Genomic DNA, 57,671 nt, shown 5'->3' on the forward strand with positions numbered 1-57,671 from the left:
AGGATCGGCGCGCGTGCGGATCTCACGGCCTTCACGCTCGACCCGCTCCGCACGGCCCCGGACGAACTGGCCGACGCGCCGATCGCGATGACCGTCGTCGACGGCACGATCGTCCACCGCGGTGGCACGCGCTGAGTCGCCCGAGAAACCCAGGTGCTCCTCGGTACCTCCCCGGGTAGCGTGCGTCCGCATGGCATCGAAACTGGCGCGCCCTCCGCTCCAGGCGGACGAACGCACCGCGCTGATCGGCTGGCTGGACCTGCAGCGGCAGATTCTTCGCTGGAAATGCGAAGGGCTGAACGAAGAAGACGCGCACCGCCCGGTCATCCCGACCTCGCCGGCCATGACGATGGCCGGTCTCATCGCGCACATGCGCTGGACCGAGCACACTTGGCTGGAAGTGTTGTTCCTCGGCGGCGACGAGAAGCAGAACCCGTCGTTCGACGAGTCGGCCGAGGACGCCGACTGGCGCACCGAAGGCCGTTCGCTCGCCGAGCTCGTCGCGGAGTACGAAGCCCAGTGCGCCCGCAGCAACGAGATCGTCGCGTCGGCCTCCCTCGACGACGTCGGCCGGCACCCCGGCTACCGCGCCGGGAGCGCCAACCTCCGCTGGATGCTGATCCACCTCATCGAGGAGACCGGACGACACGCGGGGCACGCCGACATCGTCCGGGAACTCCTCGACGGCACCAAGGGCTACTACTGAGCGCAGGTCCGACGATCAGAGCAACGCCCACGCGCGAGTCAGGGTGTCGCGCAGGATCTGCTCCATCTCGTCGAACTGCGGCTGGTCGCAGATCAGCGGCGGCGACAGCTGCACGACCGGCTCGGCGCGGTCGTCGGCGCGGCAGTACAGCCCCGCCTCGAACAGCGCATCGGACAGGAAGCCGCGCAGGACGCGCTCGGACTCGTCCGCGCTGAACGTCTCCTTGGTCTTCTTGTCCTTCACCAGCTCGATGCCGTAGAAGAAGCCCGCGCCGCGGACGTCGCCGACGATCGGCAGGTCGGTCAGCTTGTCCAAAGTGGACCTGAACGCCGTTTCCCTTGACAGCACGTGGCCGTAGAGGTCCTCGCGCTCGATCAGGTCGAGGTTGGCCAGCGCCACCGCGCACGACACCGGGTGGCCGCCGTAGGTCGAGCCGTGCATGAACGTCGTGGCGCCGCGGGTGAACGGCTCCATCAGCCGCTCGCTCGCGAGCACCGCGCCCAACGGCGCGTACCCGGACGTCAGGCCCTTCGCCGTGGTGATGATGTCCGGCTGGTAGCCGTAGCGCTTGGCGGCGAAGTCGTACCCGACCCGGCCGAACGCGCAGATCACCTCGTCGGACACCAGCAGCACGTCGTGCTTGTCGCAGATTTCGCGGACCCGCGCGAAGTAGCCGGGCGGCGGGACGAAGCAGCCGCCCGTGTTCTGCACCGGCTCCAGGAACACCGCGGCGACGGTGTCCGCGCCCTCGAACTCGATGGCCTGCTCGATCTGGTCGGCGGCCCAGCGGCCGTAGGCCTCGTAATCGTCGGCGTGCTCGGGCGCGCGGTAGAAGTTCGTGTTCGGGACGCGCAGGGTGCTCGGCACCAGCGGCTCGAAGTCGGCCTTCGCGCCGGGGATGCCGGTGATCGACAGCGCACCCTGCGACGTGCCGTGGTAGGCCAGCGCGCGGCTGATCACCTTGTGCTTGCCCGGTTTCCCGACCAGCTTGAAGTACTGCTTCGCCAGCTTCCACGCCGTTTCGACGGACTCGCCGCCGCTCACGGTGAAGAACACACGGTTCAGGTCGCCCGGCGCCGCGTGGGCGAGCCGGGAGGCCAGCTCGATCGCCGTCGGGTGCGCGTGGCCCCACAGCGGGAAGTACGCGAGCTGCTTCGTCTGCCGCGCGGCGGCTTCGGCGAGTTCCTCGCGACCGTGGCCGACCTGGACCGCGAACAGGCCGGCGAGCCCGTCCAGGTACCGCTTCCCGCGGGCATCCCAGATGTACGGGCCTTCGCCGCGCACGATCACCGGGACGTCGGTCTCGTCGTAGGCGGAGTGCCGGGTGAAGTGCATCCAGAGGTTGCTGCGGGCGGCCTGGGCGAGACCGGCGGCGTCGGCGGAAACGGGCTCGGCGGTAGTGGTCATGACTCGGTTATCGCACGTCCGGAGCCCAGACGCAAGCGATTCAGTCGTACTGACGAGATCGCTCGACTAATTCATGGTCAAGAATCCCGCTTGACCTTCGGATTTCGTCGTCACCCTCAGCGAGTGCCCCACTGGTAGGTCTGTTTCCGCAGCTTGAGGTAGACCATCGCCTCCGCGTGCCGGACGCCGGGCAACGCGCGGATCCGCGTCGAGATCAGCTGGAGCAGCTCCTCGTCGTCGGCGCAGACCGCTTCGCAGAGCACGTCGTAGCGCCCGGCACACAAGATCACGTACGCGATTTCGTCCATTTCGGCCAGCGCGTCCCCGACCGGCTCCAGCGGGCCGTCGACGGTGATCGCGATCATCGCCTGCCGGAAGAGCCCGACCTGCAAGGGATCCGAGACGGCGACGATCTGGATGACGCCGGAGTCCGACAGCCGCTGCACCCGCTGCCGGACGGCCGCCTCCGACAGGCCGACGGCCTTGCCGATGGTCGCGTAGGCGCGACGCCCGTCCTCCTGCAGCTGCGCGATGATCTGCCGCGAGATGTCGTCGAGCACCGGCGGCGCGGGCCGGTTCGGGATGTCCTGGCTGCTCACGTCCCGGATCATCCCCGACGGGCGGCAGCGAGGAAACCCGGCACGCCGTCACAACCCGTGACTAAATCCGAAGGACGCCAGCCAGGCCGACAACGGATTCAGTCGTCTTCGACGCGTTGACAAGGCCGAAACGGTGCTGTTCCCTCCCTGCACCTTGCCCCGGCCGGAGGAACGTCCATGCCCCGTACTCCCGCCCCGCCCGACGTCACCGCGGTCACCACTCCGGGACGCGGCCGCCGCGCTCCGCGGCCGCCGGGCGGCGCACCGGAAACCGCACGTGTGGCGCATGCCGGCCCGGCCGGTCGTGCCGGTGCTCGCCGTCGCGGCGCTGGCCTACGTCCTGGTCGAGCAGAGCGCGCTCGACCTGGGCATCACCGCCGGGGTCCTGTGGTGTCGGCGCTGTACTGGTGGGGCCACCTGCGGCGCCGTCCCGAGCGGTGGGTCGTGACCGTCCCGGCGGAGTGACGTCCATTGTGGACTGACCGGCTCGCCGGATTGTCCGGTCCCTGTCCGGGTTCTTGCCGCTAAGATCACCAAACCGCCGGAACCCGCCCGGCGCGGGAAAGGCACGCCACCGGACTGCACCGTTCGGACCAGCGACGTATCCCCGCGCCGGGCCGGTGCTTCCTCATCACGGCGGAACGTGGCTGTGCGGAGGGCCGGATGACGGGTCGGCGGGAGCCGGACATCGATCTTCGGGTGCTGGGCCCGTTCGAAGCCGAAGCCGGAGGCGTCCTGCTCGATCCGGGCGGCCCCCGGCTGCGGGCCGTGCTGGCACTGCTCACGGCCTACGCCGGACGACCCGTCAGCGTGCCGGTCTTCGTGGCCGAGCTCTGGGGCCCCGAGGCGCCGCCGGACGCCGAACGGACGGTCCGCACGTACGTCTCGCGGCTGCGCCGGGCACTGGCGCCGATGGCCGGGCTGATCGGCACGCGGGCACCGGGATACGTGCTGCTCGCCCCGGAGAGCGTGGACGCGGTGCGGTTCCGGCGGCTGGCCCGTGACGGGCACACGGCGTTGGCGGACGGTGCCGCCGAGGTCGGCCGCGAACGGCTGACCTCGGCGCTCGGCCTGTGGCGGGGCACGGCCTACGCCGAGTTCGACGGGATCGCCGCCCTGGAAGCGGAACGGACCCGGCTGGCGCGCGTCCGCCTCGACGCCGTGCAGGACCGCGTCGACGCCGACCTGCTCGCCGGGCTCGGCGGAGAGCTCGTCGCCGAGCTGACGGACCTGACCGCGGCCCACTCCGCGCACGAGCGGCTGTGGGGGCAGCTGATGACGGCGCTGTACCGCGCGGGCCGCCAGGCGGACGCGCTGGAGACGTTCCGGCGAGCCCGGTACGAGCTCGTCGAGCACGCCGGAGTGGAGCCCTCCCCCGCGTTGACGGACATCCAGCGCCGCATCCTCGCGCACGATCCCCGGCTGCTTGCCGCACAGACTGCCGCACCCGGTCCCGGGCGGGCGGCCGTGCCGGCACGGCCGGCGCAGCTGCCGCCCGTCGTGCCGCAGTTCACCGGGCGCCAAGCCGAACTCGCCGCCCTCGACGCCGCCGCGGAGCAAGCGGGCACGGCCGCCGTCCTCGCGGTGTGCGGCACGGCGGGGGTCGGCAAGACGGCGCTGGTGGTGCACTGGGCGCACCGCGCCGCCGCCCGGTTCCCCGACGGGCAGCTCTACGTCAACCTGCAGGGCTTCGACCCCGGCGGCGTGCTGCCGGCCGAGGAGGCCCTGCGCGGGTTCCTGACCGCGTTCGGCGTGCCCGCCGAGCACCAGCCCGGCACCCTGCAGACCCAGGTGGCGCTGTACCGCAGCCTGACCGCGGATAAACGCGTGCTCGTGGTGCTCGACAACGCACGCGACGCCGCGCACGTCCGCCCGCTGCTGCCCGGCGGGCCGGGCAGCACGGTGGCGATCACCAGCCGGGACGACCTCGCCGGGCTGGTGGCCCGGGACGGCGCCCGCCGGATCGGCCTGGACGTGCTGGGCCCCGGCGAGGCGGTCGAGCTACTCCGGCAGCTCGTCGGCGACCGGGTCGCCGGACCGGCGGAGCTCGAGGACCTGGCCGCGCACTGCGCCCGGCTGCCGCTGGCGCTGCGGGTCGCGGCCGAACTCGTCGTCCGGCGCGGCCGGGTGGGTCTCGAGGACCTCGCCGACGAGCGGCGCCGGCTGGACCAGCTGGAGGCAGGCGCCGATTCCGCCACCGCCGTGCGGGCGGTGTTCTCCTGGTCCGAACGCCACCTGCCGCCCGCGGCGAACCGCCTGTTCTGGTTGCTGGGCCTGCATCCCGGCCAGGACGCCGGCACCGAGGCCGTCGCCGCGCTCGCCGGTACCGACGCCCACGGTGGCCGGCTGCTGCTCGACGTGCTGCGGGGCGCCCATCTCGTCGAAGCTTCGGGCACGGACCGCTGGACGATGCACGACCTGCTGCGGGCCTTCGCCCGGGAACGCGCCCACCAGCGGCTCACCGAGGCCGACCGGCGAAGCGCGCTGAAGAACCTCTACGAGTTCTACCTGTCGGCCGCGCTGGCCGCGATGGACGTCGTGTTCCCGGAGACCGTGCGGTGGCGCCGCGACGACGCCGAGCCGGGCAAGCCGTCGCCCGCGTCGGCGGTCGCCGCGAAGGCGTGGCTGGACACCGAACGGCTGACCCTGGTCGCGATCACGCGCACCGCGGACGGTGAGCTGGCCGGCTACGCCGTCAAGCTGGCGCGGGCGATCGAGGGGTACCTGAGCGTCGGTTACCACAACGCCGACGCGTTTTCCGTCCACCGGCGCGCCTTGTCCGCGGCCGAGCGGCTCGGCGACCCGGCCGGGCAGGCACGCGGGCTGCTGGAACTCGGGCGGTCGCACGCTCGCTCCGGCGCCTACGGGGACGCCGACGAGCACTACCGGCGGGCCCTGGAGCTGTTCCGGCAGCTCGGCGACCGCGGCGGGGAGGCGCGGACCCTGACCGCGCTGGGCCACAACGAGGGCCGGGTCCGCCGCTACCACGACGCGCTCGCGAGCTACGGCCGGGCGCTGGCCCTCAGCCGGGAGGTGGGCGATCGCGTCCAGGAAGCCGTCGCGCTGGCCAGTATCGGCCAGGTGCAGCACGGCATGGGCCGGCACGAGGAGGCCGTGTCGTGCTACCGGCAGGCCGCCGAGATCTACGCCGAGACCGGCCAACGGGTCGGGCAGGGCCGGATCCTCAACGACCTCGGCAACGCCCTGCAGAGCTACGGGCAGCTGCGGGAAGCGTACGACCACCACGAGCGCGCCCTGCGGATCCTGCACGACATCGGCGACCGCGCCGCCGAATCGATCGCGCGCACCGACCTCGGCCGGATTCTTTCGCGCTGGGGCCGCCACACCGAGGCCTTCGAGCACCACCGGCAGGCGATCGCCGTGTTCCGCGAGATCGGCGATCCGGTCGGCGAAACGGAGGTCCTCGTCAACCTCGGCATCGCCCACGAGCACACGGGACGGCACCGGGAAGCGGCCGACGCGCACCAGCAGGCCCAGACCCTGGCCGCGAAGCTCGGGGACCGCCGGTTCGAATGCGCCGCCCTCAACGGGCTGGGCCGGGCGGCCTGCGCGTCCGGCCGGAGCGCCGAAGCCCTCTCGCACCACGAACAGGCCCTGACCCACGCCCGGGCGATGGAGGACCGCGAACTGGAAGCCCGGTCATTGGACGGGCTGGCCGCCGTCCACGCCCGGACCGGCGCGGTCACCGAGGCCCACCGGCTCTGGGCGGCGGCCCTCGCGATCTACGACGACCTGCGCATGCCGGAGGCCGCCGAGGTCCGGGAGCGGCTCATCGCGGACGGGCCCTGACGCCCTTCCGAAACCCGTCGCGGTACAGCGCGATCGCGACCAGGACCACCACCGCCACCTCGGCCAGGACGCTCAGCAACGCCTGCGGCGCGGGCTGGAAACCCCGCTCGGAAAAGCCGGACAACCCGGTGGTCCGCGACAACACGAACCCCGCGAGGGCCCCCGCCGCCAGTCCCGCCGCTGCGAGCCGCGAGGGCCAGCGCCGCCGCCGTCACGAGCAGGAAGTGTTTCACCCCAAGGGAATTCCTCATGCCAGGGAATACGCCCGCGGGTTACGCTCCCTTCGGCGGAACGAACACCTCCACCACTCCCCCGGCTTCCCGTACCACCAGGTGCGGCAACGGCGGCGGCGTCACCGGGAGCTGGTGGGTCAGGACCACCCCGTCCACGGCGAACGACGTCCGGTGACACGGGCAGTCCAGCCGCCGCGCCGGCGCGTCCAGGTTCAGCCGGCAGCCGAGGTGCGTGCAGGTCGCCGAGACCGCGCGCACCTGCCCGCCGGAGCGGTGCACGAACCCCGCCACCGCCCCGAAGTCGAACGGCAGCACCCCGCCCTCGGGCAGGTCGTGCGCCGCGACGACGGCCCGCCACCGGCCGTTCTCCGGCCGCAGCGTTTCCTCGGGGGATGGTGGCGTCGCGGCCGGCTGGCCCGCCGACGTAACGAGGTACTCGACCCCCGCACCGGCCGCGGCCGCCACCGCGGCGGCCGACGACACCTGGATGAACCGGCGGCGGCTGCCACCGGGCGCGGGCGCCGGCTCGCCGAGCTCCTCGGCGAGCCGGCGGTGCAGCCCGGCGACGAACTCTTCGCTCGCCGCCGCGCCGCCCGGCCGGGCGGCGCGCAGCAGCACCGCGGTCCGCAGCTCGGCTTCGTCGCCGGGGCCCGCCGCGAACGGGCGCGGCCGTCGCCGCCGCAGGAGGTCCTTGACGAACCGGCGGACGCCTCGAGTGCTCACGTCTCCATCCCTTCCGCCAGCTGAGCCGCCTGACGCAGGGCGCGGTGCTGCAACACTTTCGCGTTGCCGACGGTGGTGCCCAGCTCCGCCGCCGCTTCCTTGAGCGAACAGGCCTGCAGGAACCGCAGGCGCAGGATCCGGCCGTAGCGCTCGGGCAGCTGCCCGAGGATGGCCTCGGCGCGGGCCGGCGTGCCCGGGTCCACGGTGCCGGCTTCGACTGTGCCTGCTTCAAAACCGGCGATGTCGCGTTCCTCGTCCAGGGTGGTGATCTCCCGGCCGAGCGTGCGCCGCCAGTGCCCGGCCAGCACGGTCCGCGCGGTGGCCAGCAGGTACGCCCGGACCTCGCCCACGCTCGCCGAAACGCGCAACGGCCGCAGCGCGGTCAGGAAGACCTCCGTGGTGAGGTCCTCCGCGTCGGGCCGGTTGCCCACCTTCGAGAACATCAGCCGGTACACGCGGTCGACGTTGTCGCGGTAGACCGCCTCCCAGTCCGGGTAGACGTCCGCGCCGACCGCGTGCAGCCGCGCGCGCGGCGCCGCTTCGTTCTGTTCGCCGTGTTCGGCGCGTTTGCGCCGGAACCGCTGTGCCACCGGCACCGCCCGCCTTCTCCCCGCCGACTCTTCCCGCCACCTGAGAGATACGCATGAGGGTTACGAATCCGGCCGAAAGCAGGCGGACACGGTCCGGAGCCAACCCTCTCACCAGCACCCTTTCCGCCGTGGCTGCCGGTCGGATTCGTAACGATCGGCACAGTCGCCGTAACCGATGACCGTATCGGTGGGCAGACCCTCCGACGACCTGGGAGCGAAATGACCACATCGATGTCGCGGCGGCACCTGCTCGTCACCTCCGGCGCGGCTGCCGCCGTGCTCGCCACCACCGGCCTGCCCGCACCCGCCGCGGCGGCCGTGGCGCCGGCCCGGCCGGGCGGCGCGGACGTCGTCCTCGCCTGGAACCGGGAGCTGCTGGCCATCGTGCGCACGGCCGGCCTGCAGCCCGCGACCGTGCACCCGACGCGGAGCTTCGCGCTGCTGCACGCGGCGATCCACGACGCCGTCGTCGCGACGACCGGCACCGGGCGGCCCTACCTGTTCACCGTCGACGTCCCCGGTCACGCGGCACCGGAAGCGGCGGCGGCGCAGGCGGCCCACGACGCGCTGGCCGCGCTCTACCCAGCCCGGGCGGCCGAGCTCGCGGGCCTGCTGGCCGGGCAGCTGGCCGCGGTGACGCCACCGGCCGCGCGGGCCGCGGGTGTGCGCGCCGGGCAGCTCGTCGCCCGGCTGCTGCTCGGCCTGCGCACCGGCGACGGTTCGGCCGCGACCCCGCCCGTGCTGCCGCCGGGCACCGCGCCCGGGCAGTACCGGCCGACGCCGCCGGCGTTCGCGCCCGCCGCGTTCACCCACTGGGCCGCCGTGACGCCGTTCGTGCTCGACCGCGCCGACCGGTTCCGGCCCGGGCCGTACCCCGCGCTGAACGGCGCGCGGTACGCGAAAGCCCTGCAGGAGGTGGCCGCGACCGGACGCGACACCAGCACCACCCGCACCGCCGATGAAACCGTGCAGGCGCGGTTCTGGGCGGCGCCGATCTGGAACTACTGGAACGAGATCGCGCAGTCGGTCGTCGCCGGTTCACGCGCCAACCTGCTCGTCGCGGCCCGGGTGTTCGCCCGGCTGAACCTGGCTTTCGCCGACGCCGTGATCGCCTTCTACGAAGCGAAGTACCACTACCGGATCTGGCGGCCGGTCACCGCGATCCGGCTCGCCGGCGAGGACGGGAACCCGGCCACCGCCGGCGTCCCGGACTGGTCGAGCCTCGCCACCACCCCGGCCGATCCGGCGTACCCCGGCGCGCACAGCGTCGTCTCGCAGGCGGGCGCGCTGGTCCTGCGCCGGGAGTACGGGCCGCGGTGGCCCGTGGAAGTCCGCTCCGAAGCGCTGCCGGGGGTGGTCCGGCGGTTCCCGTCGTTCCAGCACGCCGCCGACGAAGCGGGTCTCAGCCGCATCGCCGCCGGCGTGCACACCCGGCTCGACCACGAAGCCGGGCGGCAGCTCGGCCTCGACGTGGCCGCGTTCGTCCTCCGGTCTTGACGAGCGCCGGACGAGCCGGCGGCGATCAGCCGTTGCGCACGATCCGCCACCGGTTGGCAGCCGCGCCGCTGTCGGGGCCCTGGACGGCATACGCGCCGGCGGCGGTCGAGCCGTTCTCGATGGTCAGCAGCTTGCCGCTGTTGACGTTGCGGATCTTGACGGTGCCGTCCCCCTGGTCGACGACGGTCCACCGGTGGTCCGCGGTGCCGTTGTCCGACCACTGCAGGACGCGGGCGTTGTCCGCGGTCGACATGTCCAGGACCCCGAGCACCTTGCCGCTGTTGGCGTTGCGGAACCGGACGGCGGTCCCGTCGGTGATCATTTCCCAGTTGTGGTCGGCGGTGCCGTTGTCCGTCCACTGCAGCGCGCGGCCGCCGTCGGCGGTGGACATGTTCTCCACCCCGAGCAGCAGCCCGCTGCCCACGTTGACCAGGTGGCTGGTCGTCGCGCTCGAGCCACTGGTGTTCCAGTAGACCGCGTAGTTGAAGCCCTGCGCGTCGTAGAAGGGCACCAGGTTGACCGCAGCGCCGTTCGCCTTGGCGCTGAAGGTGAGCGCGCTGCTGCTGGTCCGCGTGATCGAGCTCTGGTCGAGGGCCGGCGGCGCGCTGAGGGAGGTGGTGCCGTAGTTGCCCGCCAGGACCACCGGCCCGTAGGCGACCGCGGCGACGTTCGCGTTGTCGTTGGCCGGCCGCAGGGCCACCTTCATCGGCAGCCGGACGGTCACCGTGTCGCCGGAGGCCCAGGACCGGGACAGCGTGGCGTAGCTGCCGGGGGTGGTGGTCACGTTCTGCGCGACGCCGTTGACGCTGACGGTCGCCCCGCTCGTCCAGCCGGGAATGCGCAGGCGCATGGCCCAGGTCCCGCTCGCGTTCCCGGTGACCGTCAACGTGGTGGTGTCACTGGCCGGGTACGACGTGGTCTGGGTGACCGTGATGCCGCGCTGGGTCCAGGTGAGCACCGAAGGCAGGTACAGGTTCACGATCAGCGTCGTGCCGGCGTAGAAGTAGATCGAGTCCGCCAGCTTCGTCTGGGTTTCCAGGCCGGTCCCCTGGCAGCACCAGAACGAGTTGTAGTCGGTGCTCCACGTGCCGCCGCCCCACGCCGGGCCGAGACCACGGCGGCCGCCCGGGTTGAGCGAGCTGAAGTAGGTGACGTGCCCGTGGCTGTCGGCCGGGTTCTGCTGGCCGATCATCTGGTTGAGCAGGGCGCGTTCGTAGTAGTCGGCCAGGTCGGCGCGGTCCGGGTACAGCGTGAACAGTTCCCGGGTCAGCTTGAGCATGTTGTAGGTGTTGCAGCTTTCGCACGTGTCCTGGTTCAGGTACGACGCGATGGCGTTGGGCGCGCGGAAGTGCTCGGCCTGGCTGTTGCCGCCGATGGCGTAGGTGTGCGCGCCGACGGTGATGTTCCACGCGTTGGTCGCGATGTCGCGGTAGCGGGTGGTGCCCGTGGCCTTGTACTCCCGTGCCGCGCCGATCCACTTCGGGACCTGGGTGTTGGCGTGCAACCCGTTGAGCTGGTCCTGGTTCGCCGCCAGCGGGTTGAAGACGGCGGCGTGGTCGAACCGCTGCGCGGCGGTCAGCCACCGCGCGTCGCCGGTGTACTGGTAGAGGTCGGCCAGCACGTCGTTCATGCCGCCGAACTCGGTGTTCAGCACCGACTGCATCTGGCTCGCGCTGAGCCGGGCGGTCCGCCGGTCGACCCACCCCGCGAGGTTCAGCAGCACGTCGCGAGCCTGGGTGCTGTCGAGGTACCGCCAGACGTCGAGCAAACCGGCCATCGTCTTGTGGACGCAGTAGTACGGCACGTTGCCGTTCGACAGGCTCCCGGCTTCGAGGTTGTCGAAGTCCACCTCGGGGAAGCCGGAGAGGTACCCGGCGCCGAATCCGGCGGGGCCGTTGTTGGCCTGGCACTTGGCCAGCTCGGCCACCATGTACGTGGCCTTGTCCCGGGAGGTCGTGTCCCCGGTGGCCGCCCACAGCTGCGCCCATGCCGTCAGGAAATGACCCTGGACGTGGCTGCGGAACGGGAAGTCCGGCGCGTCCCAGCCGCCGTTGGTGGCGGCGCCGTTGGTGGACAGGCGGTGGTTGGCCCGGAAGTTGTACAGCAGCCGGTCGACGTCGACGAACCGCAGGTAGTTCTGCGTCCGGTTCTGGTTGTCCAGCCACCGGCTCGCGGTCAGCCGCACCTGGCCGAGATCGAACGGGAAGGCGGACACCCCGGTGTCCGGGCGCACCGGGCCGGTGGCCGCCCCGGCCTGCTCCCACCCGATGGCGGGCCCCGCGGCGGAGGCGATGGCGGTGACTCCGACGGCTTGCAGCAGCCGTCGCCGGTTGAAACTCATGGACACCGGATCTTCCTTCCCTCGGGCAACACTGCAGGAGGCGAGGTGGAACGTTAGCGCTAACATGCAGACTTGTCGATACGTAAAAACGGGGCCCGGGGACGCGTCGTCCCCGGGCCCGGTGCCGGTCAGGCGAGCGTGCAGGCCGCGCCGTTGAGGCTGAACGCGGAGGGCGCGGCCGGGTCGCCGGTGTGGGTGGCCTGGAAGCCGATGCCGATCGAGCCGCCGGCGGGGATCGCCGCGTTGTAGGCGACATTCTTGGCCGTGACCTGGCCGGAGGACGGCGAGTAGCTCGCGCTCCACCCGGACGTGATCGTCTGGCCGCCGGGCAGGGTGAAGACCAGCGACCACCCGTCGATCGCCGCGGTGCTCGTGTTGGTGATGGTGATTTCCGACGTCAGCCCGGTGTTCCAGGCGCTGACCTTGTCGTGCACCTGGCAGGCTCCCCCCGGGGGCGGCGGCGGGGGCGGCGGCGTGGTGGAACCGAACTGCGAGAAGAACTGCCACACCAGGGCCGGCACCCACGTGCGGGAACCGCTGTCCCCGGTCGCCCCGTCCTGCGGCGCGGCGATGTGCCCCTCGTCGAACGCGGCCCACTCGACCGGATACCCGTCCCGGCAGCCCGAGTAGCTCGTGACGCGGTGCGTCAGGCTGCCCTGCGCCGGCTCCGGCGGGTTCTGGGCCGCGCAGCCGTTGTTCTGCACGAACCTGTCGCGCATCGAGCGCCCGCCGGAGATGTTGAGGACGTTGTCACGGATGCCGTGCACGCCGAGGTACGCGATGGGCTGGGTGCCGCCACTGCACCCGCTGAGCACCCCGCCGGACTGGACCGCGACCGCGCGGAACACGTTCGCCCGCGAGCAGGCGAGCGAGTAGCTCATCGCGGCGCCGTAGCTGAAGCCCAGCGCGAACCGCTGTGTCGTGTCGACGCAGAGCCCGCTTTCGATCTGGTTGAGGATGTTGTCGACCAGGGCGACGTCCTCGCCGCCGGAGTTCGCCCAGCCGTTGTTGAGCCCTTGGGGCGCAACGAAGATCGCCGTGTTGTTCGCCAGGCGCTGGAGACCGTAGTAGGCCCAGGCACCCGTCTGCACGGTCCGCCCGGTGTCGACGTCCACGTCGTTGCCGCCGAGCCAGTGGAACCCGAAGATCAGCCGGTACGGGTGGCTGCCGTCGTAGCCGTCGGGAATCCGCAGGATGTATTCGCGGTTCTTGCCGTTGGCCTGGATGGTGTGCGTGCCGCTCGTCAACGCCGGGGCCTTGCCGCAGCCCGTGCTCGCCGCGGCGGTGCCGGCGTCCGCGGCGCCGGCCGGGACGGCGGCGCCCAGTGCGAGTAGCGCGGCGGCCGCGATCACCGCCAGGATTTTCCTTGCCATCATGCGACTCCTCACGGGGTGGAGAGTTCGAACCGCTGGAGGGTGACCGCGCCACCGAGGGCCTGACTGGCGTAGTTGAAGACGGCGAACCGGTAACCCATGAAGAACTGCCAGGCGTTGTTCAAGGTGAACGCCGGGCCGAACCGGGTGAAGGTGACGCCGTCGGTGCTGTAGGAGAACGTGGCCTGCCGTCCGGCGCCGGGGCGGATGTCCGCGTTGGCGCGCAGCCAGACCTTCGTGCCGCCGAAGGCGGCCGAGGCGGCCTCACCGCCGGTGTTGCTCGTGTTCCAGTTGCCGTCCATGGTGATGTTGTTCTGCAGGACGACCCGGTTGCGGCCGCCGTCGCGCTTGATGCCGATCCAGGCCGAGGAGTCCCGCAGCATGGCGAGGCCGGTGCGGTCGCCGTCGCGCATGGCGGACAGGTCGAGCGTGACCGTCGCTGTCGAGCTGGGTCCCTGGATGCGGTGAGTCAAGGTGTTTCGGGCGGAGTAGAGGTCGTTCGTGACGGTGGCGGTCTGCAGGCGCAGCCCGTTGCCGACGCTGTACTTGCTGGTGTCGGGGTTGTGGTTCCACTCCCACTGCGGCCCGAGCGCCGGGCCGGTGAAGGTGTCCACGCCGATCATCGGCTGCACCGGGTGGGCGGGCAGGTTCGGGAACGGGTAGCTCGCGCCCCAGCCGCCGTTGACCGTCGTGACGCGGGGCCAGCCGTCCGCGGTCCACGTGATCGGCGCGAGCACCGGGACCCGCCCGCCGGGGTAGGCGTCGACGAACGCCATGTAGTACCAGTCACCGTTCTGGGTCTGCACCATCCCGCCCTGGTGCGGCACTCCCCCGCCCGGGATCGGGCTGGGCATGTTCAGCAGCACCTGCTGCATCGTGTACGGGCCGAACGGGTTGCTCGCCTTGAGGATGTACTGCCCGTTCGCGGGGCGGGTCAGGAAGATGTAGTAGAAGCCGTTGCGCTTGTAGAACCGGGAGCCTTCGAGCGTGCCGACGTTCGACGGGGTGCTGAACACCTGCTGCGACCGGACCTCGGTCTTCCCGTCCGGCGACAGCTGCGCGACGCTGATGTTGGTGTTGCCGTAGGAAACGTACATGGTGTCGTTGTCGTCGACCAGCATGCCGGCGTCGTAGTAGCACTTGTTGATCGTCGTCAGCTTCTGCCACGTGCCCGCGACGTCGGTGGCGGTGTAGATGTGCGTGTTGGCGAAGTCGACGCAGCCGCCCCAGTAGAACGTGCTGTTGCTCTTCCGGAAGTTGAGGAACGACGCCCAGATCCCGCGCACGTACCCGCGGCCGCCGTTGAGGTCGTACTTCGCCCCGAAGTCCAGGCGGGGTACCGAATGCCCGGCGTACTCCCAGTTCACCAGGTCGTAGGAGCGCAGGACCGGCGCCCCCGGCGAATAGTGCATGGTGGAGGCCGAGTAGTAGTAGGTGTCGCCGACGCGGATGATGTCGCCGTCCGCGAAGTCCTGCCACACCACCGGATTGCTGTAGGCGGCCGCGGCCCGCGCGGGCACGCCCCGGGCGGGTCCGCCCCCGGCGAGCCCGACGGCGACGGCCGCGACGAGCCCCAAGATCCACGTTCGACGGCGTGCCATGACAGTCCTTTCCCGCGAACCCTCGACTCATGTGAGCGCTAACAATGCGTAGCGCAGCCATGCCGTTAAGTCCAGGGTTAAGCGAGAAAGTTTCCGTCAGCGGGTGATTCCGGTGTGGCCGAGGGAATACCGGCCCGGCTGCGGCCACACGCACAGACCGTGCGGTTCACGGCCGACGGGAATGGTCCGCAACAACGCGCCGTCCTTGGTCGACAGCACGTAGACCACGCCGTTGTAGCGGCCGGACAGCCAGAGCTGCGTGCCGTCGGCGGTGACGTTGCCCATGTCGGGGCTGCCGCCGCCGGGGATGTGCCAGACGGTCACGGGAGCGCCGGTGTAGGCGTCCAGCACGCTGACACTGCCTTCGTGGCGGTTGGTCACGTACAGCTGTTTCGCGTCCCGCGACAGGTAGAGACCGTGCGCGCCCTTCCCGGTCGGGATGAAGCGGAGCACGTGCGTCGCCGCGCCGTCGAGCACCCAGACGCCGTTCGCGTCCGAATCGGCGATGTAGTACACCGACCCGTCCGGCGCGAGCTTGATGTCCTGCGGGCCCATGTGGGTGTTGCGGTGGGGCATGTCGATCATGCGCAGCAGCTTGTGCGAGACGACGTCCACGACCGCGACCCGTCCGGCGAACTCGCAGGTGAACACCGCGGTCCGGCCGTCGGGCGAGAAGTCGGCGTGGTCGATGCCGCCACAGTCGGGCGCGGCGGTTTCGTCGTGCGCCTGCCAGGTGTGCGGGTCGTACCAGACCAGCTTGCGGCGTGCCTCGGCGACCGAGATGGCGTACTTGCCGTCCGGCGAGAAGTACATGTTGTACGGGTCGACCACGGGGATCTTCTGGCCCGGCAGGCCGGTCTTGGGGTCGAACGGCATGACCAGGTTGCCCTGGTCGTCGGTGGCGTAGAGGGTCCGCAGGTCCCAGGACGGCACGACGTGCTGCAGTTCCTTGCCGACCGGGTACTTCGCGACCACCTGGAAGGTGGCCGGGTCGATCACCCAGACGTCGCCGGAGCCGCTGTGCGGCACGTACACCAGCGGTTTGTCCGCGGCCACCGCCGGCGACAGCTGCCCGGCCCCGGCGGCGGCGTCGACGTTGCGGGGGTCGGTGACCGGCGGCATGCCGGGCAGCGGGTTGCCCGCCGGGGCGGGCGGGGTGGCCTCGTGCGGCAGCCCGGTCGTCGGCATTCCGGGCATGTCCGGCATGCCGGCGTGCTCGGACGCGGGCGGCGACGAGCAGCCGGCGAGCAGCAGGACGAGGGCGAACCATCCCCAGCGGGTACGGGTCACTTCAGCAGCTCCGTCGCCGTCACCGCGGTCAGTCCCCGTTCGCTCAGGTCGGTGAAGATCCCGGGCAACGCGGCGACCGTGCCGGCGTGCCCGAGGTGCATGCTGACCACGCTGCCGGCGCGGGCCTGCGCCACCGCCGACCGGATCGCGGCCGGCCCCGGGTCCTTCCAGTCGAGCGAGTCGACGTCGTAGGACAGCACCCGCGCGTAGCCGGCCTTGCCCGCCTCCACCAGCTCCTGCTGGGTCGCGTGCTGCCCCTGTGACTGGCGGAAGAACGTGCCCGGCGTCCCGGTCACCTCGGTGAGCTTGTCCCGGCACCGCTCGATCTCCGCGAGCATCGGCTCCGGCTTGTACCCGGCCAGCGCCGGGTGGCTCCAGGTGTGGTTGCCCAGCTCATGGCCGCCGTCGCGCACCATCCGGGCGGCGTCCGGGTGCTCGGCCAGCCAGGTTCCGACGGCCAGCACGGTGATGTGCGCGCCGTGCTGCCGGATCAGGTCCAGCACCTGCCGGGTGATCCGGGGGTCGCCCGCGCCGTGGAAGGTCAGCGCGATCTCCGGGCGCCCCGAGGTGGCGCGGGCGACCTCGGTGGCCGGTCCCGCCGGCGCGGCCGAGGCCGGCGCGGCCGTCGACGGCGGTGGGCTGCTCGTCGGTGCGGGCGCCGAGGACGTCACGACGTGTGCCGGTCCCGGGCCGGGCGCCGAGCAGGCGGCCAGCGCCGACGCTCCGGCGGCGAGGCCGAAGAAGTGGCGTCTGGTCAACGAAGTGCGCATCAAAGCTCCCGGTCCCTCCGGCGCGCGGGGCGCCGTCCACGGTGGGCACCCTAGAGCCCGCCGGACGCCACGCGTGGCACCCCCCGGCCAGGCGCACTCAGCGTCCTCTCAGCGAGCCTGTGGCAAGGGACCTGGGGAACGCGTGCAGTGGCCGTAGCGAACGGCTTCGTGAATTCCCCTGCACAGCACAGAAGAACGCGGGTACGGCCGCCCGGGAAAACCAGGGAGTTCGGGGAAGCCGGGTTCAGCGTTGCTTACGGCCCTGCTTGAGCGACTCGACCACTTCGGCGACGCGGCTTTGCCGGGTCTCCTCTTTCTTGGCACTTTCGATCCACGCGATGTACTCCCGCCGGTAGAATCCCGACAGGCTGTCGAAAAAGGACTTCGCGGCGGCTTCGGGCCGCAGGGCGTCCGCCAGGTCGGCGGGCACCGCGGCGTCCGGGCCGCCGCCCGGCTCCAGGACGACGTGCACGTCGTCGCCGGGACCGATACCGCACGAAGCCCGCAGCGCCTTGTTGACCGGAAAGAACCACGCGCCACTCCTGCTGCCGAGCGAACCTTCGAAATCCGTCCCGTTCAGCGAACCGCGGACGAAGTGCCGTTGCTTCTTCCCCCACGCCGCCGACGGGTCGAACGGGAGCCTGATCCGGACGTGCCCGCGCTGGTCGGCTTCCAGAACGGCGTCGAACTCACGGCGGTCCATCAACCCCTCCTCGGAAAATCGGTTCGGACCCAGCTTGGATCGTGAACAGGACACGGTCAACCCGGCCGCGACAATAGCAGCCTCGAAGAAGAACCGCGTCGTTCACCGGTCAAGAGTTGAGATCGACTAACCGGTCAGAGCTGGGGAGGGGGCCCGAAGATGACGCTGTCGAGTACGCAGTTGAAACAGATCGCACACCGGTGGGTGGACGCGATCAATTCCGGGAACGTGGAAGCGCTGGACGACATCGTCGCGCCGGACGTGGTCGACCATTCCGGCCTGACCGCCGGGCACGGCGAAGGTTGTTACGGGTACAAGCAGCTGGTGCAGCAGCTGCTCGACAGTCTCCCCGGTTATTCCTCGCATGTCGATTCCGTCGAGGTGCAGGGCGATCTGGTGACGATTCGGCAGACCGGCAAGGCGCCGCCCCCCGCGCACTTCTCGGCCATGCTCGCACCGGATGCCGCGGGCGTCGACGCCACCGGCGACATGGAGTTCAAGGTCACCTCGGTCGTCCGGGTCGACGACGAGGGCAAGATCGCCGAACACTGGGCGGCGGAAGGACCGTTCGGGCAGAAGAGCACGCCGGACGACTGGCGTCCGGGTCCCCCGCCGACGGGCTCGCCCGAGGCCAACAAGGTGTTCATGCGGGCCTACGTCCGCAACGTCATCGACGCGATGGCGGCCGAGAACGCCCGGTACTACATGGCGGACAATTTCTACAACCACGACCCCGCCCCCGGCGAGCAGCACGGCGTCGAAGGCGCGATCGCCTTCATCTCCAGCATCTTCACGGCGTTTTCCGAATTCCACACCACGATCGAAGAGCAGCTCGCCGAAGCCGACATCGTCGTCGGCCGCTGGTCGCAGAGTTTCGTGAACACCGGTCCCTATCTCGGTTTCCCGGCGAGCGGCAAGCAGATCCACATCGGTGGAATCACCGTCACGCGCGTGCGTGACGACCGGATCCTCGAGGAATGGGAGGCCCGGGACGCGTTGAGCCTGCTGAACCAGATGGGCATTCCGTCGCCGTTCGGCGCACTCGAAGACGACACCGCGCCGGCGACCACGGACCCGAAGGAGCTCGCCCGCCGGTTCTTCTACGAGGTTTGGGACAGCGGCGACCTGACCGTCGCGGACACGATCTTCGCACCGGACTTCGCCAACAACAGCACCGTCACCGGGCAGCGCCCCGGGGTGGCCGGGGTGAAGCAGCTCGTGCGGGCGTTCCGGACCGGCTTCCCCGACTGTTCCGTGAGCGTGGACCTGCAGACCGGGGAAGGCGACCGGGTCGCGACGCGGTACACGTTCCGGGGCACGCACCGCGGGACGTTCCGGGGTCTGCCTGCCACCGGCAAGCCGGTCGAGGTCAGCGGGATCAGCATCCACTCGGTGGCCGACGGCAAGATCACCGGCCACTGGGGCTTCTTCGACGACGCGAGCCTGCTGTTCCAGCTCGGCCTCGTCCAGTACCCGAACCCAGACCCGAACCCGGACCCGGGACCAGGACCGGGACCGGGACCGGGCCCCTGGGGCACGGCGGGGACCGCCGGCCGATGACCGCGCACACGTCCGTCCGCACCCCGGCCGACGTGGTCCGCAGCCTGATCGACACCGTCTACCGGAGCCGGGACGCGGGTCCGCTCGCCGGGCTGGTGGATCCCGCCGCGCGCGACGCGCTGCTCGACTGCGCCCGGGTGCTGGCCCTGCTGGCCGGGTTCCCGGACGGGCGGCTGGAAATCGAAGACGCGGTGCACGAGACCGATTCCGTGGTGCTCAGGCTCACGCTGCGCGGCACCCAGACCGGCCCGACCGCCGGGCACGGGCCGACGGGCCGGCTGCTGGCCCTGCCGGTGTTCGGCAGCTACCGGGTGGCGAACGCCCGGATCGTCGACGCGTGGCAGGCGTGGGACACCGGGGAGGTCGGCGGCCCGCCGGTGCTCACCGCCGGTGAACCGCTGGTCGACCTGGACGAGCTCCAGGGCAACGTGTTCCCTGGGTTCAACAAGGCCCGGCTGGCCTTGGTGCAGTTCACGATCACCGACGCCGCGGCCGCACGCCGAGCGCTCGCCGCGCTCGCCGACCAGGTCGCGACGGCGGCGGAGGTACTGCCCTTCAACCGGTTGTTCTCGGCGCTGCGTTCGCGGCGAGGCGCCGAGCCGGTGTCGTCGACCTGGTGCAACGTCGCGTTGTCGTACCCCGCGTTGCGCGCGCTGGCCACCGGCGCCGAGCAGTTCGCCGACGCGGCCTTCCGCGCGGGTATGCGGCCCCGGATGGCCGAGGCCGGCGTCGACCTGGCGTCCTGGGACGACGGCGCCGGCGCGGACGTGCTGCTCCTCGTCGCCTCCGACGACGACGACAAGCTGCGCGCCCAGGTGGCCGAGGTGGCCGGCCTGCTCGATCCCGGGCTCCGGCCGGTCGCCGAGGAGTACGGAGCGAGGCTGGCCGGCCAAGAGCCGTTCGGATTCCAGGACGGGATCTCCCAACCCGGTCTGCGCGGCCGCAGGTCCGACGTCCCGTGGGAACCGATGACACCCCGGCAGAACCCGGTGCGCCCGGACGAGGGCAAGCCCGGACAGGCACTGGTGTGGCCGGGCGAGTTCGTGTTCGGCTACCCGGCGCAGCCCGCGGGCTCCACGGGCACACCGGTGGAGCGGACCGGCGCGCCCGGCTGGGCGCGCAACGGGTCCTTCCTGGTGTACGGCCGGTTCCGGCAGGACCCGGCCGAGTTCCGCCGGTTCACCGGCGCCACCGCGGAACGGCTGGCCGCCACCGAGCCGGCCCTCGCCGGCCTGACCGGGGAGCGGCTCGCCGCTCTGCTGGTCGGCCGGTGGCGCAGTGGCGCACCGACGATCCGGGCGCCGTGGGCGGACGACCCCGTGATGGCCGCCGACCGCTGCGCCGACAACGACTTCGCCTACCGGTCACCGCGGCAACCGCTCGGCGACGCCGCGCCGGGGCGGTGCGGCGGAGGCGGCTTCCCGCCCGCACCGGCCGACCCCGGCGGGCTGGCCTGCCCGTACGCGGCACACATCCGGAAGAGCTACCCCCGGGACGACATCGCTCCGGCCGAAGTGCAGCGGCACCGGATGCTGCGCAGGGGCATCCCCTATACGTCCTCTGTGGACGATCAGGACCGGGGCCTGCTCTTCCTGAGCTACCAGACCTCGATCGAGCAGCAGTTCGAGTTCGTCCTGAAGCAGTGGCTGGCGAACCCGAAGTTCCGCGCACCGGACGAGGGAGAGGACCTGATCGTCGCCCCGGCGTTCTTCGGCAGGCACGTGTTCGGCCTGCGGGTCCCCTCCGGTGATGGTGTCCGCACCATTCCCCTGGAGCCGGAACGACCATGGACCGCGTTGACCGGGGGCGGCTACTTCTTCGCGCCGTCGATCAGCACGTTACGGCACCTCGGCGGGCAATGAGCCGGGATCGAGAACGCGGAAGGGCGAGATGACGCAGTCAGCCGACCAGAGCACGGAAGCCACCCGGACCGATCCGGTGATCCAGCAGACCTTCCGGACGCTGGTGAGCACGCCGGCCTTCTTCGCCTTGGCACACTTCGACTACGGCGTCGGGGCATCGTTCCCACCGGCGAAGGGAGCCGGCCCCGTCGCCTTCCGGGTGGTGCGGGGGACACTCGAGTTCACCGCCGAGGGCGTGGTCACCAAGACCCCGGCGGGAAGCCGGACCGCGCAGGACATCCCCGCCGGACAGACGTTCACGGTGACGGCGGACGACCAGCTCGTGGTGCCCGGCGACGTCGTGCACAGCGCCCGCACGGCAGGTGACGGCCCGGCCCGCATCCTCGGGCTGGCGCTGTTCGCCGGCGAGCCGGCCCAGCAGTTCCCGCCGGGCATCACCTTCGAGCCGCTGACCCTTGGTCCGGTCACCGCACTGCCTGCCGCCCCGGCCACGGCGTCGGTGCGCAGGTTCACCCTCGCCGCCGGGCGGCACCGGACGTCCGAGGACGCCGGCGGCCCCCGCATCCTGCACGTCGAGTCCGGCACGCTGACCGCGAAGCTGCGGTCGGGGACGGGAACCGTCACCCGCGCGGCGGACCCGCTCGGCCGGTCCGATCCTCTGACCGCCGGGCAGCCGGCCGAGCTGTCCGCCGGGGACGGCGTGCTGCTGCAAGCCGGCGGCGTCGTGGAGGTCGAGGGCGACGGCGCGACCGTGCTCGACGCCGCGGTCGGCGGCCGCTCCGGCCGGCAGGCCGACAACGTGGCACTCGTGCTCGGCTACGCCGACGACGTGTCCGGCGACGCGCCCGGACAGCTGGCGGCCCGCTACTTCGCGGATTCCTACCTCCTGCACGACGCGGTGTGGGGCGAAGAGGTCGGCCTGACCGGTGTCGCGGGGCTCGCGAAGGCCGGATCCACCCGGTTCTCCGGCTGGTCGGCCCGGATCGACGACCAGGCCGCCCAGGACGATCTCGTGGCGACCCGATGGGCACTGACCTTCGTCCACCAGGGCAAGGAGGTCGGCATCCCGGGGATCACGATCACCAGGGTGCGCGAAGGCAAGATGGCCGAAGGGTGGGAGGCGCCCGACGTGAACGAGCTACTCCGGCAGACGGGCGCGGCGAGCGCGCCCGGCGAACTCGACGCCGACGGCGGCGACGACGTCACGGCCACGGCCGGCCGGTTCGTCTACGACCTCTGGAGCGCCGGGGACCTGACGGTCGTCGACACCCTGTTCGCCCCGGACTACACGAACCACACGCCACTGGCCGGGCAGCGGCCGGGACGGGACGGCGTGCGCCAGTTCGTCGCCCGGTGGCGCACCGCGTTCCCCGACGTCAACGTCTCCGTCGACCTGCTCGTCGTGGACCGCGGCCGGGCCGTGGTGCGCTGGACGTCCCGCGGGACGCACCGCGGCGGCCTGCTGGGCATCCCGCCGTCGGGCCGGTACCTCACGCTGTCCGGCATCACGGTGCTGGCCGTCCGGGCAGGCGCCATCGTCGAGTCCTGGCAGCAGTGGGACATCCGGCCGCTGCTCGCCACCGGCAGTCACTGAACGAAGGGGACGGTTGTCATGACCACGGCCGAGAACACGACGGTGCTCCAGTCCTTCGTCAGGACCGTGCTGGACGGCAAGGACCTGCCGGCGGCGGAGAAGTTCCTCAGCCGGAACTTCCTGCACCACGACCGCGCACCGGGCGAGGACACCGGGCAGCAGACCGGGCTCGCCGGCACGCAGAGCTTCCTCGCCAACACGGTGTTCACCGCGTTCTCCCAGTTCGACACCACGTTCGAGGACGTGGTGGCCGAGGGCGACCTGGTCGCGGCACGCTGGCACCAGACGAGCGTGAACACCGGCGCCTGGCTCGGCAGGCCCGCGACCGGCAGCACGGTGGACATCGCGGGCATCTCGATCGTCCGCGTCCGCGACGGGCTGATCGTGGAGGAATGGGAGGCGCGGGACAGCGTCTCGATGCTGCGCCAGCTCGGTGTCGCGCTCCCCAGGCTCACGGTGCTGCCGGGGGCGGCCGCGGCGCCACCACCGGAGTTCACCCCGGCGCCCTTCCGCGCCAACGGCCCCCTCGTGGGCGGGGAGCTCGGCCTGCTGGACCTCAAGTCGCTGGTGGCCAGCCTGTTCGCGAGCGTGTACAACAGCGGCAACGTCGGCCTGTTGCAGCTGCTGCTCGCACCCGGCTACGTGCTGCACGACCCGACCGGCCTGCTGCCGGGCACCAGGAACGGGATCGCCGGGCTGGTCGCGACCTTCCGCAGCGGGATGCCGGACTTCGCCACCACGGTCGATCTGCAGCTGGCACAGGGAGACCGCGTCGTGACGCGGTGGACCGGCCGGGGCACGCACAAGGGCACCCTGTTCGGGATTGCCGCCACCGGTGTCCCGGTCAGCGTGAGCGGCATCAGCGTCGCGCGGGCCCGCGGCACCCAGATCCAGGAGGAATGGCTGCTCTGGGACCAGCTGTCCCTTCTGCAGCAGGTCGCCGGCGGGCCCTTCTGACCCGGCTCCCCCCGGTGTCCGGGTTGACAATAGTTCACATTTACCATAAACATTAGGTATGCCGAGGCCCGTCGCCACCGAAGACGTCTTCCGCGCGGTGGCCGACCCCACCCGCCGTGCGGCGCTGGAAGTGCTCAGCCGGCGGCGGGACCTGCCGGTCGGTGAGCTCGCCGGTGAGCTCGGGGTCGGGCTGCCGATGCTGTCCCGCCACCTGGCGGTGCTGCGGGCCGCCGGCCTCGTCACCGAGCAGCGCTCGGGACGGCAGCGGCTGTACCGGCTGCGCCCGGAGCCGCTGCGGGAGCTCTACGACTGGGCGGCGCTCTTCGGCGAGTTCTGGACCGAGCGGATCGGCAGCCTGCGCGCGTACCTCGACCGCCAGGCAGGCAACGAAACGGATGGAAGATGACCACCTCGCAAGACATCACCGTGGACGTCGAACTGCCCTACCCGCCCGCCCGGGTGTGGCTGGCGCTGACCGACGCCGACGCGCTGGCCGACTGGCTGATGCCGGTCGACGGGTTCGCCCCGGAGGTGGGGCGGGAGTTCACCCTGCGCGCCAAGCCGATGCCCGGCTGGGACGGCGTCGTGCACTGCGAAGTGACCGAGGTCGACGAACCGCGCACCCTCGCCTACACCTGGCGCGGCAGCCGGATGCGCACCACCACGACGGTCACGTGGACCCTGGCCGCGGCCGACGGCGGGCACACGCGCCTTCGCCTGGCCCACCAGGGTTTCACCGGGCTGGGCGGCGCGGTACTGGCGCTCATGCACCGCGGCGGGTGGAAGAAGATCGCGCACACCCGGCTGGCCGGCCACCTCGCCCGCACCACCTCGAAGGACAACACCTGAGCTCGTACCCGAGAAGGTGGTCACCGGCGGGAACCCCGCCGGTGACCACCCGACCCCTCGCCAGGTGCCGCCGCGACGCTCAGTTCTGTTCGTAGGCCTGCTTGAGCAGGCCGACCAGTTCGTCGTCGACCTCGTCGGCCCTCGTCACGCCGGCCTTGTGCGTGGACTGCCCCGGCGCCGACGCCGCTGCCAGCCGCTTCGACTTCGGCGCGTCGGTGAACCGGAGTCCGAGGTCGACCCGGGTCGCCGTGGTCGGCTGGATCGCGGCGAACTGCCGTCGCCGGTTCACCGCGACGAAGTTCGCCCGCACTTCGACCTCGACGTCGTCGCCCAGCGACTTGGCCTCCTTCAGGAGTGACTCGTAGATCGGTTTGAGCGCCTGCTTCTTGCCGGCGTACTGGGCGGTGAGGTGATCGTCCGCCGTCGGCTCGGACCAGCCCGCCTTCTTGGCCGCCGCGATCGCGACGGCTTCCTGCTGCGGCTTGGTGAAGCTGTGTTCCGACTTCAGCCATGCCCGAACCGAGCGCTGGTCGAGCGCGTCGAGTCCGGCTTTTTCGACCTCGGCCACCCATTCGTCGGCCGACTTGCCGGTCTTCGCGGGCAGGGAGGCGGCGACGCGCTCGAGCATCTCGTTCCCGGACAATGCCATTCGTGGATCCTTTCGTCAGTGGGTGATCATCGGACGCCTCTCAGCCCCAGGAAGACGCGGGATCGAATTCGGGAGCCTTGACGCGGCTCGCGATGATCGCGGCGATCACCATCACCGCGGCGCCGACGATCATCGCCACGTTGAGGCCACTGGTGAAGCTCTGGTCGATCGCCGTCTTGATCTGGGCGTCGACTTCGGATGAGATGCCTCCGACGTGCGGCAGGACACCTTGCGCGGCCACGGAAGCCTGGGCGACCGCGGCGTCGGCCGCGCTTTGCGTGACTCCGGCGGTCGCGAGCCTGCCGGGCAGATCGTCCCGCACGTGCACACCGATGATCGAGCCGAGGATCGCGGTGCCGAGCACCGCACCGAGCATCAGCCCGGTCTGCTGCAACCCGGAGGCGACCCCGGCGAGGTTCTGCGGGCTGTGGCCGAGGATCGCCTCGACGGCGACCGGGATGATCGCCCCGATCCCGATGCCCATCAGGCCCAGCGCCGGGCCGAGCAGCCAGTACGACGAGTCCGCCCGGAGCATGACGATGCCCACCGAGCCGAGCGCGACGAGGAACGCGCCGAGCATCATCGGCACGTGCGGGCCCTGCTGCTTGCCCAGCTTGGTGCCCACCGCCGCGCCGAGCCCGAAAAGGACGGTCTGCGGCAGCAGCAGCACGCCGGTCATCAGCGGCGAACGGTCCTGGACGTGTTCCAGGTACAGGCCGAAGTAGAAGTAGCTGCCGAAGGCGACGAACGCGCCCAGGGCGACGACCACCACCGCGGCGGACAGCGAGACCGAACGGAACAGCCGGAGCGGGAGCACGGCGTTCTCCGAGGCCCGCTGCCGCCACAGGAACAGGGCGAACAGCACCACGGCCGCGGCGAAGTACAGGCCGGCGTCCAGTCCGAAGCCCGACACCGGGATCCGGGTGATCGCCCACACCACCGCGAAGAGCGCGGCCGAAAGCAGGAGCACGCCCGGGATGTCGATCGGGGCCGGCTGCCGCTGCTCGCGGCCCTTGTCCATCAGGACCAGGCCCGCGATCACGACGATCAGGCAGATCGGGACGTTGAGGAAGAAGATCCCCCGCCAGTCCCACAGGCCGACGACGAGCCCGCCGATGAACGGGCCGGCGGCCATCGCCAGCGCGCCGAACCCCGCCCAGATCCCGATGGCGGCCTTCAGCTTGTCGAACGGGAAGACGTTGCGGATGATCGCGAGCGAGTTCGGTGCCAGCACGGCCCCGAAGATGCCCTGCACGACCCGGGCGCCGATCAGCACGCCGACCGAGCCCGCCGTACCGGCGACCACCGAGCTGGCCGCGAACCCGACCATGCCCACCAGGAACGTCGAGCGGTGGCCGAACCGGTCACCGATCTTCCCGGCGGTGATCAGAAAGACGACGACAGCGAACATGTAGCCATTGCTGACCCATTGCAACTGGTTCAGCTGGGTACCGAGGTCGACGGCGATCCGGGGGTTGCCGATCGTCATCACTGTCGTGTCGAGCGCCTCCATCATGGCGCCCAGCGAGACGAGGACCAGCGTGAGCCACGCCCGGCGGGGCACGACGCTCGGCGGCGCGTCCGCGGGCGCCGACGGCCAGCTCTCATTACCGGATTGAGTCACAGCTGTCTCCCGTGCGAGGGAATGGTAGTGACGAGCCGGTACACATACCCGGTGTACCTGGGCATGCGTACCGAACTCAGGAAGGGGGATGTGAACAGGATTTCCGGCGGAATCGGGCCGGGAAAAGGATCAGGAAGCGCCGTCGGTGAGGACGAAGGTGTTGCCGTCGGGGTCCGAGAACGTGGCCTGCTTGCCCCACGGCGTCTGCATGGGGTCGTCGACCGTGAGTCCCGCCTGGCGCAAGGATTCCACGTCGGCGTCGGTGTTCTTCGTCTGGAGCATCACGTTGACCACGTGGGGCGCGTCGGGCATCCAGTTGCACAGCACGAACGAGGCCTGGCCACCGGCCGGCGCCACTTCGATCCAGCGCGCATTGTTTCCCATCGGCAGCGGGGTGTCGTTACGCACCTCGAATCCGAGGGTGTCGACGTAGAAAGCCTTCGCTTTGTCCTGGTCGGCGACCGGGATCGTCAATTTCTGCAGATGTGAAATCTCCATGGCAACCATCGTAGGTAGGAAGTCTCCTACATGTCAAGCCGGGTACGGGCGGCCACTCCGGGCAACGTCGGAGTAACCCCCGGCCGGGCCGAGGCGCAGGCTGGACCCATGATCGGCCGCGTCCTGATCGCCGGTGGCGGCATCGCCGGGCTCGCCCTCGCCACCGCACTCCGGCACCGCGGAGTCGATGCCGTCGTGGCCGAGCACGCCTCGGCGCCCGGCCGCTCCGGCGCCGGGCTGGTCCTCGCCCCCAACGCGATGAAAGCTTTGCACGCCATCGAACCCGGGCTCGCCGCGGCGGTGCGCGCGACCGGCCGTCCCTCGGGCGTGCGCGGATCCACCGGCCACCGGACCCCGTTCCTCGACGCGCGGGGGCGGGAACTGGGCCGGGTTTCGTTCGACGGCTTCGAGGAGCGCTGGGGCCAGCCCGCGGTGGCGATCCTGCGCGCCGGCCTCCACGCGGTGCTGCTCGGCGCGGCCGAGGCCGCGGGTGCCGAGATCGTCACCGGATTCACGGCGCAGCGGTACACCGGCCACGGTTCCTCGGTCGAACTCGTCGCGTCCGACGGGCGCAGGCTCCGGGGTGACGCCCTGGTCGGTGCCGACGGGCTGCGGTCGGCCGTCCGGCGGGACCTGCTCGGCCCCGGGGAACCCCGGTACCGGGGAATCACCGCGGTGCGCGGGACCGGCGCGGCACCGCGGGCCCATCCGGACGGCTTCATCGCCTACGGGAAGGGAATCGTGGTGTTCGCCGCCGGCATCGGGGACGGGCGGGTCTACTGGGTGGCCTCGATGGCCGCCCGGCGCGGCGAATGGCCACGGCGGCCCGCCACCGAGGCGCTGCGGCTCGTCCGCGACCGCCTCGGCACCTGGGCTCCGGCCGTGCGTCAGGTGGTGGCCACGGCCGGGGAGGCCGACTGCGTCGTCACCGACGTGTTCGACCGGCCGCCTTCGCGCGTCTGGCACCGCGGACGCGTGACGCTGGCCGGCGACGCGATTCACCCCATGGTGTACACCCTGGGACAGGGTGCGGGCATGGCCTTGGAGGACGCCGCGGTGCTCGGCGTCCGCCTGTCCACGGACGACACGGCGGAATCCGCCTTGGCCGGGTACTCCGCCGAACGGACCGCGCGAACCGCCAAGGTCGTCCGGCAGTCGCGGATGCTCGGGCGGGTGGCCCACGTCCGGTCGCCTGCCGGCACCGCACTGCGGGACGCCGTGCTCCGGATCGTCACCCGGGCCACCGGCGACGACCGGCAGAACGCCGCGCTCTTCGGCTGGTCGCCGCCGGGCTGACGATCAAGCGGAGGCCAGGTAGGCGGCGCCCCGCGGAGAGATCCGGTAGCCCGTCCCCAGGCTGATGGTGAGCCCGAGGTTCTTGAGCTTCCGCACGTCGAGCTTGAACTGCGCCGGGTCACGACCGATCTCGGCCGCCAGGTCCCCGGCGCGGACGGCGGGACGCCGTTCGATGACTTTCAACGTGGCCTCGGTCCACGGCCCGGTCGAACTCGCCCGGTCGAGCCGCGCCAGCCGGGCGGCGATGTCCGCGACGTCGGCTGCCGAAAGCTCGTCGGCCGCCGCGAGCTCGTCGCGCGGGTCGGCCTCCTCGACGAACCTGATCGCCAGCCGGTACACCGGATCCGCCTCGCGGCCCCGGAGGTCCGCGACCACTTCCGCCGCCGAGCCGTAGCCCGCCGCGACGGCGTCGCTGTCGGTGATCCCGGCCGGTTCGACGACGTCCACCGCGTCCACGGCCACCCGGCCGAGCGCCGTCCGGTAGACCGCCCCGGCCGTGGCCTGCCGCTGCCGCCACCGGCGGAACAGCACCGTGATGTCCCCGCGGCGGATGCCGTCGTGCCGTTCCTTCTCGATCAGCATGGCCGGCAGCCTAGCCGCCGACCGCCGCCGCCCGCTCGGTCGCGACCGGCTCGAGCAGCCGCCGCGGGTTGGCGCACACGTGATCCGGCTCCGGTGCTTCGCCGGTCAGGAAGAACGTGCCGACCAGCTCGTTCAGTTCCGCGTTGCCGTAGAAGGGGAAGACGCGGTGATGGGCGGTGTCGGCGACCGTGACGAACGTCGACCGCTCGCCCAGCACCTCGTGCATCCGGCGCGCGGCCGCCCACGGCGTCGACATGTCTTCATCCGCCGCGACGAGCAGGTACCGCCCGCCGCCGGACCCCGCGCCCAGCTCGGTGGCCGGTTCGGCCGGCGCGACCGGCCAGAACGCGGGTGCCTTGATCCCGTCGAGCGCGGCACCGGTCCACGGGAACTCCGCCGCGCCGGCCCGCATGTCGCGTTCGTACAGCGCCGGGCTGCGCGGCCAGGAAGCGTCGCCGGCCAGGATCGCCAGCTGCGCGACAGTCCCGCTCTCCTCCTTCGGCTCGCCGAACATCCGGCCGAGGAACTCCAGGCTGCCGGAGTCCAGCTGCCGGCCGGTGGTCACGTGCCGGAGGATGTCCGCGAGCACCGGGTAGGCCAGCTCGCTGTTGAGGATCCCCACCGGGATCAGCCGGACCAGAGTGCGGTCGAGCGGGAAGCCCATGAGCGTCACCTGCTCGCCGCCGTCGACCGCGGCGAGCACGTGGTCGTACCGCGCACGCACCTCCGCCGCGGTCGCGCCGAGCGCGTAGTCCGCGTCCCTCGTGGCGGCCCAGCGGCACCAGCGGGCGAGCGCCCGCTCGCCGCCCGAGGGGAAGTCGGTGAACAGCCCGCGCCACACCCAGTCAGGACTGCAGATGGCGTCCAGCACGGCACGGCCGAGGTGGTCGCCGAACATCTCGCCGTACACCGCACCGAGGTAGGTGCCGTAGGAGTAGCCGAGGTAGTGGACGCGGCGGGCGCCGACCACCGCCCGGATGACGTCCATGTCCCGGCAGATGTTGCGCGAGCTGGCGTGGGCGAGGAGGTCGAGCGTCCCCGCCGAGCACTTGGCCGCCACGGTCGCCTGGTACCGGATCTCGCTGTCGAAGGACTCCGGGTAGTGGAAGACCCAGAACCGTTCCTCCGGCGTGAGATCGCAGAAGACCGGCGTGCTCGCCCCCATGAACCGGTGGTCGAAGCCGACGATGTCAAAGGCTTCCACCAGCGCCGACGGCAGCGTGCCGAGCAGGTCGCCGAGCAGGCGCAGGCCCCGGTTGCCGAGGTCGTCGCCGGGTCCGATCAGCAAGGTCCCCCGCGATGCGCCGGTCGCCGCGTGCCGGGCGATCCCGATCTCGATGTCGCGTCCGCCGGGCTTCCGGTAGTCGAGCGGGACCCGGATGGTGGCCCGGCGGGCGCCGCCGACACCGGGGTCGGGGGCGGACCACGTGATCCGCTGGTTGTGGTAGGCGTTCAGCGCGCTGCCGGCCATGGTCACTCCCGATCGTCGAGCCGGACGTCGGACTCGGGCAGCCTGCCCGTGATGAGGAACTCCGCCACCAGCGAATTGACGCGCTCGTCGCCGGCGAACGGGAACACGCGGTGCTCGGCCATGTTCCCCACGAGCACCGATCTCGTCCCCTCGCCCAGCAGCTCGCGCAGGCGGGCGGCGCCGGCGGCCGTGGTGAACATGTCGTGCTCCGCTTGGACGAGCAGGACTCCCTCGGCCTTCGCCGGGCCGAACGAGGTGGGCGGTTCGGCGGGCTGGACCGGCCAGAACGCCCCGGCCTTGATCCCGCACAGAGCCGGGCCCATGAACCCGGTCGCCGCCTCGTAGGCCGACTCGTAGAACTCGATCGACCGCGGCCAGGCTGCGTCCCCGCAGAGGATCGCCAGCTGGGCGGCCGCCGTCTCGGCGCCCCGGGGCGCGGCGAACAACGCGCCGAGCAGCTGCTGGGTCGCCGCGGAAAGAACCTCACCGGTGCGCGCGCACCGCACGACGTCCGCGAGCGCGGGGTGGGAACGCCGGGAGCTCAACAGCATCATCGTCAGCACGCGGAACAGCCGGCCATCCAGCGGGAGCGGCACGCCGCCGAGCATCAATCCGCCGGCCCCCGCTTTCCGGAGGACGTCGTCGAACGCCGCGCGCACCGCGCCCGCGTCCGGGCCGAGCGCACCGCCCGCGGAACCCGCGCACCACGCGGCCAGTGCGGCCTCGCAATTGTCCGCGAAGTTGACGAAGAGGTCGCGCCACACCCAGTCGGGGCTCAGCACGCTGTCGAGCACGACCCTGCCCGCGTGGTCCCCGAACATCTCGCCGTACACCGCGCCGAGGTACGAGCCGTAGTTGTGGCCCAGCAGGTTGATCCGCTCCTCGCCGAGCGCACGCCGGAGCAGGTCGACGTCGCGGGCGATCGCGCGGGTGGAGATGTGCGGGAGCGTCTCGAGCGAGTGGGCGGCCGCTTTGGCGGCGATCTCGGCCTGGAAGCGGACCTCCGCCGGGAACGAGTCCGGGTGGTGGAACACCCAGAAGATCTCGCGCTGGTCCAGGCCCCAGCGCAGGGGCACGCTGTCGCCGCTGAACCGGTGGTCGAAGCCGACCACGTCGAACCGCCGGGTGAGGGACTCCGGCAGCGCGCCGGCGACCTGACCGGTGAACGGCACGCCGGGGCTGCCGGGGTCGTCGGGCAGGACGACCAGCACCCCGATCCGGTTCTCCGGTTCGGTCGCCGGGTACCGGACCACGGAGAGGTCGATTTCCGCGCCGTGCGCCGCGGCGTGGTCGACCGGCACTGTCAGGGAAGCCCGCTGCGCACCGTTCTGCCCGGCGGCGGTCCAGTCGAGATCCGTCGTGCTCGCGCGGCTCATCCTGCCCTCCTGATCTCGTAGAGCACGTTGAACGGCGTGGGTGAGACGAGTTCGCGGGGCGCCGCGAGCCCGGCGTTCGCACACAGGCGGGTCAGCTCGGGCCGCGGCAGTCCCAGCATGCCCGCGGCGACGGGCCCGTTCCGGGTCAGCGGCACCGAGTACAGCGTGCTGGTGCCGTAGAGGAAAGCCGCGACCTCGCCCACGTTCTCGGCGGGATCCGCCGAGCAGTTGGTCTCCAGCAACAGGAAGACCCCGGTGGGTGCCAGGGTTTCGGCGATCCGGCGGAGCACCCCCGCGGGATCGGCGGCCAGGTGCAGCGAGTCGAACGCCAGCACGAGATCGTACGGACCGGCCAGCCCGTCGGCGAACTCCGCCACGAGCTCGATGCGGACCCGGTCCTCGACGCCGCGCGAGGCCGCCTCACGGCGCGCCCGGTCGACGTTGAGCTGGTGACGGTCGTACCCTTCGGCGCGCACACCCGCGTAACGACCGGCGACGAGGGCCGGCGCGGCACCGGACCCGCACGCGAGGTGGGCGACGCGCCCGCCCGCCTCGAGTGCCTGCCCGAGCCCCGGGACGAGCGGGATCCACTGGTCGAGCAGCATCGCCTCGAGCCACTTCTCGCTCATCAGCCAGTTGGCCTCGTACATCGCGTCCGGGTAGTCTGCCGGCGTGAGCCCCCGCCCGGTCCGGAAGCCGCGTTCCACGGCCGGGACCATCGCCGCGAGCGGCGGCAGCAGACGGGCGATTCCGCCGACGTAGAACGGGGATTCCCGGTCGCCGAGGACGGCCGCGAACGCCGGCCGGAGCCGGAACCCCGCCGGGCTCGCCTCGAGGTAGCCTGCCGCGGTGAGCGTGCGGGCCCACTCGAGGGCGTACCGGGCGTCCACTTCGGACTCCCGGGCGAGCTGCCCGGCATCGCGCGGCTCGCCGTCCGCCAGGACGGCGAGCAGATCGAGCCGGTCGCCGAGGGCGAGCGCGAGCGCGACCATGGCCCGGCTGAGGTCCGTCATGAACCGTGCGCCGGCCGCCAGCGTCTCCCCCACGTCCGGGCCGGCCTCCCGGCGCGCTTGGTCTTCCGTCTGCACCTCGCGTGCCCTCCTCGCTGGTCACAGCCCGGCTCGCCCACCGGCCGGTGGCCGGGGAGGGCGAGCCGGAGTCCGGCGGCTGGGATCCGCCGGCCGCCCGGAGGCCGGACGACCGGCGCCGCGCGGGCCTAGTGTCGCGCGTCGCAAGTTGTTTGGCGTTCGGGCCGAGCGCCCCAATGTGGCGTTCGGTGCGTCCAACGCACCCAATGTGGCGTTCGGTGCGTCCAACGCACCCAACGCCACATTGGGGCGCATCCCCGGGCCGCTGTCAACGAACCTCGGACGCGCGGGCCTAGCCGCCGGCCACGGACTCCCGGCGGGTGAACCACATCGGCAGCTCCGCGAGGCCGCGCAGCACACCGGTCTCGCGGTACTCGAGCTTCTCGACGGGGCACGCCAGCGTCATCTCCGGGAACTCGCGGAGCAGCGACGTGAACGCGATCTCGGTCTCCAGGCGGGAGAGCGGCGCCCCGATGCAGTGGTGGATGCCGTACCCGAACGCGAGGTGGTTGCGGTCGCCGCGGCCGACGTCGAGCGACTCGCCGCCGGTGAACCTGCGCTCGTCGCGGTTCGCCGCGGCGTTGGCGATCGTGACCAGGCCGCCCGCGGGGATCGTCACGTCGCCGATGGTCACCGGCTCGGTGGCGACCCGCAGCATCGCGCGTTCGACGGGACCGTCGTAGCGGGCCAGCTCCTCGACCGCCGAGGGCATCAGGGCCGGGTCCCGCCGCAACCGCTCCAGCTCGGCAGGATTCTGCAGCAGCGCCAGCATGCCGTTGCCGATCAGGTTGACCGTGGTCTTGTACCCGGCGATCAGCAGGAGACCCGCCGTGGAGACGACTTCCTTCTCGGTGAACACGTCGCCGGAGTCGCCGGCGACGATCAGGGCGCTGAGCAGGTCGGCCTGCTCCTCCTCGTGCCCCGAGCCCGGCTTCAGCTCCGCGCGCTTGCGGGCGACGAGGTCGATGAAGTACTGCCGCAGCAGGCCGTTCGCTTCGTAAGGCGCGATGCGTTCGCCCTTGACGTAGGTCGGCGTCAGCGCGGCCAGCACCCAGTTGGTGAAGCTCACCGCGTCCTGGTAGGGCACGCCGAGCAGCTCGCAGATCACCTTGATCGGCATCGGCGCGGCGAAGGTGCTCATGAAGTCGACCTGCGCGGTGACGTCGATCGACGCGAGCAGCTCGTCGGTGATCCGCTGGATGCGGGGACGGAGCCGTTCGACCCGCCGGGCCGTGAAGGCCTTGTTCGCCAGCTGCCGCAGCCGGGTGTGGTCGGGCGGGTCGGCGTTGAGCATGTGCGGCTCGGAATCCTCTTCGCCCTCGTCGTACAGCTCGGTCAGCCGCATGACCTCCCACATGTTCCGGGGGTCGCGGGAGAGCCGCCGGTCGGCGAGCGCGGCCCGCGCCTCGTCGTACCGCGTGATCACCCAGTGCCGGATCCCGCGCGGCTCGGTGACGAGCTCGACCGGTCCTTCGCCGCGCATCCGTGCGTAGACCGGGAAGGGGTCGTTGCGGTGGGCTTTCTGATAGAGCGGGTGAAGGCCGGCTTCGCTGTGTGTCATTTCTCGGTCCTTCCTGCGAAGATCAGGCGTGAATTCCCGTCATCGTTTCCCGAAGGCTAAACTGGCTTGCGCGCACCTGCTTCTTCGAAGTTGGCTACTCCGTGCCGCGCCCCGTCCCGCAACCGTTCAGGGGCGCGGGCGGGATCCCCGGGAGCTGCCGGTCCGGGCCCGGTTGACGATCGAGCGCAGGACGACCGGGCCCGCCATGGCCTGGAAGTTGATGCCCGGATCCAGTTGCTTCACCTGTCCCTCGATGGCGAGCAGCGCCATGAACGGGAAAATGAATTCGGCGCGCGAGAACGCGCGGTGCCGCCGCTGGATGGCGAAGAACCGGGCCGCGAAACCGGCCAGCGAGAAATCACCGGCGGTCATTCCCGTCGTGGTGGCGATCAATTCCTCCATATCCACCCGGAAACCGGCCTCGTCGGCCGGTGCGACCGGCTTCGCCGCGGCGGCGAGCGCGTGGGTGGCGCAGACTTCGGCGTTGCCGCTGGCCATGCCGAGGAAGAACTCGGCGAAGTGGCTGCGCATGTCCTCGTCGAGTTCGTAGCTGAAGCCGGCGTCGACGATCGCGAGCCGCCCGTCCGGCAGCGACCACCAGTTGCCCGGATGCAGGTCGCAGTGCACCGTGCCGGTCACGAAAAGCATCTCGTACACCGTCAGGACCAGCCGCTTGGCCACCCGGCGTCCGTTGTCGAACCGGCGCCCGCCGGCCTGCCCCGGCACCCAGGTCATCACGAGCCGGTCGGCGTCGCTGTAGTCCGCGAGCACGTGCGGGAAGACCACGGGCAGGGCGTCCTCCAGCTCCTCGAAGCGGCTGAGGGTCGCCGCCTCGGCGACGAGGTCCGTCTGGCGCCGCACGGATTCGCAGATCTCGTGCACGACCCCGCGCAGTGGCCCGCCGGATCGCCGCATCAGCGCACCCCACCACCGGGCGAGCAGGCCGATCAGGTCGAGGTCGACGCGCAGCCGTTCCGCGGCGCCCGGCTGGATGATCTTCAACGCCGCGTCGACGTCGCCGAAGCGCCGGCGCCGGACCACCGCCACCGAGCCGATCTCGATTCCCGCCGACGCACCGTTTCCGGCCCGGCCCCGCGCCAACCCGGACTCGAGCACGTCGCAGAGCCGGTCCGGGAGCACGTCGCGCCGGCTCGACATCAGCTGCCCGACCTTGACGAAGGCCGGGCCCAGCCGCCAGAGGCAGGCACAGATGATCGCGCCTGCCGCACCGGCCGACCGCTCGGTGCTGCCCCGGGCCCTGACCAGTGCGCCCGCCAGCCGGGCGCACACTCCGCAGAGCACCGCCGCGATCTGCACCGACCGCACGGCCGAGCGCACCACGGCCGGCGCGTTCATCGGCCGCCTGCCCTTCCCGTGGCTCTCCCGGCCAGGTACCGGGCGAGCGCGGCCAGGTAGTCGGCCCAGCCCTCCCGGTACCCCTCGGCCAGCGACGGTGGCGGATCGAGGTGCCTCAGCCGCAACGCCGAGCCGCCCGCGCCTCGCGGGGTCACTTCGACTTCGACGACGCTGTCGGGATATCCCTCGTCCTCGAGCCGGAAGCGGAACCGGCCGCCGTCGGCACTCCGGTGACCTTCGACGACGGTCGCGTACTTCGAATACGCATTCCCGTCTTCGGAAAAACGGATCTCGTAGCGGCCGCCGCGATCCCGGCGGCACGGCTCGAACCACGCGGAAACGATTCGCGGAACGGTCACGCACCGCCAGAGTTCGGCGGTGCCGCAGGCGAACTCACGGCGCACCTCGACCACTCCGGACGACTCCCGTTGAGTGTCCACTGTGGTCACAGCACGCCTCCCGCCCCGGCCATGCCGGCCATCGTAACACCGCGCGGATCCGCGGAAAACCGTCGGCGAGTCCCGCCGGATCGGGCAATTTCGGACAACTTCCCGGCCCGCGGGTCGAACACAATCCCCACCACGACTGCCCGATTCCCGTTTCTCGCGGCACCGGGGTGAGGAGTATCCGATGGGTGAAACCGCCGGCCACCGGGCCGCCGGGGAGACCGTGCCCCGCCCGATGGCGATGCTGGCCGAGGCCATGACCGCGGCACTGCTCGAGTTCGGTTCGCGCACCGGCCTGGCCGCCGCGCTGGGCGCGGGCCCCGCGGACGTCGCCGAACTCTCCCGCCGCGCGGGCGGCGACGCGCGGATGACCGAAGAGTGGCTGCGGGGCCTGGTCGCGGCGGGGTTCGCGACGCGCACGGACGCCGGGTACACCTGGGCCCCGGAAGCCGTGGCGTGGTTCGGAACGCCGGGCGGACCGGCCGATCTTCAGCCCGGCCTCGCCCTGTCGGGCGCGCTCACCCGCTGCGTGCCTGCCGCCGCGGACGCCTTCCCCCTGGGTGGCGTGCTGGAGAGCGAGCGGTACCCCCGTGAGCTGGCCGACGCGATGCAGCGGATGAGTACACAGTGGACCACGTTCTTGCTGCCCGGGATCTGGCTGCCTGCGGTGCCCGGGCTCACCGACGCCCTCCGCGCGGGTGGCCGGGTCGCGGAGATCGGCTGCGCGTCGGGCGAGACTCTCGAGTCGCTGGCGACGACCTTCCCGCGCATCACGGCCGAGGGGTTCGACCTCGACGAACGGCTGACGAAGACGGGCAACGCCCGGCTGTCGGAGCACGGTCTCGCCGACCGGGTCGTCCTCCGGCCGGTCGACGCCGCCACCGGGATGACCGGCCACTACGACCTGGTGCTGGCTCTGAGCGTGCTCCACGACGCCACCGATCCCCCGGCACTGATGCGCGCCGCGGCGTCCGCGTTGCGGCCGTCGGGCTGTTTGCTCGTGGTGGAGTCGCCGCCCGTTTCCGGCCCCCTGGCCGCGATGTTGCTGACGACCAGCCTCCTCTACTGCGTGCCCACCACGGCGGCACGCGGAGGCCGGCCGCTCGGCACCCTCGGCCTCCCGCCCGAGGCGCTCCTCCCCCTCGCCGAAGAGGCCGGGCTCCGGCCGGTCCCCGACCTGCCCGCGGTCCATCCGCTCGTGGCCGCGTCGGCTTTCCGGCGCCCGGACGCCGTCACCCGGCCCGCCCCCGTCCCCCTGCCCGAGACCGGCAGGCTGCCCCGGGCCGGCCGCGGCCGGATCGGCGCCCGCGCGCTCCACCTCACCGCCCGCACGGGTCTCGCCGCCGCCCGGCTCGGTCCACTGTGGACGGCCGACCGGCTCCGGGGCGGCCGGGCCGCCGCGCAGGTTCGCTTGGCCCGGCGAATCGTCCGGGTGCTGGAACGGCTGGGCCCGGCGTACGTGAAGTTCGGCCAGATGCTGGCCAGCCGCGTCGACCTCTTCCCGGCGGAGGTGACCGAACAGCTCGGCACCCTGCACGACGACGTCACGCCGATGGCGGACGCGGAGTTCCGCCGTCAGCTCGCGCTGGCCGGGCGGCAGCAGCCGAACCTGCGCCGGCTCAGGATGACCGGCCGCCGCCTCGGCAGCGGGAGCATCGCGTGCGTCTACGAAGCGATCGAGCCCGACGGCAACCCCGTCGCGGTCAAGCTGCAGCGCGAGGGCGTCGCCGAGTCGATGTCGGTCGACCTCGCCCTGATGTCCTCGGTGACGCGGCGGGCCGAGCGCCTTCCCGCGGCGGGCGGGGCGCCGCTCGCCGATCTCGTCGGCTACCTCGGCCGTGCCCTGTACGGGCAGATCGACTTCGTCCGCGAGGCGGCCTGCACCCGCCGGCTGGCGGCGAACCTGGCCCACCACCCCGGCATCGTCGTGCCACGCGTCCGCGACGAATACACCTGCGGCGCGGCACTGGTCACCGACCTGGTCGACGGGCTGACCGGCGGCTCTCCGCCCGAGCTCGGCGCCGCCGTACGCGACGACGCCGCGTCGCGCGCGCTGAGCGCGGTCGGCGCGATGATCTTCCGCGACGGCTTCGTGCACTGCGACCTGCACCCCGGCAACATCTACGTCCGGCAGGACGGTTCGGTGGTCATGCTCGACGCCGGGTACAGCGTCGAGATACCCGAAGCGGTGGGCCGCGCCCTGCGGGACTTCTTCGTGAACCTCGCCCTGCGCAACGGGACGCGGTGCGGCGAGGTCATGTACGACTCGGCCTTCCCCGGCGGGCCTCCGCCACGGCACTCGGCGGCCGACCGAACCGCCTTCGCCGCCGAGATCGCCGACCTGGTCCGGGCGGCGACCGCGGATCGCTTCGACATGACGGACTTCGGCCCCAAGGTCTTCGAATCACAGAAGAAGTTCGGGGTGCATCCCCCCGCCGACTTCGCGTTCCCCCTGATGTCGCTGATGATCGTCGAGGGCACCCTGCGCCGGTGGTGGCCCGGCCTGCAGATCCCGGCGGCCACCGGGCTGGGCTGATCCGTCACACCTCCGCGGCTCGGCACAGCGCGTGCCGCCAGGTCGCGGCGAAGCGGTCGCACACCATCTCGCGCGCCTCGGCGTCGATGTCGATCGCCAGCCAGCCGCTGTGCCGCACCGTGAGCTCCAGCGACTCCCGCCCCACGCCGATCCCGATGTCGGCGCGGGTGGGCCGGGCGCCGGGGACGACGCCGATCCCGATGACGAGCCGGTCGTCGTAGTGGACCTGCCAGCCGGTGATCGGGAACGGCCGCGCGCCGTGGGAGTCGACGACGTGGAACCAGCGCGGCGGCCACCCGGTCCCGGAGAGCGGCAGCCAGTCGCCGAGCACCGCGCCGTGCAGTGGCCGCCGTCCGGTCCCGCCGAGATCGCGGGCGACGACGATCGCGTCGCCGTCGTCCGGGCCGGGCGACCGGGAACCGGTCTGCCCCACCACGGCGGTCAGCCGGTCGAGCCGGTGCCGCCACAGTTCCCGTGCCTGGTGGACGGTGGCCGGATCTTCGGTGGCGAGCTGCTCCGACAGCCTGATCCGCGTCCGGCCCGGCCGCGGTTCGGACACTTCCACGCGGACGAAGGTGAGGGGCTCGACGCCGAGGTAGGCGGAGGTGAACTCGAGCAGCCTGCCGGGTTCCAGCGTCTCGATCCAAAGCCGGTAGTGCGACGCCGCGCCGGTCCGGACCACGACCTGCTGGGCCACGTGGGTGATGTCCCGGCCGAGCCGGCCCCACCACGGCCGCGCGCGGCGGGCCTCGACGAGCGTCGGCCAGGCCGCACCGACGTCACCGGGCAGCTCGGCCACGAGCTCGATCGCGTACGGGATCATCCCGGCCGCCGGTCCGCCCAGTCGTGGACGGGCGAGGTCCAGGTCGCGACCGCCCGGCCGTCGACGACCGCGCGGACCACCGTGCCCCGCCCACCCGCAACGCGGTGCCGTCCACCGCGAACCGGCCGGCACAGCGCCACCAGCCGGTCGACGGATCGCCCGTCCCTGGCCACCGAACTGCCCGCGACGCCGGCGATCGCCGCCAACGGACGGTCCGGCGTCGGCTGCGGGCCGCCGAGGACGAGTTCGCCGGGGACGGAGTTCCCGGCGTCCAGCAGCAGTTCGGCGGCTTGGGCGCCCCAGTCCGGTGGCACCGTGGCGAACCCCGCGGCGGCCGCCGCGCCCGCGCTCGGGCCCGCCATCCCGACGTCCGACCACAACGACCACTCCGCGGTGACCAGCCGCACCCCGCGGTGCTTGCGGCGCAGCCGCGCCGCCTCGAGCCGGACCAGCTCGTTGGCGAGGGCGTACCCGCCGAACAAGGGGTGCGGGCGCCGTGATTCGGCCGACCCGAACACCACCACCGAACGGAGCCCGCCCGGGGCGAGCGCGCGGACAAGCGTGCGCAACGCGGCCGCCTTGGCCGGCGCCAGCCGCTCCAGCCGTCCGGCGCCGATGTCCCGCAACGGGTGCAGCTCCAGCTCTCCCGCCGCGTGGACGAGCGCGGTCACCGGGAACGGGCTGTCCGGCACTGCCTTCGTGACGTCGGATTGGTGCACGACGACGCGAGTCGCTCGCGCGACCGCCGCCAGCCGGTGCTGGTCGGCGAGCGCGAGCCCGCTCACCGGGCGCCGGTCGAGCAGCCAAAGCCGGTGTCCCGCCGCGCCGAGCCGGGCGGCCAGCGCCAGCCCGAGCCCGCCGAGGCCGCCGGAGATCGCTATCCCCGTGGGGCCCATCGGCCGTCCGGCCGGGAGCAGGCGGTGGTGCGCCCAGCGTTCCGGCCGCGGCCGGAACGCGGCGTGTGTGTCCCGCACGACCTCGCGGCACGTCAGCCGCGGCCACTCGGCCGACGCGGCCAGCAGCAGGCTCCGGCCGCCCGCGCCCCGGTGGACGAGGGTCAGCGGGACCCCGCCGTCGGCCGCCGCGTGGATCGCCTCCAGCACCAGGGTGGCGTCACCCGCGCGCCAGCGCGCGCCGAGTTCGACGACGATTCCGTCGTCGTCCACTCGAATAGCGGAATCGGAAATCGGCTCGCCCACCGGAATGCTTCGTTTCGGACGGCGGACCACCGGAACAAATGTCAAATCCGTTCCCGGCCGGAGATTCGTTCCCACCAAAACCCTCCCGAGAGCGCAGGAGACCGGCAAATGAGATTGTCCGGTGCCTCGATCTTACCTGATCGACTTGACCCTCACCAGTGCCGACGCGACCAGGTGGCGCAATGGCAAGTCGCGAGAAGTTTCCCGGGTGACCCGCTCGTAGCGTGACAGCAAGCAGACCCGACATAGCCAGCACGGAGGCACAGCCGATGGCCATTGATCTGTGCAACAAATCAGCACAATCGCTGAGTGAACTGGATCTCCAGGCCGCTCTTCCGGTCGACGTCCCCCCGCTCGAGTCGCTGCGGAGCGAACAGCGGGACGCATTGAACTTCGCCTACCGCACGACGCTGAGCGTGGACCCGCGGTTCGTCGCGGGCGACCCGGCCGCGTGGGCGAGCGACTTCGGTTACGCCCTCAACCGGGCCGCCGTCCGCGTCGACAGCCGCACCGACGAAGAACTGCGGCACGACGCGCTGCACCACCCGGACCGCGTGTTGCGCGAGCAGGCCGTCTACGAGTACGCGGACCGCGATCTCCCCGACGCCTTCGAAGTGCTCTCCGAGGTCGTCCGGACCGAGCAGGACCGCGAGGTCCGCTGGGGCACCTTGTGGGCCATCGAAAAGCTCGGCGGCCCGCACGCGATCGCGGCACTGCGGCGGTTCGAGCGGGACGCCGACCCCGAAATCGCCGAGTGGTCGACGCTGTTCGCGAGCGAGCTGGCCACGGGCGATCCCGCGTTCGACGGCCGTGGCGCGGTCTTCACCGAGGGACGCACCTTCGACGAGACCATCCACCTGCTCATCCACTGCGACCTCTACGTCCGGCTGGACGCCACCAACCGGCACTGGGGCAAGCTGTCGCTCGGACCGCTCGGGCTGGCCCGGATCTACGGCCAGGCGCACGCCTGCCCGAACGTGGCCACGCGTGAGAAGCAGCTGCTGATGGCCAAGACCATCACCGGGCTGCACGCCGACGGCTCGCCGCACATGGACAACTACCTGTTCCGCGGGTTCACCGAGCGGACCCGCAGCGACCGCGGCAACTTCTACTTCGAGTCACAGGTCCCGCGGACGTTCTTCAAGTCGGGCCGCGCGGACGACCCGTCGAAGGGCACCCGCGAGACGAGGATCGGGTTCGCCCGCTACGGCAACTGGCACCTCGACCCGTCGATGCTGGTCCACGGCGAGCCCGCGATCCGGTACGTCCGCGGCCGGTTCCAGGGCTGGGGCTACACCGACGTCGATTCCGTGGCCGGCAAGTCGCTCGACGAGATCCTGCGTCCGGGCAACGGCGTGCTGTCGACGCTGCACGACCCGGAGATCCGCGACCTGACCAACATCTTCATCCTCGGCACCTTCAAGGGCAAGCTCAACGACTGGGACGGCGACGGCCGCATCGACCTCAACTCCCGCGACGTCTACAGCACCGTCGACGGCGAGCTCGACAGCGACCAGGACGGCATCCCCGACGAGCCCGGACGCACGTGCTGCGACTACCGGACCGTGGGCATCTAGCACCGGCGGAACTTTCCCGAAAGGAACCAGTGATGACCACAGCCGATCACGTCAAGACCACGATCTACGGCCGTCCGGTCTCCGTCGACGGAGTGCCGAACCTCTACGAGGGCACCCCGGTCGTCAAGTGGACGCCCCCGGAGCCCGGCATCGACAACCTGGGCCTGCACTCGTGGGACACGTTCAACATCCCCGGCGTCGGCGAGTTCAACGTCGAGTTCGACGGCTACGTGCGCGTCGTCCGGTCCGAAGCCACCGACTGCGAGTGGGCGGGCGCCGAGGTCTACACCAACCTCATCGAGATGAAGATGGTCGCCGAGTCCGAGGAGCTCGGCCGCATCACCACCACGCTCAACCCCGACTGCCTGTCCGCGGGCCAGATCCGCACCCCGTTCGACCCGTACGCGGGCGAGGGACCGGCCGCCAAGGCGTGCCGGATGGCCGTCGGCTGCCTGTTCGACATGCCGAAGCTGGGCAAGACGCTGTTCAACCGGGAGCCCGTCATCCTGACCATCGACGACGTGCGGTCGATTCCGCCGGCCGGAGCGCCCGGCAAGGGCCAGATCTACCGGATGCTCCCGCTGTACGACGTGCAGGACCCCGACGGCGAACCGGTCGGCTACCTGACGAGCCTGCGGTTCAACATGGGCGGGTACCTCGCCGAGGAGCAGGTGCGCTGACCCCCGTCGGCCCTTCACCGGTCCGGCCCGTGGTCTCCCCCACCACGGGCCGGGCCGCTTTTCGCGCCCGACCCGAACGGAGGCCGCAGTGACCACAGTGGACAAAACCGCCCTGCCCGACGAGCTCCTCGTGCCGCTGGACGAGCCGTCGCCGTTCCCGCCGCTGCGCCCGTCGGCGAGACCGGTCGCCCAGGACCGGTGGGAACGGCTGATCACCACCGTGCTGATCCCCGCGGGCGTCGACGCGGTCTGGGAGGCGCTCACGACCCCCGAGCGGGTCGGCCGGTGGCTGGCCGTCACCGGCCGGGGCTGGGCGTGCCCGGGCGAAGCGAGCATCCTGGACTTCCGGGACGGCGAGTTCTTCAGGTGCCAGACCGACGTCGTGGAGCCGCCGGACGGCGACGACCGCTCCGCGCGGCTCGGCTACCGGTGGCGCTGGGTCGGCGTCGGCCCGGCGACGCGGGTGACGTGGCAGCTCGCCGAACTCGGCGACAGCACGTCGGTGACGGTGACCGAGATCGGCGCCAACGGCCCGGCCGACTGGCGCTCCTGGAACGGCATGGGCTGGCCGGGCATCCTGGACCAGCTGGCCGACCACATCGCCACGGATCGCGACGTGCGGTGGACGTGGCGGCGCATGGGGCCCTACGTCCAGGCCGAGCTGCCCGTGTCGCCGTTCGAGGCGTGGGCGGCGCTGACCGCGGTGCCCGCCCTGCAGTTCTGGCTGGGCCGCACGGCCGGCTCGCTCGCGAACGGTGACCGGATGCCGTTCGTGCTCGGCGACGCTAGCGGGACCGCCGCGCTGACCGTGACCGAGCACGTCGAAGCCGGGCAGCGGTTCCCGTCGTACCTGCCGAGCGCGAGCTTCGCCCTGGAGCGCCTCGGCTGGCCGGGGCAGCTGTCCGGGCACCTTTGGATCGAGCCCGCGCAGCTCGGCGGGAGCCTGCTCCAGGTGTTCCACACCGGCTGGGAGATGTTCGGCTCGCGGGAGGCGGCACCGCACGACCGCACCCTGCTCACCCAGTTCTGGGTCGGCGCGTTCGGCAGGCTGGGGCACCTCCTCGGCGGCGCCCGTCCCCCCGGGCCGTCAGGCCGGCCTTCCTCGGGGCCGCACTCCTGGAGCGTCTGACCGGGCCTGCCCGTCGTGCCCGCTCATCCGGACACGACGGGCAGGCGCAGCGTGCACGGCACGTCGCGGCAGTCCAGCTCGGGCAGGAACAGCAGGATCGGCAGGTCGGTCAGCTCCATGGGACGGATCCGCAGGGCGCATTCGCCGTCACACCCGCCGCCGCGGACCAGCACCGGCCCGCACTCTCCCACGCCGAGCGGACGCCGGGCCCACGGCCGCGGATCGACGTCGGTGGTCGCGACCGCCGCGGCCCGGACGAACCACGTCCCGTCGGGCACGCCCGGCAGCCGGTAGTCGCCCGGACCTTCCATGACGGCGCACGAGACCGGCAGTCCCTGGGCGATGGAAGTGCCGAACAACCCGACGTACACCCGGTACGGCCGCACGACCGCGACCGGTTCGAGCCGTCCCCGCAGCTCGCCGCGGCGCTCGGGAGAGCGAGGCGCCGGCACGAAGGCTCCCGGCGCCCCCGACTCCGAGTGGTAGCGGTAGCGCGCCGGCGACATCCCGACGCTCCGGCCAAAGCGGCTCGTGAAGGTGCCCACGCTGTTGTACCCGACCATCGTCGAGATGTGGCCGGCGCTCAATGAGGTCCGCAGGAGGTAGTTCTTCGCCTCGGCCAGCCGGATGGCCGACAGAAACCGGCCCGGCGAGGTCCCCGTGGCGTCCTTGAACACCCGCGAGAAATAGAATCTGCTGACGAAGGCGGCATCGGCGAGGTCGTCCAGAGTCAGCGGGTCCCCGAACCGCTCCCACATCACGGAGATCGCCCGATCCACGGTCACGCGCACGGAAGTTTCCCCCTTCGCGCCACTTGTCGTGTCCGCCGCCGCCCGGCATCGGGGAATCGCGGAGATCCATCGAAATGACCTGGCCAAGATCGAAAACGACCTCAGCACGGCTGAATACTCAAACCGTGCGATACGTCGTCAGCGCGCCGACAATGACATCCGACACGACTCGACACGTGACACGACTGGACATGTGACACCACGACGACGCGGCAGTCCACCCCGAAGCCTAGCTCTCCCGAAGTCTAGCACACAGAATGACGTGTGAAGGAGCTTTGTGATCACGTACAGTTCAAGTCGAATTTCCCGCCAAAGGCGGGACCACCTTTCACGATCGACTATTCTCGCACCTTTCGCGGACCGTCAGCCGAGCGGGAGAATCGAGGCGGAATCCGACCGGTTCGGCGGTACCGCGTAGCGGGTCAGCGCGGCCCGGAGCGGCTCGGGAACGCGGCAGGGCCGGACGTCCTCGTCCGGGCCCCGGAGACAGGCGACGCGCTGGTAGCCCCGTGCCACGAGTTCGTCGCGGCCCTTGACGTAGTCGAAGGCGAATCCGATCCGGGTCTGGGTGAGGTCACCGAGCCGCATCCGCACGGAGATCTCGTCGAACGCGGTGGTTTCGGCGAGGTAATCGCATTCGCAGCGGACCGTCAGCAGCCGGAGACCGGCCCGGATGTCGGCGATCAGCTCCGGCGCCTCGTCACGGAGGAAGAGCTCACGGCACCGTCCTTGCCAGCGCAGGTAGTTCACGTAATAGACATTGCCGACCAGATTGGTCTCCTCGAATCCGACGACGTGCCGGTATTCGTAGAACGGCGGCCCGGTCACGGCCCATCTCCCGCCGCCACCGAGAACACGACCGGATCGGCGGCCTGCCGCAGGGTGCCCACCCAGGTGGCGATCCGGACGGAACCGGAGCGGAACCGCACCCAGCCGTCCCGCTCGGTCCCGTCGAAGACGAGCGGTTCACGGACGACTGCGTGGCCCAGCTTGCGCAGGCACTCGACGGCACTCCACACCCGGCCCGCACTCCGCCCGAAGGCTTCACCGCTTTTCCGGCCGGCCAGCCTCGCGAGGGCGAGCCCATCGGCGTCGAGCAACGCCGGCCACCGCTGTCCACCGTCGGACATCAGCGGCTGCACGTCGCACCCGACCGGCGCCGCGCCCGCGACGGCGAAGGTCACGCCTGCCCCGTGCGAAGCCGAAACCTGCAGGCCGCGGCCGGCTTCCGGCCTACCGTCCGGCCGGTACCGGACGACTGTTCCCTCGCCGCCGGCCGCGGCCGTGATCGCGGCGGCGGACCTCTCGCGGCGGGAGAGTCCCCGCTCGTCCGGCACCACAGCGCAGCCGGGTGCACCCGGCACCCAGGCAGCGCACCGCCGCGCCAAGTACGGGCCGAGCAGCACCGGGGGCCACGGCTCGCGGACGTCGCGCCTGGCCACGGCCCGGAGCTCGAGGCCGCTCCACCGCTCGGCGGGCACGCCCCGGGAATCGCGCACGGTGAGGTCGTAGACGTAGGTGTCCCCGTCGTGGCCACGCTCGGACGCGGTCACCGTGACCGCGCCGTCCCCCGCCCCGGGGAAGATCTCCAGCTTGCCGACGCGCACCGGCAGCAGCGTCGTGTCCGGGACACAGCACTGGACGGCGTGCATCAGCGCGTCCCGGCGGCCGGGATCGCCGAGCACCAGCCCGGCGGGCAGGAACCCGCCGAACCACTGGTCCGCCGGGCCCGGCGCGATCTCCGCGACACAGCTCGTCGCGGCGAGCACGCGGTACGCGGACAACCGCCGGAAGCGGTTGCCCTGGAACAGCACCGAACCGTAGAGGTCGGTGGCCGGGTCCAAGGGGAGCGGCGAGACTGCTCGAGCGGGCACGGGTTCGCCGGCCTTGCTCTGTCCGAACCGGACGGTCGCGCGGAAGTGGTCCGCCACGAAGTCCGTCTCGGCCGCGCGGACGGCGACCCGGACCACGTCCCCGGCCACGGCGAGCGCGGCGATCCGGATCGTCCGGGTCTCCCCCGGCGGAACCACGACGGGGCGCAGGAACTCGGCGTCTTCGAGCGCCTTCACGTCGGTCCGGCCGGCCAGCGCGGACGCGACCTGGCAGATCGCCTCCATGCCCAGCACCGCGGGGAACACCGGGTTGCCGTCGAGCACGTGGTCGGCCAGGTACGGGTCGCCGCCCGCGGACAAGCCGGCCTCGGCCACCAGTTCCACGCCGGGGCAGTGCACCCGGGTGCGTTCGAGGAAACGCAGCAGAGGCAGCTCGTCGCGCTGCTGCCGCACGGTCGGCAGTCCTCCCGACCGACCCGCCACCACCACCGCTCCAGGAGCCTCGGGCTCGCCGAGCACCCGGCGGAGCATCGCCACCCCGGCGGCGGCCGGGATCGGCTGGATTCCTTCCCGCACCAGGGCTTCGAGGACGCCCAGCCGCTCGCCCATCCCGGTGCCCGACCACACCGACCACTCCAGCGCGACACACCGGCACTCCGGCCGCTCCCGTCCGTACCGCTCCGCCAGCTCGGTCAGCCAGTCGTTCGCGATCGCGTAGTCGGCTTGACCGCGCAGTCCCGCACGCCCGATCACGCTCCCGAACGTCACCAGCAGCCGCGGGGCGACCGCGGACAGCACGGTCCGCAGCCCGCCGACCTTGGGCGCCAAGGTCCGGCGGAACGCGGGCGCCTCGAGCTTCGCGAGGGGGCGCGGTTCGTTGTGCCCGGCGCCGTGCAGCACCACGCTCACCGGGCCCAGCTCGCGGCCGATCAGCGCGACCGCCTCGGCGACCTCGCCGGACGCGGTGACATCCGCCCGGTAGTACCGCACACGCACCCCGGACGCCTCGATCCGCTCGAGATTGGCGGCGAGCGCGGCGTCCTCGCTCGGTGAAGAGCGTCCGAGCAGGGCCAGCGCCGCCCCGCTCTCCGCCGCCAACGCCAGTGCACACTCGGCCGTGATGCCCTTGCCTCCCCCGGTGACCAGCATGACGTCGTCCGGGGCGAGGACCGGTGCCACCGCCTCGTCCGGGAAGCAGGGCAGCACGCGCAGGACCGGCGTACGCGCGATCCCGGCGGCGTCGAACACCGTCTCGCCGAAGCCGCCGGTCCCGGCGACGACCCGCAGGATCCGCTCGGACGCGGCTTCGGCCTCCTCGCCCACGAGGTCCTCCGGGCAAGGCAGCGTGATCACACTCGTGGTGATCCACGGCGCTTCCAGGTGCAGCGTCTTCGCCAGCGCGCCCGCGCCGCGAGGACCGCCGACCGCGACGAAGCGCGCCGGCTTCGCCAGCGCCAGTGCGGCGCGCGCGGCGGCGAGCATGGCCTCCGCCTCATCCTCACCGCAGTCGGCCCGCAGGCACAGCAGGACACCGTTTCCGAGTGCCGCGTCCTCGAGCAGCCCGGCCAGCAGCTTCGCCAGCGGGTACGGCTCGGGGACGACGAGCTGCCAGGTTCCGGCCACGCGTTCCGCGGGCGCGCGGCCGGGCACGGACTCGTCGAGGTCGACGCGGAAGGCCCGCACCCAGGGAGCCACGCCCGGCACTTCGGCCGGTGCCGCCTCGTCGCGCCCGGTCGAGGTGCTGCGCAGTTCGTCGAGCATCTCGCCGAGGTCGGTGAGGCTGGCCGTGGCATAAGCCGTGGCCGACACGGGCGCGCCGATGCCGAGCTCGCGAACCGCGTCGCCGACGATCTGGCCGACGGTGATCGAACTGAGGTGCAGGTCGTCGAGGGGATGGGTGTCCGCCCCGACGGCGTCGAGCGGCAGTTCCGCGCGTTCGGCCGCGAGCCGCCGGAGCACGTCCACCGGGTTCCCCCGGCCGCCGGACGGCGGAAGCGGCTCGACGCGCTCGATGGCCGCCTGCTCGACGCTCCCGTGATCGACCGGCGCCGCCTCGCACGGGTTCGCGAGAAAGCTGAACTCCTTGTCCAGGGGGAACGGCCGGGTGAACCGCCCGTCGAACAACGCACGCACCGCCACGGGCGCGCCGAGCGCGTAGGCCGCCGCCACCCCGCGCAGCAGCCCGCCGAGGGAACGGCTGTCGGTCTCCAGCGCCACCGCCGGGCACTCCGGCGCGATCTGGGCGGCCAGACCGGTCAGCGTCCGGCCAGGCCCCACCTCCAGCAGCAGATCGCAGTGCCCGGCGAGTGCGGTCACCGCGTCCGCGAACCGGACCGGCGCGAGAATCTGCCGCTCCAGCAGCTCGGGCAAGTCCGTGCCGGGAGGCAGGCGCACTCCCGTGACCGTCGAAAAGACCGTGCGCCGCAAGCGGCGGAAGCCGGCCTTCTCGTCCAGCCACGCGCGCAGCCGGGTGCCCGCCGGGCCCATCTCGGCGGAGTGGAACGCGTGGGACACCGCGATGGGGCTGACCGTGAACCCGCGGTCGGCCGCCAGCATGCTCACCGCCCAGACCGCGTCCTTCGGCCCGGAGACGACGGTCTGCCGCGGCCCGTTGTAGCCGGCGATCGTCACCGGCTCGCCGGCCAGCAGCGGCCGGACCTGGTCCGGGGACGCGCCGATCCCCGCCATCGTGCCGTCGCCGATCCCCGTGGCGGCCATGATCCGGCCGCGCGCCTCGGCGATCCGGAGCAGGACGTCCTCGGCCATACCGCCGGCCCAGTGCAGCGCGGTCAGCTCGCCCAGGCTGTGCCCGGCACTCGCGGCCGCTTCGATCCCCAGCTCGCCGAGGACGCGCAGCCCGGCGGCCGACGATGTCACGATGCGGGGCTGGGCCAGTTCTGTGGCCGTGAGGTCGCCGTCCACCGGAAGCCGGGCACACTCGTACAGCCGGTCGGCGGCGGCGAACCGGCGCCGCAGCGCGCCACCGTCTCCGCGCCGGCCCGCCCCCTGGCCGGGGAACAGGAACCCGATCCGGGGCCGGCTCGTCCCGCTCCCCAGGAAAATCCCGCGCCGGGGATCGACCAGCTCCCGGCTGCCGTCCGCCACGGCGTCGGCGAGCAGCCGCAGTGCGTCCCCGGTCGTGGCGGGTGTGCCCGCCACGACCGCCGCGCGAACGGGTCCGCCGGAAAGCCCGCGGGCCAGCGCCGCCGCGAGGTCGCCCAGTTCGGCGAAGGACACCATGTCCGCCGTTCCCGCCAGCCGCCGGGCCTCGGCAGCCAGCTCGAGCGGGGTTTCGGCGTCGAGCAGGAGCAGTTCGGCGTCCTGCCGCGATCGCACCAGCGTCCGCGCGGCCGCCGGAGAAGTCCCGGCACCGTCGGCGTGTTCTACCACGACGTGCGCGTTGATCCCGCCGAAACCCATCGAAGACACCCCGGCCCGTGGCGGCCCGCCACCCGGCCACGGCTCGGCCGCGTCGGGCACGCGGAGCACCGGCCGGTCCCCGGTCAGCTCCGGATGGGCGGCGGAGTGGCCGCTGACCGGCGGGATCAAGCCGTGGCGGACCGCCAGCACCGCCTTGATCAGCCCGGCCACCCCCGCGGCTGCCTTGGTGTGGCCGATGTTCGCCTTGACCGTGCCGATGGCGACCGGTGCCACACCGGGCCCGGCCTCGCTCAGTGCCTCCCCGAGTGCGCACAGCTCGGCGGCGTCCCCCACCGCGGTACCGGTCCCGTGGCCCTCCAGGTAGCCGACGTCCCCGATGCCGAACCCGGCCATCCGGTACGCCCGGCGCAGCGCGAGCCGGTGGCCGGCGACCTCGGGACGGGTCATGCCGCCGGCACCGTCCGACGAGTAGCCCCACCCCGCGATCGTCGCGTGCCGCCGAAGCCCGCGGGCGACGGCGTCCTCGTCCCGCATCAGCACGAGCATCCCGCACCCTTCGCCGGGCCAGAACCCGTTCGAACCGCGGTCGTAGACCCGCATCTCGTCTCGCGCGAGCGCGCCGGTCTTCGCGAATCCGACCAGTTCGAAGGGATCGATGCTCAGGTCGACCCCGCCCGCGATCGCCGCGTCGAGGTCCCCGTCGGCGAGCGCCGTGCACGCCGTGGCCACCGAAAGCAGAGACGACGAGCACGCGCCGTCCACGGTGTACCCGCCCCCGCGGAAGTCGAAGTAGTTGCAGATCCGGCCCGCGATGGTGTTGGCGAGGCCACCGGCGAGACTGTCCTCGTCGATCTCCGGGAACGGTGTCTTGTACCGGCGCTCGAGCTCGTCGAGGAACGGCCGGAGGCGATCGCCGGTCCACTCCAGTTCGCGCAGCGCCGCCGCGACGGTCCGGCGGACATACGGCCACCGCAGGCGCAGCACGTTCGCCCGGCTGAACTCGCCGGTCAGCGTGTTGCCGACGACGACACCCGTGCTTTCCGCCGGGATCCCCGCCCCGCCCGGCAGGCGGGCGTCCTCGAGGGCCTTCGCCGCGGTGTCCAGGGCCAGCCAGTGCACCGGGTCGGTCGACCGGTAGGTGCTTCCCGCGATCCGGTAGCGCACGCGGTCGAACTCGAAACCCTCGAGGACGGCGGCCATCGCCGCGTAGAACCGGTCTGGCACGTCCGGGTCGGGTGCGTAGTAGTCGTCGAGGCGCGTCCGGACGTCCGGCAGCCGGCGGAAGGCGCGCCTGCCGGCGAGCACGTTCTCCCACAGCCGGTCCGGCGTGTCGGCGTCCGGGTAACGGCAGGCCATGCCGACCACCGCGATCCTGGCCCGGTTCATGCCGCCGCACCGGCCGCCGCGTCGCCGTCGCCACGCCGTTCCCGCGCCCGGGCGATCCACCAGCCGGCGCCGCGCAGCGCGCACACGATCGACACGGCGAAGAACAGCGTGTAGACCACGTTCAGCACCATGAGGACGCCGTAGACCACGGCGGCGGCCGAGCCGAACACGAACTGCGCGCGCGGCTTCGACGGCGTGGTCCCCGGGTCGGTGATCATGTAGTTGGTGAAGAGCACGAACGCGACCCCGGACATCACGCCGAGCGCGGTGTTCAACGAGACGTCCCAGATCCAGTGCCGGATCAGTGCCTGGATGGCGAACCCGCCCATCCAGCCCGCGATCAACGGGATCCGGCGGGTGAGCGCGGCGTTGATCACCGCCCCGGCGGTCGCGATGATCAGCGGGATCATGATCCGGAAGAACGTGTTGGCGTTCTCGGTGAACTCGTACGGCGGCGCGATGCTGACCCACGAGCCGAAGCAGAGCAGGGCGACCGTGATCCCGAAGTTCGACGGGTTCATGAAGTGCCGCAGCTTGCCGCCGATCGGTGCCTGGAACGCGTGCTTGCCCGTGACGCCGACGACCACCGCGAAGATCACCGGCCAGATCTGGTTGTTCGCGTACAACAGCATGTTCACCGCGAGGCTGGTGATGTGCGCGGGCAGCAGGAACTCGTACACCCCGCGCGCCCCGCGCCCGGTGAACCGCGCCGGACGGCGCCAGGCCCAGGCGCTGACCAGCTCGAAGACGAGCTCGGTCAGGTAGCCCGCCGCGACCGCGATGACCGGCCACAGCCAGGGCTGCTCGAACCCCAGCACCGTGTAGCCCAGCACGTTGAACACGCTGATCGAGATGGCGAAGTTCCGCAGCGCCAGATACCGCGCGTCAGGGATGGGCGACGTCTTCGGCGCCGGCGGGGCGAGCGTCTTCTCCGGCGCCTCGGGCGACCGGGTGGGAACTGTGGCTGTCATCGGCTCCGGACCTCCTGGACACCGTCGGTCAGCAGGAACGTGTGGGTGCCGGGCTCGAGCGGCCGCGTCTGCCGGTGCTGAACCCCCGCCCCGTCTCGCCAGTCGACCTGCACCTCGACCGGGCCGGCTGCCGCGCCGAGTCCGAAGTGGACTCCGAAGTCACGCTTCCCGCTGTGCCCGCTGCCGCCGTCCAGCTGGGACAGTCGCGTTCGGCCGTCCGGAGTGGTGACCCTGACGGTGGCGCCGTAGGCCGGCGTACCGGTCGCGGTCATCCCACCGGTTCCGCCGGCAGGCCGGTACAGCCGCAGATCCAGGTACGCCCCACGGCCGGGCGACTGGTTGGCGTAGAAGGCAGGCGCCTCCCACTGCCGGGCGACCGCGAAGTCGAGTGCGCCGGTCCCCGTGGTGTCCGCGATGGCGATGCCCCGCGTCGGAGTCGGGACGGCGAGGCCCAGCGGCGCGCTGATGTCGACGTACTTCCCGCCGTCGCCCCTGGCGTAGAAGGCGAGCGGCTGGTGCCCGGCGATGTCGTCACCGGGTTCGACGTGCGGCCACATCGCCGGGTTCACCAGGAGGTTGTCGTTCGACATCGCCAGTTCCTGCAGCCACGCCCACCGGTCGGTGTCGCCCTTCACGAAGCCGACGGTCTGGACCACGTCCAGGTCGCCGGTGTTGCGGAAGTCGGCGGCCTTGACGTCCCAGCTCCAGCCGGACCAAGCCAGCCCGTACTCCTGCGCCTCCTGCCGGAACGGCGCGGTGCCGGCGCCCAGGTCCTTGGCCATCGCGGCGTCGCTGTCGGCCTGGTTCACCCAGACGAAGTTGCTCTCCTCCAGGCCCCACGCCGTGGTGATGTTGCTGACCAGCATGTCGAATCGTCCCCGCCGGCTCAGGTCCGCGAAGTCGATCCCCATGCCCTTGAACGAGTCGTTGCCCAGGACGAACGACTTCGGTGTCACCGGGGTGCGCTCGCCGCGCACCACCGAGAAGCGGATGTGGCCGGCCGCCGATACGTTGTGCAGCAGGAAATCCTGCCCGAAGTCGTTCGCGACGTAGACGTCCTGGCGGCCGCTGCCGGTCAGGTCCGCCGAGGCGATCGCCAGGGTCCAGCCGGTCGACGCCTCGTACGGGACCGCGTTCGGCTCGGGCACGTAGGTCGCCGTCGGCTGGTCACCCGCGGTCCCGGCGTACCAGCGGAACACGTGCGCGCCGCCCGCGTTGCCCGCGCTGGACAGCGACGTGTTCATCTGGACGTTGTTGCGGCCATGGGGATCGAGCACGTCGGAGTCGGGGAAGTAGTTGCCCACGAACAGCGCGGGCCGGCCGTCGCCCGCGAAGTCACCGACACCGACGGCATTGGTGTTCCACCGCGGGCCGTGGTAGCCGCCGTCCGCGGATTCGTTGGCCACCAGCTCCCTGGGGAGGTAGGAAGCCGCCGCGGGAGCCGGCGCCCCCGCCTTGGCCAGGAACAGGACCGGCGTGCGACCCCAGTAGTAGACCAGCAGGTCCATCCCGCCGTCACCGTTGAAATCGCCGGGGACACAGCCCATCGGCGCCATGGCCGCGTCCATCGGCAACGGCGCCGGATCCAGCACGAACGGGGTGAACCGGTCCGCCTCGGGTGCGGTCGGGGTGTAGGTGACCACGACGGCGTCGGTTCTCGTGTCGACGAAGCACATCCCGTCGCCGCGGCCGTGCCCGGTCAGGTCGTTGACCGCGATCGCCGCGCCCACCGAGGAAATCCACGACCTGATGCGCGTGTACGCGGGGTTGACCTCCCGGACCGTGCGCTTCGGCAGGCGTTCGTACCCGGGCGGGTACGCGATCGGCAGCTCTTGGAAACGGTAGCCTCCGGCCGGCGGAGCCGGGTCCTGAGCGGCGACTTGGCCGTCGACGACGAAGAAAAGCGACAGCGCGAGCAGAATCGCCGCCATGGCCGGGACCGATCTGCGCAACCGGGACACTGCAACGATCTCCCCTCTATCCCTTCCCCGAACGGGAAAAGGTCCGCCAGTTCCGACCAGCCTGCACCCGCCCGCGATCGCGGTGTTCTCTGACATTGCCCGAGCCCGTTGCCGCCGGACGGGATCGGGCGACCGTCATCCGCCCAGCGAGGCGAACTCCTCGGCGACGCGCGTCCGCCACTGCGCATAGGCGGGAACGGCGCAATCCGCCGACGGGCCTGGTTTCGTGTCCCTGGCCAGTTCCGCCGCGTCGGCCGCGGACATCCCGCAAAGCACTCTCGAAGCGCTTTCGGTCTCCGGCACGAGGAGGCCGGCGCGCGCCCTGGCTTCGGCGGCGAACGCGCTTCCCTGGGCGAGCTGCGGGCGGTACTCGCCGGCGCGCTCGGCCAGTTCGGCCAGCTCCCCGGGATCCGCACCACCCGCGTAGGTCGCCGCGAGACCGGCTCCACTGTAGAGATCCGCGCGCCGATCGCCGTCGAATCCGCCGATGAGCTCCACCACCCGGGCCGGGTCGGTTCCCCCGACGAACCACAGCGCCCGCCCGATGCCCTGGTCGATCGCCCGGCCCGAATACGCCGCGCCCGTGCTGCTCACGCGGGGGACCGCAGCGTCGCGCACCTGACGGTGAACGTACCGCGCGGTGTGGAAGTAGGCCTGGTGGAACCCGTAACCGTCGAGAACGAGCCAGCGCAGCACCGGATCGCTCGCCGCGGCGAGCACTCGCGCGTGCCGGAACCGCGGGAGCCTCGCCAGCGCCCAGCCGATCCCGACGTAAGCCATGTACAGGTGAGGTTCCCCCGGTCCCGCAACGAATCGCGGCGTGTTCCGGCCTCGCGCCGAGAGGCCGTCGCGGATCGCGAACGCCATCGCCGCGCCCTCGTAGCAGAACCCTCGCATCCGCACCGCGACCTGGTCCAGCGGATCGGGGACGTCCTCGGCTCCGCGCGCCTCGGCCGCGACGGCGAAACCGTGCAGGAACGACTCGCCGATGGCCTCCAGCAGCCGAGTGGCCGCGTCGTCCTTGACGTGGAAGCCACGACGCGAAATCCGGGTTTCGGCGACATCCGGGGTCAGCACCCGGCGCCGGAGGCTCCGCCACGGCGCGGTCATCCGCTTCACCGGAGGTACTGGCGCGCGGGATTCGCGCGCGGGTACCGGCGCAGGTAGCCGAAGAACTCCGCGAGGGCCCGGTCCGCCGGCGTCAGCAGTCCCGGCGTGTAGTGGATCGTCGTCAGGACGGGGGCATCCTCCGCCAGCAGGTTGAGCATGAACATCTGGACCTTGGTCAGGAACGCCTCCGCCGCGTCCGGTGGCTCACCGGGCACCCGCTGGGTGCCCCAGCTGAAGAACGACGCCGTCGTCCCCGTCCGCGGCGCCGACATCCCGGTGATCCACCGGAACCACCGGCCGTCGAGTGTGCCGTGCTGCCAGAAGATGTTGCTCCCGTGGATGGACGCCCAGACCTTGTACTCCTCGCCGCCCGGCATCAGCGCGTGGTAGCGGTACCCCACCGAGAAGTCGGTCCACGACAAGGAATCGTTCGGGTCCTCCACGAACTTTCCCTCGTGCGGCAGGGAGAAGTGCTGGAGATCGAGGGTCTGCGCGGCGACCACCCACGGGTCGACGGCGAGGCGCTGGTCGAACGCGACCGCGCGGTCCACCGACGGCAACCCCGGCTCCGGCTGCGCGGTCCCGGGGATCGGGAACAACGGTTCGATCCCGTTGAACGCCCAGACGATCCCGTACTTCTCCACGGCGGGGAAGCGAAACAGGCCTGCCTCACGGCCCGGGCCCGCCGACCGGCACCGTCCGTCCATTCCGTACTGCCAGCCGTGGAAGGCGCACCGGATCCCTTCGCCGTCGAGGCTCCCCACGGCCAGGTCGGCGCCGAGGTGGACGCAGTACGCGCTGAGCACCGCGACCTCGCCCGCGGCCGAACGCACCGCGACCACCCGGCCGTCGAGGAGTTCGGCACCCACGATTCCGCCCGAGGGCGGCAGGTCGGCGCTCAGGCAGACCGGGAACCAGGTCTGGGTGAAGAGCCCGTCCTGCCCCTCGGCCGGGATCGGCGCCGCGCGCGGGCGCGGCCGGACGGAATCGATGATCGGCATGCGTGGACCGTCCTCCCCAGTGGCGACGAACGGACGGGAGCCGGCCCCAGTGTCGACGGCTCGTCGTGGCTCGTCAAGGCCTGCTGTTTCGACAATCTCGGAGAACCCTTGCCCGCTCCGCTGTGGTCAGATGGCTGTGATTCGACGACCGCCATCGACGCGGATTCGGGGGGATTCGGATGACATCCGACGCGAACCGGCCGGCCGCCAACAAGGCCGTTGTGCAGCGGCTGGTCGATGCCTGGAACGTCCGGGACGTGTCGGCGATGATGCGCTACTGGGCCCCGGAAATGGTGCACCACGGGCGGGACGGCACACTGCCTGCCGCGGATGTCGGTGCCGAGATGCAGCGATTCATCACCGCCTTTCCCGACATCCACATCGAAATCGAGGAAATCATCGCCGAGCGCGATCTCGTCAGCACGCGGCTCACCGTTTCGGCGACCCATTCCGGCCCGTACCTGAATATCGGGCCGACCGGGCGCGCGGTGCGGTGCGCGCTGATGGGCCAGCTGCGGCTGGCCGACGGCAAAGTCGTCGAGCACTGGGGGGTCGCCGACACGATCTCCCTGCTCGAGCAGATCGGGCTGGTCGACCGGACCCTGCTCGACGCCACGGCGTGACCACGGGAGGCGACATGGACGACTTGGCCCGGACGAAGGCCGAGCGCGAGGAGATCGTACGGCGCTTCCGCGGCGCCGTCCTGTTCTCGAAGGATTTCGCGGTGATCCAGGACGTCCTGGCCCCCGAATTCGTCGACCACTTCGCCCCGCCGTGGGACCCGCCGGGACGGGACGGCGTCGCGCACCGGTTCGGCCAAGCGGCGAACGCGCTGACGACGACCAAGGTCGAGGTGCTGGTTTCGGTCTGCGAAGGCGACTT

General features: G+C 71.9%; 48 protein-coding genes (2 of these 48 running past the window's edge). 18 read left to right on the forward strand and 30 right to left on the reverse strand.

Going from position 1 to position 57,671, the window contains the following annotated elements; translation table 11 throughout:
* Both CF165_RS21025 and CF165_RS21030 read left to right on the forward strand, forming a co-directional pair.
* Positions 1-135 carry the end of an amidohydrolase gene (locus CF165_RS21025; protein WP_093949236.1) on the forward strand. Its footprint begins 1,452 nt before the window's first position, so the window shows 135 of its 1,587 coding nt (coding positions 1,453-1,587); its start codon lies off the left edge, out of view; the stop codon is at positions 133-135.
* A gap of 55 nt (positions 136-190) precedes the next feature.
* Positions 191-706 (forward strand): DinB family protein, encoded by a 516-nt coding sequence (locus CF165_RS21030; protein ID WP_093949237.1) that lies wholly within the window; start codon positions 191-193, stop codon positions 704-706.
* Between the two features lie 15 nt (positions 707-721).
* Here CF165_RS21030 and CF165_RS21035 read toward each other — a convergent pair whose 3' ends face one another.
* Together CF165_RS21035 and CF165_RS21040 are read right to left on the reverse strand one after the other, a co-directional pair.
* Positions 722-2,113 carry an aspartate aminotransferase family protein gene (locus CF165_RS21035; protein WP_093949238.1) on the reverse strand — a complete coding sequence of 464 codons (1,392 nt, stop codon included), beginning with the start codon at positions 2,111-2,113 and terminating at the stop codon, positions 722-724.
* Positions 2,114-2,229: 116 nt separating this feature from the next.
* Complete coding sequence (locus CF165_RS21040; protein ID WP_167441528.1) at positions 2,230-2,724, reverse strand: Lrp/AsnC family transcriptional regulator; 495 nt, start codon at positions 2,722-2,724, stop codon at positions 2,230-2,232.
* 274 nt (positions 2,725-2,998) lie between these two features.
* Between CF165_RS21040 and CF165_RS21045 the strand changes: the two genes are divergently transcribed.
* Together CF165_RS21045 and CF165_RS21050 are read left to right on the forward strand one after the other, a co-directional pair.
* On the forward strand, positions 2,999-3,160 hold the full coding sequence (locus CF165_RS21045; RefSeq protein ID WP_240521701.1) for a hypothetical protein: 162 nt from the start codon (positions 2,999-3,001) through the stop codon (positions 3,158-3,160).
* Positions 3,161-3,375: 215 nt separating this feature from the next.
* Entirely contained in the window at positions 3,376-6,522 is a 3,147-nt protein-coding gene (locus CF165_RS21050; RefSeq protein WP_093949239.1) for an AfsR/SARP family transcriptional regulator, read from the forward strand.
* On the opposite strand, the gene CF165_RS21055 is transcribed toward CF165_RS21050, so the two are convergent.
* From CF165_RS21055 to CF165_RS21065, 3 genes are all read right to left on the reverse strand, one after another.
* Entirely contained in the window at positions 6,503-6,664 is a 162-nt protein-coding gene (locus CF165_RS21055; RefSeq protein ID WP_205660923.1) for a hypothetical protein, read from the reverse strand. The genes CF165_RS21050 and CF165_RS21055 overlap by 20 nt on opposite strands.
* A 130-nt stretch (positions 6,665-6,794) precedes the next feature.
* Positions 6,795-7,478 carry a QcrA and Rieske domain-containing protein gene (locus CF165_RS53440; protein ID WP_093949240.1) on the reverse strand — a complete coding sequence of 228 codons (684 nt, stop codon included), beginning with the start codon at positions 7,476-7,478 and terminating at the stop codon, positions 6,795-6,797.
* On the reverse strand, positions 7,475-8,074 hold the full coding sequence (locus tag CF165_RS21065) for an RNA polymerase sigma factor (protein WP_093949241.1): 600 nt from the start codon (positions 8,072-8,074) through the stop codon (positions 7,475-7,477). Before CF165_RS21065 ends, CF165_RS53440 begins: the two co-directional genes overlap by 4 nt.
* A 213-nt stretch (positions 8,075-8,287) precedes the next feature.
* Between CF165_RS21065 and CF165_RS21070 the strand changes: the two genes are divergently transcribed.
* Entirely contained in the window at positions 8,288-9,565 is a 1,278-nt protein-coding gene (locus tag CF165_RS21070; protein ID WP_093949242.1) for a vanadium-dependent haloperoxidase, read from the forward strand.
* Between the two features lie 25 nt (positions 9,566-9,590).
* On the opposite strand, the gene CF165_RS21075 is transcribed toward CF165_RS21070, so the two are convergent.
* The 6 genes from CF165_RS21075 to CF165_RS21100 form a co-directional block, all read right to left on the reverse strand.
* A complete protein-coding gene (locus CF165_RS21075) occupies positions 9,591-11,906 on the reverse strand; it encodes a beta-L-arabinofuranosidase domain-containing protein (RefSeq protein WP_240521723.1) in 2,316 nt (771 codons plus the stop codon).
* Positions 11,907-12,034: 128 nt separating this feature from the next.
* Positions 12,035-13,279, reverse strand: coding sequence for a CE1 family esterase (locus tag CF165_RS21080; RefSeq protein WP_439098513.1), 1,245 nt, complete (start codon positions 13,277-13,279; stop codon positions 12,035-12,037).
* A gap of 11 nt (positions 13,280-13,290) precedes the next feature.
* Entirely contained in the window at positions 13,291-14,880 is a 1,590-nt protein-coding gene (locus CF165_RS21085; protein WP_240521703.1) for a glycoside hydrolase family 43 protein, read from the reverse strand.
* 96 nt (positions 14,881-14,976) lie between these two features.
* Entirely contained in the window at positions 14,977-16,170 is a 1,194-nt protein-coding gene (locus CF165_RS21090; RefSeq protein ID WP_093949246.1) for a YncE family protein, read from the reverse strand.
* Positions 16,167-16,940 carry a polysaccharide deacetylase family protein gene (locus CF165_RS21095; protein ID WP_093949247.1) on the reverse strand — a complete coding sequence of 258 codons (774 nt, stop codon included), beginning with the start codon at positions 16,938-16,940 and terminating at the stop codon, positions 16,167-16,169. The genes CF165_RS21090 and CF165_RS21095 overlap by 4 nt, the downstream gene beginning before the upstream one ends.
* Before the next feature lie 244 nt (positions 16,941-17,184).
* Positions 17,185-17,643 (reverse strand): YdeI/OmpD-associated family protein, encoded by a 459-nt coding sequence (locus tag CF165_RS21100; RefSeq protein ID WP_093949248.1) that lies wholly within the window; start codon positions 17,641-17,643, stop codon positions 17,185-17,187.
* Positions 17,644-17,823: 180 nt separating this feature from the next.
* Here CF165_RS21100 and CF165_RS21105 point away from each other — a divergent pair, with 180 nt between their 5' ends.
* Genes CF165_RS21105 through CF165_RS21130 form a run of 6 tightly spaced genes read left to right on the forward strand, consistent with a single transcriptional unit; the run spans position 17,824 to position 24,465 of the window.
* Positions 17,824-19,203 (forward strand): ester cyclase family protein, encoded by a 1,380-nt coding sequence (locus CF165_RS21105; protein WP_158226805.1) that lies wholly within the window; start codon positions 17,824-17,826, stop codon positions 19,201-19,203.
* Positions 19,200-21,065, forward strand: a complete 1,866-nt coding sequence (locus CF165_RS21110; RefSeq protein ID WP_093949250.1) for a Dyp-type peroxidase — start codon at positions 19,200-19,202, stop codon at positions 21,063-21,065. Before CF165_RS21105 ends, CF165_RS21110 begins: the two co-directional genes overlap by 4 nt.
* Positions 21,066-21,093: 28 nt before the next feature.
* On the forward strand, positions 21,094-22,659 hold the full coding sequence (locus tag CF165_RS21115) for an ester cyclase (protein WP_093949251.1): 1,566 nt from the start codon (positions 21,094-21,096) through the stop codon (positions 22,657-22,659).
* Between the two features lie 18 nt (positions 22,660-22,677).
* The gene (locus tag CF165_RS21120; protein ID WP_093949252.1) at positions 22,678-23,616 is read left to right on the forward strand and encodes an ester cyclase; all 939 of its coding nucleotides are present in this window, start codon (positions 22,678-22,680) and stop codon (positions 23,614-23,616) included.
* A 58-nt stretch (positions 23,617-23,674) separates the two neighbouring features.
* Positions 23,675-24,022 (forward strand): ArsR/SmtB family transcription factor, encoded by a 348-nt coding sequence (locus tag CF165_RS21125; protein ID WP_093949253.1) that lies wholly within the window; start codon positions 23,675-23,677, stop codon positions 24,020-24,022.
* On the forward strand, positions 24,019-24,465 hold the full coding sequence (locus tag CF165_RS21130) for an SRPBCC family protein (RefSeq protein ID WP_093949254.1): 447 nt from the start codon (positions 24,019-24,021) through the stop codon (positions 24,463-24,465). Before CF165_RS21125 ends, CF165_RS21130 begins: the two co-directional genes overlap by 4 nt.
* Before the next feature lie 79 nt (positions 24,466-24,544).
* On the opposite strand, the gene CF165_RS21135 is transcribed toward CF165_RS21130, so the two are convergent.
* The 3 genes from CF165_RS21135 to CF165_RS21145 form a co-directional block, all read right to left on the reverse strand.
* On the reverse strand, positions 24,545-25,114 hold the full coding sequence (locus CF165_RS21135) for a DUF5655 domain-containing protein (RefSeq protein ID WP_093949255.1): 570 nt from the start codon (positions 25,112-25,114) through the stop codon (positions 24,545-24,547).
* A gap of 40 nt (positions 25,115-25,154) precedes the next feature.
* Positions 25,155-26,738, reverse strand: a complete 1,584-nt coding sequence (locus CF165_RS21140) for an MFS transporter (protein WP_143268622.1) — start codon at positions 26,736-26,738, stop codon at positions 25,155-25,157.
* A gap of 129 nt (positions 26,739-26,867) precedes the next feature.
* Complete coding sequence (locus CF165_RS21145) at positions 26,868-27,245, reverse strand: VOC family protein (protein WP_205660924.1); 378 nt, start codon at positions 27,243-27,245, stop codon at positions 26,868-26,870.
* Positions 27,246-27,344: 99 nt separating this feature from the next.
* Here CF165_RS21145 and CF165_RS21150 point away from each other — a divergent pair, with 99 nt between their 5' ends.
* Positions 27,345-28,532 carry an FAD-dependent monooxygenase gene (locus CF165_RS21150; RefSeq protein WP_158226806.1) on the forward strand — a complete coding sequence of 396 codons (1,188 nt, stop codon included), beginning with the start codon at positions 27,345-27,347 and terminating at the stop codon, positions 28,530-28,532.
* 3 nt (positions 28,533-28,535) lie between these two features.
* Here the strand turns inward: CF165_RS21150 and CF165_RS21155 are convergent, their stop codons facing one another.
* From CF165_RS21155 to CF165_RS51260, 7 genes are all read right to left on the reverse strand, one after another.
* Positions 28,536-29,114: a hypothetical protein gene (locus tag CF165_RS21155; RefSeq protein WP_093949259.1), complete on the reverse strand. Its 579-nt coding sequence runs from the start codon at positions 29,112-29,114 to the stop codon at positions 28,536-28,538.
* A gap of 10 nt (positions 29,115-29,124) precedes the next feature.
* On the reverse strand, positions 29,125-30,585 hold the full coding sequence (locus tag CF165_RS21160; RefSeq protein WP_093949260.1) for an alpha/beta fold hydrolase: 1,461 nt from the start codon (positions 30,583-30,585) through the stop codon (positions 29,125-29,127).
* 2 nt (positions 30,586-30,587) lie between these two features.
* Positions 30,588-31,961, reverse strand: a complete 1,374-nt coding sequence (locus tag CF165_RS21165) for an alpha/beta fold hydrolase (RefSeq protein WP_093949261.1) — start codon at positions 31,959-31,961, stop codon at positions 30,588-30,590.
* Positions 31,958-33,049: a class I SAM-dependent methyltransferase gene (locus CF165_RS21170; protein ID WP_093949262.1), complete on the reverse strand. Its 1,092-nt coding sequence runs from the start codon at positions 33,047-33,049 to the stop codon at positions 31,958-31,960. Before CF165_RS21170 ends, CF165_RS21165 begins: the two co-directional genes overlap by 4 nt.
* A gap of 292 nt (positions 33,050-33,341) precedes the next feature.
* The gene (locus CF165_RS21180; RefSeq protein WP_093949264.1) at positions 33,342-34,610 is read right to left on the reverse strand and encodes a cytochrome P450 family protein; all 1,269 of its coding nucleotides are present in this window, start codon (positions 34,608-34,610) and stop codon (positions 33,342-33,344) included.
* Between the two features lie 126 nt (positions 34,611-34,736).
* Positions 34,737-35,966, reverse strand: a complete 1,230-nt coding sequence (locus CF165_RS21185) for an AarF/UbiB family protein (protein WP_093949265.1) — start codon at positions 35,964-35,966, stop codon at positions 34,737-34,739.
* The gene (locus CF165_RS51260) at positions 35,963-36,415 is read right to left on the reverse strand and encodes an SRPBCC family protein (protein WP_158226807.1); all 453 of its coding nucleotides are present in this window, start codon (positions 36,413-36,415) and stop codon (positions 35,963-35,965) included. Before CF165_RS51260 ends, CF165_RS21185 begins: the two co-directional genes overlap by 4 nt.
* Before the next feature lie 181 nt (positions 36,416-36,596).
* On the opposite strand from CF165_RS51260, the gene CF165_RS21195 reads away from it, so the two are divergent.
* A complete protein-coding gene (locus CF165_RS21195) occupies positions 36,597-38,948 on the forward strand; it encodes an AarF/UbiB family protein (RefSeq protein WP_093949266.1) in 2,352 nt (783 codons plus the stop codon).
* 4 nt (positions 38,949-38,952) lie between these two features.
* Here the strand turns inward: CF165_RS21195 and CF165_RS21200 are convergent, their stop codons facing one another.
* Both CF165_RS21200 and CF165_RS21205 read right to left on the reverse strand, forming a co-directional pair.
* Positions 38,953-39,771 carry an SRPBCC family protein gene (locus CF165_RS21200; protein WP_093949267.1) on the reverse strand — a complete coding sequence of 273 codons (819 nt, stop codon included), beginning with the start codon at positions 39,769-39,771 and terminating at the stop codon, positions 38,953-38,955.
* The gene (locus tag CF165_RS21205; protein ID WP_093949268.1) at positions 39,768-40,937 is read right to left on the reverse strand and encodes a KR domain-containing protein; all 1,170 of its coding nucleotides are present in this window, start codon (positions 40,935-40,937) and stop codon (positions 39,768-39,770) included. The genes CF165_RS21200 and CF165_RS21205 overlap by 4 nt, the downstream gene beginning before the upstream one ends.
* A 302-nt stretch (positions 40,938-41,239) precedes the next feature.
* On the opposite strand from CF165_RS21205, the gene CF165_RS21210 reads away from it, so the two are divergent.
* The 3 genes from CF165_RS21210 to CF165_RS21220 all read left to right on the forward strand — a co-directional run bounded on the left by CF165_RS21210 (position 41,240) and on the right by CF165_RS21220 (position 44,356).
* Positions 41,240-42,547: a HEAT repeat domain-containing protein gene (locus CF165_RS21210; protein WP_093949269.1), complete on the forward strand. Its 1,308-nt coding sequence runs from the start codon at positions 41,240-41,242 to the stop codon at positions 42,545-42,547.
* A gap of 32 nt (positions 42,548-42,579) precedes the next feature.
* Positions 42,580-43,227: a DUF6073 family protein gene (locus CF165_RS21215; RefSeq protein ID WP_093949270.1), complete on the forward strand. Its 648-nt coding sequence runs from the start codon at positions 42,580-42,582 to the stop codon at positions 43,225-43,227.
* A gap of 88 nt (positions 43,228-43,315) precedes the next feature.
* Positions 43,316-44,356 carry an SRPBCC family protein gene (locus CF165_RS21220; RefSeq protein WP_093949271.1) on the forward strand — a complete coding sequence of 347 codons (1,041 nt, stop codon included), beginning with the start codon at positions 43,316-43,318 and terminating at the stop codon, positions 44,354-44,356.
* A 23-nt stretch (positions 44,357-44,379) separates the two neighbouring features.
* On the opposite strand, the gene CF165_RS21225 is transcribed toward CF165_RS21220, so the two are convergent.
* The 7 genes from CF165_RS21225 to CF165_RS21255 all read right to left on the reverse strand — a co-directional run bounded on the left by CF165_RS21225 (position 44,380) and on the right by CF165_RS21255 (position 56,789).
* Positions 44,380-45,147: a helix-turn-helix transcriptional regulator gene (locus CF165_RS21225; protein WP_205660925.1), complete on the reverse strand. Its 768-nt coding sequence runs from the start codon at positions 45,145-45,147 to the stop codon at positions 44,380-44,382.
* A gap of 363 nt (positions 45,148-45,510) precedes the next feature.
* Positions 45,511-45,975, reverse strand: coding sequence for an acyl-CoA thioesterase (locus tag CF165_RS21230; RefSeq protein ID WP_093949272.1), 465 nt, complete (start codon positions 45,973-45,975; stop codon positions 45,511-45,513).
* On the reverse strand, positions 45,972-51,746 hold the full coding sequence (locus CF165_RS21235) for a type I polyketide synthase (protein WP_093949438.1): 5,775 nt from the start codon (positions 51,744-51,746) through the stop codon (positions 45,972-45,974). The genes CF165_RS21230 and CF165_RS21235 overlap by 4 nt, the downstream gene beginning before the upstream one ends.
* Positions 51,743-52,717, reverse strand: a complete 975-nt coding sequence (locus CF165_RS21240; RefSeq protein ID WP_205660926.1) for an RnfABCDGE type electron transport complex subunit D — start codon at positions 52,715-52,717, stop codon at positions 51,743-51,745. The genes CF165_RS21235 and CF165_RS21240 overlap by 4 nt, the downstream gene beginning before the upstream one ends.
* Complete coding sequence (locus tag CF165_RS21245) at positions 52,714-54,678, reverse strand: ASPIC/UnbV domain-containing protein (RefSeq protein WP_240521704.1); 1,965 nt, start codon at positions 54,676-54,678, stop codon at positions 52,714-52,716. The genes CF165_RS21240 and CF165_RS21245 overlap by 4 nt, the downstream gene beginning before the upstream one ends.
* A 135-nt stretch (positions 54,679-54,813) precedes the next feature.
* Positions 54,814-55,788: a DUF1702 family protein gene (locus CF165_RS21250; protein ID WP_093949440.1), complete on the reverse strand. Its 975-nt coding sequence runs from the start codon at positions 55,786-55,788 to the stop codon at positions 54,814-54,816.
* Positions 55,789-55,793: 5 nt separating this feature from the next.
* The gene (locus tag CF165_RS21255) at positions 55,794-56,789 is read right to left on the reverse strand and encodes an aromatic ring-hydroxylating oxygenase subunit alpha (RefSeq protein WP_093949274.1); all 996 of its coding nucleotides are present in this window, start codon (positions 56,787-56,789) and stop codon (positions 55,794-55,796) included.
* Between the two features lie 179 nt (positions 56,790-56,968).
* On the opposite strand from CF165_RS21255, the gene CF165_RS21260 reads away from it, so the two are divergent.
* Both CF165_RS21260 and CF165_RS21265 read left to right on the forward strand, forming a co-directional pair.
* Positions 56,969-57,412 (forward strand): ester cyclase, encoded by a 444-nt coding sequence (locus CF165_RS21260; protein ID WP_093949275.1) that lies wholly within the window; start codon positions 56,969-56,971, stop codon positions 57,410-57,412.
* A 14-nt stretch (positions 57,413-57,426) separates the two neighbouring features.
* Positions 57,427-57,671, forward strand: partial view of an ester cyclase gene (locus tag CF165_RS21265; protein WP_093949276.1) — the 5' end (the start) only. The gene runs 247 nt beyond the window's last position; only the first 245 of its 492 coding nucleotides appear in the window; the start codon lies at positions 57,427-57,429; the stop codon falls past the right edge of the window.

This window comes from Amycolatopsis vastitatis (assembly GCF_002234595.1).
Taxonomy (GTDB): domain Bacteria; phylum Actinomycetota; class Actinomycetes; order Mycobacteriales; family Pseudonocardiaceae; genus Amycolatopsis; species Amycolatopsis vastitatis.

Bases quoted from the DNA above. Each gene is read 5' to 3' on its own strand.
- CF165_RS21030 (WP_093949237.1), top strand. From the start codon at position 191: ATGGCATCGAAACTGGCGCGCCCTCCGCTCCAGGCGGACGAACGCACC.
- CF165_RS21035 (WP_093949238.1), bottom strand. From the start codon at position 2,113: ATGACCACTACCGCCGAGCCCGTTTCCGCCGACGCCGCCGGTCTCGCC.
- CF165_RS21040 (WP_167441528.1), bottom strand. From the start codon at position 2,724: ATGATCCGGGACGTGAGCAGCCAGGACATCCCGAACCGGCCCGCGCCG.
- CF165_RS21045 (WP_240521701.1), top strand. From the start codon at position 2,999: ATGCCGGCCCGGCCGGTCGTGCCGGTGCTCGCCGTCGCGGCGCTGGCC.
- CF165_RS21050 (WP_093949239.1), top strand. From the start codon at position 3,376: ATGACGGGTCGGCGGGAGCCGGACATCGATCTTCGGGTGCTGGGCCCG.
- CF165_RS21070 (WP_093949242.1), top strand. From the start codon at position 8,288: ATGACCACATCGATGTCGCGGCGGCACCTGCTCGTCACCTCCGGCGCG.
- CF165_RS21075 (WP_240521723.1), bottom strand. From the start codon at position 11,906: ATGAGTTTCAACCGGCGACGGCTGCTGCAAGCCGTCGGAGTCACCGCC.
- CF165_RS21080 (WP_439098513.1), bottom strand. From the start codon at position 13,279: ATGGCAAGGAAAATCCTGGCGGTGATCGCGGCCGCCGCGCTACTCGCA.
- CF165_RS21085 (WP_240521703.1), bottom strand. From the start codon at position 14,880: ATGGCACGCCGTCGAACGTGGATCTTGGGGCTCGTCGCGGCCGTCGCC.
- CF165_RS21095 (WP_093949247.1), bottom strand. From the start codon at position 16,940: ATGCGCACTTCGTTGACCAGACGCCACTTCTTCGGCCTCGCCGCCGGA.
- CF165_RS21100 (WP_093949248.1), bottom strand. From the start codon at position 17,643: ATGGACCGCCGTGAGTTCGACGCCGTTCTGGAAGCCGACCAGCGCGGG.
- CF165_RS21110 (WP_093949250.1), top strand. From the start codon at position 19,200: ATGACCGCGCACACGTCCGTCCGCACCCCGGCCGACGTGGTCCGCAGC.
- CF165_RS21115 (WP_093949251.1), top strand. From the start codon at position 21,094: ATGACGCAGTCAGCCGACCAGAGCACGGAAGCCACCCGGACCGATCCG.
- CF165_RS21120 (WP_093949252.1), top strand. From the start codon at position 22,678: ATGACCACGGCCGAGAACACGACGGTGCTCCAGTCCTTCGTCAGGACC.
- CF165_RS21125 (WP_093949253.1), top strand. From the start codon at position 23,675: ATGCCGAGGCCCGTCGCCACCGAAGACGTCTTCCGCGCGGTGGCCGAC.
- CF165_RS21130 (WP_093949254.1), top strand. From the start codon at position 24,019: ATGACCACCTCGCAAGACATCACCGTGGACGTCGAACTGCCCTACCCG.
- CF165_RS21135 (WP_093949255.1), bottom strand. From the start codon at position 25,114: ATGGCATTGTCCGGGAACGAGATGCTCGAGCGCGTCGCCGCCTCCCTG.
- CF165_RS21145 (WP_205660924.1), bottom strand. From the start codon at position 27,245: ATGGTTGCCATGGAGATTTCACATCTGCAGAAATTGACGATCCCGGTC.
- CF165_RS21150 (WP_158226806.1), top strand. From the start codon at position 27,345: ATGATCGGCCGCGTCCTGATCGCCGGTGGCGGCATCGCCGGGCTCGCC.
- CF165_RS21155 (WP_093949259.1), bottom strand. From the start codon at position 29,114: ATGCTGATCGAGAAGGAACGGCACGACGGCATCCGCCGCGGGGACATC.
- CF165_RS21160 (WP_093949260.1), bottom strand. From the start codon at position 30,585: ATGGCCGGCAGCGCGCTGAACGCCTACCACAACCAGCGGATCACGTGG.
- CF165_RS21165 (WP_093949261.1), bottom strand. From the start codon at position 31,961: ATGAGCCGCGCGAGCACGACGGATCTCGACTGGACCGCCGCCGGGCAG.
- CF165_RS21180 (WP_093949264.1), bottom strand. From the start codon at position 34,610: ATGACACACAGCGAAGCCGGCCTTCACCCGCTCTATCAGAAAGCCCAC.
- CF165_RS21185 (WP_093949265.1), bottom strand. From the start codon at position 35,966: ATGAACGCGCCGGCCGTGGTGCGCTCGGCCGTGCGGTCGGTGCAGATC.
- CF165_RS21195 (WP_093949266.1), top strand. From the start codon at position 36,597: ATGGGTGAAACCGCCGGCCACCGGGCCGCCGGGGAGACCGTGCCCCGC.
- CF165_RS21200 (WP_093949267.1), bottom strand. From the start codon at position 39,771: ATGATCCCGTACGCGATCGAGCTCGTGGCCGAGCTGCCCGGTGACGTC.
- CF165_RS21210 (WP_093949269.1), top strand. From the start codon at position 41,240: ATGGCCATTGATCTGTGCAACAAATCAGCACAATCGCTGAGTGAACTG.
- CF165_RS21215 (WP_093949270.1), top strand. From the start codon at position 42,580: ATGACCACAGCCGATCACGTCAAGACCACGATCTACGGCCGTCCGGTC.
- CF165_RS21235 (WP_093949438.1), bottom strand. From the start codon at position 51,746: ATGAACCGGGCCAGGATCGCGGTGGTCGGCATGGCCTGCCGTTACCCG.
- CF165_RS21240 (WP_205660926.1), bottom strand. From the start codon at position 52,717: ATGACAGCCACAGTTCCCACCCGGTCGCCCGAGGCGCCGGAGAAGACG.
- CF165_RS21250 (WP_093949440.1), bottom strand. From the start codon at position 55,788: ATGACCGCGCCGTGGCGGAGCCTCCGGCGCCGGGTGCTGACCCCGGAT.
- CF165_RS21255 (WP_093949274.1), bottom strand. From the start codon at position 56,789: ATGCCGATCATCGATTCCGTCCGGCCGCGCCCGCGCGCGGCGCCGATC.
- CF165_RS21260 (WP_093949275.1), top strand. From the start codon at position 56,969: ATGACATCCGACGCGAACCGGCCGGCCGCCAACAAGGCCGTTGTGCAG.